Annotated in this window: 32 protein-coding genes, 2 tRNA genes and 3 pseudogenes (1 of these 37 running past the window's edge); 17 read left to right on the top strand and 20 right to left on the bottom strand. The window is 66.1% G+C overall.

Annotated elements, in window-relative coordinates; translation table 11 throughout:
* Window positions 1–638 carry the 3' portion of a sensor domain-containing protein gene (locus A9X00_RS05575; RefSeq protein WP_082974702.1) on the top strand. Its footprint begins 109 nt before the window's first position, so only the last 638 of its 747 coding nucleotides appear in the window; its start codon lies off the left edge, out of view; its stop codon occupies window positions 636–638.
* A gap of 237 nt (window positions 639–875) precedes the next feature.
* Window positions 876–16,858 (top strand): annotated as a pseudogene (locus A9X00_RS31160) (BTAD domain-containing putative transcriptional regulator).
* Here A9X00_RS31160 and A9X00_RS05565 read toward each other — a convergent pair.
* Together A9X00_RS05565 and A9X00_RS05560 are read right to left on the bottom strand one after the other, a co-directional pair.
* On the bottom strand, window positions 16,842–19,778 hold the full coding sequence (locus A9X00_RS05565) for a DUF4349 domain-containing protein (RefSeq protein WP_067150212.1): 2,937 nt from the start codon (window positions 19,776–19,778) through the stop codon (window positions 16,842–16,844). The pseudogene A9X00_RS31160 and the gene A9X00_RS05565 overlap by 17 nt on opposite strands.
* On the bottom strand, window positions 19,775–20,404 hold the full coding sequence (locus A9X00_RS05560) for a MerR family transcriptional regulator (protein WP_067150209.1): 630 nt from the start codon (window positions 20,402–20,404) through the stop codon (window positions 19,775–19,777). Before A9X00_RS05560 ends, A9X00_RS05565 begins: the two co-directional genes overlap by 4 nt.
* Before the next feature lie 150 nt (window positions 20,405–20,554).
* Here A9X00_RS05560 and A9X00_RS05555 point away from each other — a divergent pair, with 150 nt between their 5' ends.
* Window positions 20,555–23,737 (top strand): adenylate/guanylate cyclase domain-containing protein, encoded by a 3,183-nt coding sequence (locus A9X00_RS05555; protein ID WP_067150206.1) that lies wholly within the window; start codon window positions 20,555–20,557, stop codon window positions 23,735–23,737.
* Window positions 23,738–23,839: 102 nt separating this feature from the next.
* Here A9X00_RS05555 and A9X00_RS05550 read toward each other — a convergent pair whose 3' ends face one another.
* The gene (locus tag A9X00_RS05550) at window positions 23,840–26,461 is read right to left on the bottom strand and encodes a LuxR C-terminal-related transcriptional regulator (RefSeq protein ID WP_067150204.1); all 2,622 of its coding nucleotides are present in this window, start codon (window positions 26,459–26,461) and stop codon (window positions 23,840–23,842) included.
* A gap of 157 nt (window positions 26,462–26,618) precedes the next feature.
* On the opposite strand from A9X00_RS05550, the gene A9X00_RS32710 reads away from it, so the two are divergent.
* Window positions 26,619–27,608, top strand: a complete 990-nt coding sequence (locus A9X00_RS32710) for a PE family protein (protein ID WP_082974709.1) — start codon at window positions 26,619–26,621, stop codon at window positions 27,606–27,608.
* 35 nt (window positions 27,609–27,643) lie between these two features.
* On the opposite strand, the gene A9X00_RS05540 is transcribed toward A9X00_RS32710, so the two are convergent.
* The gene (locus tag A9X00_RS05540; RefSeq protein WP_067150199.1) at window positions 27,644–29,089 is read right to left on the bottom strand and encodes a NarK/NasA family nitrate transporter; all 1,446 of its coding nucleotides are present in this window, start codon (window positions 29,087–29,089) and stop codon (window positions 27,644–27,646) included.
* A 204-nt stretch (window positions 29,090–29,293) separates the two neighbouring features.
* Window positions 29,294–29,689: a hypothetical protein gene (locus A9X00_RS30560; protein WP_197515067.1), complete on the bottom strand. Its 396-nt coding sequence runs from the start codon at window positions 29,687–29,689 to the stop codon at window positions 29,294–29,296.
* A gap of 64 nt (window positions 29,690–29,753) precedes the next feature.
* Between A9X00_RS30560 and A9X00_RS05530 the strand changes: the two genes are divergently transcribed.
* Window positions 29,754–30,383 (top strand): TetR/AcrR family transcriptional regulator, encoded by a 630-nt coding sequence (locus A9X00_RS05530; protein WP_369830719.1) that lies wholly within the window; start codon window positions 29,754–29,756, stop codon window positions 30,381–30,383.
* 1 nt (window position 30,384) lies between these two features.
* On the opposite strand, the gene A9X00_RS05525 is transcribed toward A9X00_RS05530, so the two are convergent.
* From A9X00_RS05525 to A9X00_RS05505, 5 genes are all read right to left on the bottom strand, one after another.
* On the bottom strand, window positions 30,385–31,341 hold the full coding sequence (locus tag A9X00_RS05525; RefSeq protein ID WP_067150189.1) for a carbon-nitrogen hydrolase family protein: 957 nt from the start codon (window positions 31,339–31,341) through the stop codon (window positions 30,385–30,387).
* A gap of 91 nt (window positions 31,342–31,432) precedes the next feature.
* Window positions 31,433–32,338 (bottom strand): YgcG family protein, encoded by a 906-nt coding sequence (locus tag A9X00_RS05520; RefSeq protein WP_067150188.1) that lies wholly within the window; start codon window positions 32,336–32,338, stop codon window positions 31,433–31,435.
* A gap of 108 nt (window positions 32,339–32,446) precedes the next feature.
* Window positions 32,447–33,052: a hypothetical protein gene (locus tag A9X00_RS05515; protein ID WP_067150186.1), complete on the bottom strand. Its 606-nt coding sequence runs from the start codon at window positions 33,050–33,052 to the stop codon at window positions 32,447–32,449.
* A complete protein-coding gene (locus tag A9X00_RS05510; RefSeq protein WP_067150183.1) occupies window positions 33,045–34,673 on the bottom strand; it encodes a pyruvate, phosphate dikinase in 1,629 nt (542 codons plus the stop codon). Before A9X00_RS05510 ends, A9X00_RS05515 begins: the two co-directional genes overlap by 8 nt.
* Window positions 34,674–35,016: 343 nt before the next feature.
* Window positions 35,017–35,087: transfer RNA gene (locus A9X00_RS05505), tRNA-Cys, on the bottom strand.
* A 157-nt stretch (window positions 35,088–35,244) separates the two neighbouring features.
* On the opposite strand from A9X00_RS05505, the gene A9X00_RS05500 reads away from it, so the two are divergent.
* The 4 genes and pseudogenes from A9X00_RS05500 (at window position 35,245) to A9X00_RS32695 (ending at window position 41,133) form a co-directional block, all read left to right on the top strand.
* A complete protein-coding gene (locus A9X00_RS05500; RefSeq protein WP_067150181.1) occupies window positions 35,245–36,231 on the top strand; it encodes a glycoside hydrolase family 6 protein in 987 nt (328 codons plus the stop codon).
* A gap of 147 nt (window positions 36,232–36,378) precedes the next feature.
* Complete coding sequence (locus A9X00_RS32705; RefSeq protein WP_067150179.1) at window positions 36,379–40,317, top strand: PE domain-containing protein; 3,939 nt, start codon at window positions 36,379–36,381, stop codon at window positions 40,315–40,317.
* Window positions 40,318–40,397: 80 nt separating this feature from the next.
* Window positions 40,398–40,793, top strand: a pseudogene (locus A9X00_RS32700) (adenylate/guanylate cyclase domain-containing protein); the annotation flags it as partial.
* 79 nt (window positions 40,794–40,872) lie between these two features.
* A complete protein-coding gene (locus tag A9X00_RS32695; RefSeq protein WP_369830718.1) occupies window positions 40,873–41,133 on the top strand; it encodes an adenylate/guanylate cyclase domain-containing protein in 261 nt (86 codons plus the stop codon).
* A gap of 143 nt (window positions 41,134–41,276) precedes the next feature.
* Here A9X00_RS32695 and A9X00_RS05485 read toward each other — a convergent pair whose 3' ends face one another.
* Window positions 41,277–42,293, bottom strand: coding sequence for an ABC transporter substrate-binding protein (locus tag A9X00_RS05485; protein WP_197515063.1), 1,017 nt, complete (start codon window positions 42,291–42,293; stop codon window positions 41,277–41,279).
* A 106-nt stretch (window positions 42,294–42,399) separates the two neighbouring features.
* Between A9X00_RS05485 and A9X00_RS05480 the strand changes: the two genes are divergently transcribed.
* Entirely contained in the window at window positions 42,400–43,035 is a 636-nt protein-coding gene (locus A9X00_RS05480) for a TIGR03085 family metal-binding protein (RefSeq protein ID WP_067150173.1), read from the top strand.
* A 42-nt stretch (window positions 43,036–43,077) separates the two neighbouring features.
* On the opposite strand, the gene A9X00_RS30555 is transcribed toward A9X00_RS05480, so the two are convergent.
* Entirely contained in the window at window positions 43,078–43,245 is a 168-nt protein-coding gene (locus A9X00_RS30555) for a hypothetical protein (protein WP_156771936.1), read from the bottom strand.
* A 56-nt stretch (window positions 43,246–43,301) separates the two neighbouring features.
* Here A9X00_RS30555 and A9X00_RS05475 point away from each other — a divergent pair, with 56 nt between their 5' ends.
* Window positions 43,302–44,186 (top strand): cutinase family protein, encoded by an 885-nt coding sequence (locus A9X00_RS05475; protein WP_082974699.1) that lies wholly within the window; start codon window positions 43,302–43,304, stop codon window positions 44,184–44,186.
* A gap of 5 nt (window positions 44,187–44,191) precedes the next feature.
* On the opposite strand, the gene A9X00_RS05470 is transcribed toward A9X00_RS05475, so the two are convergent.
* The 6 genes from A9X00_RS05470 to A9X00_RS05445 form a co-directional block, all read right to left on the bottom strand.
* On the bottom strand, window positions 44,192–45,337 hold the full coding sequence (locus A9X00_RS05470) for a zinc-binding dehydrogenase (RefSeq protein ID WP_067150167.1): 1,146 nt from the start codon (window positions 45,335–45,337) through the stop codon (window positions 44,192–44,194).
* A gap of 58 nt (window positions 45,338–45,395) precedes the next feature.
* Entirely contained in the window at window positions 45,396–45,794 is a 399-nt protein-coding gene (locus A9X00_RS05465) for a YchJ family protein (RefSeq protein WP_067150164.1), read from the bottom strand.
* Window positions 45,795–45,893: 99 nt separating this feature from the next.
* Window positions 45,894–47,066 (bottom strand): CaiB/BaiF CoA-transferase family protein, encoded by a 1,173-nt coding sequence (locus A9X00_RS05460; protein ID WP_067150161.1) that lies wholly within the window; start codon window positions 47,064–47,066, stop codon window positions 45,894–45,896.
* 17 nt (window positions 47,067–47,083) lie between these two features.
* Window positions 47,084–48,607: an aldehyde dehydrogenase family protein gene (locus A9X00_RS05455; RefSeq protein WP_067150157.1), complete on the bottom strand. Its 1,524-nt coding sequence runs from the start codon at window positions 48,605–48,607 to the stop codon at window positions 47,084–47,086.
* A gap of 23 nt (window positions 48,608–48,630) precedes the next feature.
* A complete protein-coding gene (locus A9X00_RS05450) occupies window positions 48,631–49,902 on the bottom strand; it encodes an amidohydrolase family protein (protein ID WP_232006682.1) in 1,272 nt (423 codons plus the stop codon).
* Entirely contained in the window at window positions 49,899–51,125 is a 1,227-nt protein-coding gene (locus A9X00_RS05445) for a cytochrome P450 (RefSeq protein ID WP_197515062.1), read from the bottom strand. The genes A9X00_RS05450 and A9X00_RS05445 overlap by 4 nt, the downstream gene beginning before the upstream one ends.
* Before the next feature lie 280 nt (window positions 51,126–51,405).
* On the opposite strand from A9X00_RS05445, the gene A9X00_RS05440 reads away from it, so the two are divergent.
* From A9X00_RS05440 to A9X00_RS05415, 6 genes are all read left to right on the top strand, one after another.
* Window positions 51,406–52,095 (top strand): TetR/AcrR family transcriptional regulator, encoded by a 690-nt coding sequence (locus tag A9X00_RS05440; RefSeq protein WP_067150154.1) that lies wholly within the window; start codon window positions 51,406–51,408, stop codon window positions 52,093–52,095.
* Between the two features lie 214 nt (window positions 52,096–52,309).
* Window positions 52,310–54,658 carry a CaiB/BaiF CoA-transferase family protein gene (locus tag A9X00_RS05435; RefSeq protein WP_067150152.1) on the top strand — a complete coding sequence of 783 codons (2,349 nt, stop codon included), beginning with the start codon at window positions 52,310–52,312 and terminating at the stop codon, window positions 54,656–54,658.
* A gap of 3 nt (window positions 54,659–54,661) precedes the next feature.
* Entirely contained in the window at window positions 54,662–54,862 is a 201-nt protein-coding gene (locus A9X00_RS05430; RefSeq protein WP_067150149.1) for a ferredoxin, read from the top strand.
* Window positions 54,859–55,974 carry an NDMA-dependent alcohol dehydrogenase gene (locus A9X00_RS05425; RefSeq protein WP_067150146.1) on the top strand — a complete coding sequence of 372 codons (1,116 nt, stop codon included), beginning with the start codon at window positions 54,859–54,861 and terminating at the stop codon, window positions 55,972–55,974. Before A9X00_RS05430 ends, A9X00_RS05425 begins: the two co-directional genes overlap by 4 nt.
* A 75-nt stretch (window positions 55,975–56,049) precedes the next feature.
* A complete protein-coding gene (locus A9X00_RS05420) occupies window positions 56,050–56,463 on the top strand; it encodes a limonene-1,2-epoxide hydrolase family protein (protein ID WP_067150143.1) in 414 nt (137 codons plus the stop codon).
* 42 nt (window positions 56,464–56,505) lie between these two features.
* Entirely contained in the window at window positions 56,506–56,901 is a 396-nt protein-coding gene (locus tag A9X00_RS05415) for a nitroreductase family deazaflavin-dependent oxidoreductase (protein WP_067150140.1), read from the top strand.
* Between the two features lie 153 nt (window positions 56,902–57,054).
* Here the strand turns inward: A9X00_RS05415 and A9X00_RS05410 are convergent.
* Window positions 57,055–57,128, bottom strand: a tRNA-Ile gene (locus A9X00_RS05410).
* Window positions 57,129–57,177: 49 nt separating this feature from the next.
* A pseudogene (locus tag A9X00_RS05405) lies at window positions 57,178–57,671 on the bottom strand (carboxymuconolactone decarboxylase family protein); the annotation flags it as partial.

Below are 57,671 nucleotides of genomic sequence, written 5' to 3'. Positions count from 1 at the left end.
CCGCCACCGGGCGACCCGTGGCGGCGCCGAACCTGGGCCATTGGCAACCGGCGCCAATCCTCAACGCGCGCTTGGCGAACCTGTTGTTGAGCGCCAGGGACGTCAACGCCGTCGGGCAGACGACCAGCATGGCGCTGCGCAGGCCCATCTCGGAGATGTCGCACAGCGACGACGTGGTTTCCGATCGGAATTGCCTCGACGCCTACTCGCCGGTCGAAGCCAGCGTCTACCGAGACAACGGCTGGGTCGCGCTGGAAGGACAGTTTCTCGACAACGCTCGCGCGAAAGCCGACCACAACAAGCACGCACTGCTGCAGGCGGTGGTGAGGTTCCGCGACGCCGACGTGGCCCAGCAGTTCTTCAGCCAGGCCAAACCGCGGTGGGCCGCGTGCGCCAACCGGCCGCTGACCATCACCCAACCCGGCGACAACCCCGTCGCCTGGAAGTTCGGCGGGCTGACAGCGACCGACAGCACGTTGAGCCTCGTGCAGACCCTCGACACCGGCCGCGGCTTCTCGTGCCAACGCGCGTTGGGAGTGCGGAACAACGTCATCATCGACACGCTTTGGTGCGGATTCGACACCACCGACCAAGCGGGCGAGGTGGTCAACAAGATCGCCGCCGCCGTCGAGGTGTGACCGACCGTTGATTGCTGTTCGACCCTGATCGGCGTGGGCCACCGGATTCGCGGCCGCAGAAGATCCAGGTGAGCCAGCCTTTACCCGATCTTGACCGCTTGTTGAATCGTCTTACCGACGATTGCGGACGTGACTACTCTTCTAGAGGTGGAACTGGGGGTTTTGGGACCTCTCCAGGTCCGGCGTGCTGGCACGCCGGTCACGATTCCGGGCGCCAAACCCCGCGCGATCCTCACCATGCTCGGCCTGCACGTCGGTTCGGTCGTGTCGGCCGACACGCTCGTCGAGCTGCTCTGGGGCGAGGATCCCCCGCGCACGGCCGCCAAGGCCCTGCAGACCCATATCTCCTCGCTGCGCCGCACCCTGGGCGACGGCTTCGTGTTGACCGAAGGCGCGGGGTGGACCCTGGCCGACAGCGAGGTCGACGCCTCGCGCTACAAGTCGGCGGCGCGACGGGGACGCGACGCCGCCGGCGCCGTCGACACCGGCCAAGCGGTAGCCCGCTTCGAGGAGGCGCTCGAGCTCTGGCGCGGCATCCCCGAACTGCCCGACGGCCGCCGGGGAACGTCGGAAAAGACGCGGTGGATCGAGGGCCACGCCGCGCTGGTGGAGGATCGGGCCGATGCGCTGCTCGCGACGGGCCGCGCCGCCGAGATCATCGGCGAGCTCGAGGCGGCGGTCGCCTACGCGCCGCTGCGCGAAAGGCGCTGGGCCCAGCTGATGCTCGCCCTCTACCGCGCCGGCAGGCAGGGCGAGGCCCTGGGCGCCTACCAGCGGGCGCGGACCCTGCTGGCAGATGAACTGGGCGTCGACCCCGGACCGGAGCTGCGTCGGCTGGAGGCCGCGATCGTCGCGCAGGACACCGCACTGGAAATGCCTGGTGCACAGGATGTTTCGGGAGTAACCCGCGCGGTGACCTTCCTGCTGACCGACATCGAGGGGTCAACCGCCGCCTGGGAGGCGGACGCCACGGCCATGGGGGTGGCGCTGGCGCGACACGACGAGCTGGTCGAACAGGTCGTCACGTCGCGCGGAGGACGGCTGATCAAGACCCGCGGCGAGGGCGATGCCACGTTCTCGGTCTTCGAGCGGCCGCCGCCGCTCTGGAGCTGCAAGACGCGATCATGCACGAGCCGTGGGCGTTACGGGAACCCATGCGCGTCCGCGTGGCATTGCACACCGGGGAGGCCGAGCTGCGCGACGGCGATTACTTCGGAAGGGCGGTGAACCGCGCCGCGCGGCTGCGGTCGTTGGCGGCGGGCGGCCAGATCCTGTGCTCGGGGGCGACCGCCGAGCTCGTGATCGACTCCCTGCCCGACGATGTCGTGCTCGCCGACCTCGGCACGCGACAGCTGCGCAACCTCGCACGCCCCGAGCACGTCTTCGAGCTGCGGCTGGAAACCGCGGAAGACCGTCGTGAGGAAGCCTCCGGTGAGGTGCCTCTAGAACGGCCGGGACTACCCGCGGTGCTTGCCGGCCCGGGGCCGTTCGTCGGTCGCGGGCAGGAACTCGAGCGGCTATTTTCCGCGTGGCAGACGGCGCTCGCCGGCGGCACGAACGCCGTGCTGATCGCCGGCGAACCGGGTGTCGGCAAGACGCGCCTGGCCGGCGAGTGGTCCCGACAGGCCTACGACCAAGGCGCCCTTGTCATTTACGGCCGCTGCGACGAGGACCTCGGTGCGCCGTACCAGCCGTTCGCGGAAGCCCTTCGTTCGCTGGTGCCGTGCCTTGGTAGCGGTCGGCTTCGCGAACTCCGGGGCGTGGAAGCGCTACTCCCCCTGGTTCCCGCGCTGACCGATGTCCTGCCCGATCTGGCCGCGCCGACGCGCGCCGACCCCGACACCGAACGCTATGCACTCTTCGACGCCGTCGTTGCGCTGCTTGGAGTTGCGTCAGCGAGCGCGCCCGTCGTCCTGATCCTCGACGATCTGCATTGGGCGGCCAAACCCACGCTGCTCCTGTTGCGGCATCTGCTGCGTTTCGGCGAGCGGGCCCGCGTGCAGATCATTGGCACCTATCGCAGCACCGACCTCGACCGCTCGCACCCCCTTTCGGCCATGCTCGCCGACCTTCACCGTGACGGCACCGCGAACCGCCTGCAGCTCGGCGGCCTCGACGAGGAGGACGTGAGCGCCTACGTCGCCGAGGCCGGCTACAACGACGAGGAACTGGCCCGGGCATTGGCCTCCGTCACCGGCGGCAACCCGTTCTTCCTCATCGAGGCCCTGCGCCACGTCGAGGAGAGCGGCGGCCGGTGGGACCAGAGCACCCTGCCGCAGGGGGTCCGGGAGGCGGTGAGCCGGCGCCTTTCTCGCCTGACACCGGAGACCAACAAGGCCCTTGCCGCGGCGGCGGTCGTCGGTAGTCGGTTCGCCTTGGAGCTGGTCGAGCGCGTGGTCGGAGACGACCTGGTCGACCCGTTCGACGAGGCCTGCAAGGCCGGCATTGTCATCGAAGAGCCCGGCGGTCACTACCGGTTCAACCACGCCCTCGTCCGGCAGTCGCTGCTCGCCGAGCTGCCCTCGGTACGACGAATGCGGCTGCACCAGCGCATCGCCACGACGCTGGAGAACGAGCCCGGCGCCGACGACGAGCTGCTCGCCGAGCTGGCTCACCACTACTTCGAATGTGCTTGGGCGGGAAACGCGGTCAAGGCCGTCGAGTACTGCCGGCGTGCGGCGGACCAGGCGATGGCCCGCCTCGCCTACGAGGGCGCGGCCGACCTTTACGATCGGGCGCTGCACGCGCTCGAGGAAATCGACGACGAGCTGCCCGACCGCGACGATCAGACCGCCGAGCTGCTGATCGCGCGCTGCGAGGCGCTGCTGGCCGCAGGTGACGTAGCTTCCGCGGCGGTAGCTGTCTCTCAATTACAAAGCGCCACCGTCGATTCGGCTCGCCTATCGGCCTGGGCGACGTGCTTCGACGGCCAGCTGTCGATGCTGACCGATCCCGAGCGATTGGACGAGATCGAGACCGCGGTCGGTACGGCCGCCGCCACGCTGGCCGAGTTAGGCGACGCCGCCGGAGAAGCCACGGCGCACACCGTTCGTGCTGGCTGCCTGGCACGGCTGGGGAGGATCGGCGACTGCGAAGTCGCGCTGGACGACGCCCTGACCGCGGCGCGGCGCGCGCGCGAACACCGCCGGGTGAATGCGGTTTTGGCGAACGCCCCACTCGCGGCGCTGTGGGGTCCCAACCCGGTCCCGCGCGCGGGCGGGCGGTGCCTGGACGTGGTTCGGCTGCTGCGGATCACGACCGACTCGCCCGCGGTCGAGGCGACGTCGACACGGTGCCAGGCCGTGTTGGAGGCCTTCCGCGGCCGCGCCGCGGCGGCGCGGCGGATGATCGACTCCGCCCGGCGCACCGTCACCGAGCTCGGGCTGCGGCACGCTCGTCTCGAGGTCGAACAGTTCGCCGGCATCGTCGAGCTAGTCGTCGACGATCCTGGCGCGGCCGAGCCGCATCTGCGCAAGGCCTACAACGGCTTTCGCCGCATGGGTCTCGACGCCGATACGGCAGAGACCGCTGCGCTGCTGGGTCGCGTGTGTCTGACGCTTGGCCAAGACGCCGAGGCCGACGAATTGTGTACGGAGAGCGAGCGTCTCGCCGGTCACGCCCTGAAGCCGTCGATCGCCTGGCGGACGCTTCGGGCACAGCTGCTGTCGCGCGGCGGTGATCACGAGGAGGCCCGGCGGGTCGCCGGCGAGGCTGTCAGCGTGGCCGAACGCACCGACGCGTTGGTCGATCACGGGGACGCATGTCTGGCGCTGGCAACCGTGTTGGCCGCCGCCGGCGACGTCGCCGGGGCGCGAGCCGCCGCCGAGCGAGCGGTCGGCCTGTGGGAGCGGAAAGGCGCTGCGGCACTTGCGGAGAAGGCGCGACAAGTCCTCGGTGCGGAGCCACCCCCCGCCCCGGCTCTGCCTGAGGCGCCCCCTGTCGAGCTCGATAACGCATGCGTCCGGGTGGTCGACCGCCTGCTAGCCGCTATTCATAGCGGGGCCAGGGACGTGGCCCAGGAACTGTATGCGCGCGAAGGCGTCATCGAGAGTCGCCGGAAAATCATCGGCTTCACGCCGATCCCGTCGGCTGACTGGGCGCATCGGATCCGGCGCGTTGCCGAGGTGGACACATTACGGTTCAGCCAAATCTATATCGCGGTGCGAGGCGAGCGCCTGGCACTGGCTCGAACAGCGGTCGGCACGGCCGACGACGTAAGTCCTGGGGCGCCGCGGGACGAATTTCTCTCGGTCATGGGCATCGACGCGACTGGTCGAATCGCGCTGCAAGTGTGGTTCGACGTCGATGATCTCGACGATGCGATCGCCGAACTCGACGCCGCGCATGCGCGATTCGAGGAGGAGCAGCCGACGGCGCGGCGGTTGGAAAATGCGGCGACCAGAATTTACGGGCGCATCCTGCCGGTGACCGAGGCTCCACCCGAACCCCCGAGCGTCGAACCAGACAACGCGGCCGTGCGAGTGGGCGAACGCGTGATGGCCGCAGTTCACCGCGGGGCCTGGGAAGAGTTCGAGCAGCTTTTCGCACCGGGGATCTTGATCGAAAATCGCCGGAAGGTCGTCGGTCTTACGCTGCCATCCGAGGTGTGGCGACGTGGGATCAGGCGCGAACTCGAGATGGGCGCCCGAACCAGCCACGTCATGGTCGCCGCGCGAGGCGAGCGCCTGGCTCTCGCGCGAATGGTAATCCGCACCGAAGACGTGTACCCCGGGGCTCCGTACGACGAATTGCTTCACCTGTATGCCATTGACGATGACGGTCGAGTCGCGCTGCAGATGTTCTTCGACGTCGAAGACATGGACGCCGCGCTCGCCGAACTCGACGCAACGCATGCGCGTTTCGAGGCGAAGGCAAACCGCGCGGCGCGACGGCTGGAAAACACGGCGGCACGCGTGTTCGAGCGGGTCTGGTCCCACTTCGCGGACCGCGATTGGGACGCCGTCGCCGAAACAGTCGCCGACGATTACTCCGGTATCGATCGTCGACGTGTCGTGAATGCCGGGACCCAGCATGGGCGAGATTCCGTGATCAACGATCTCCAGGCGGCCGCCGGCGTCGGATTTTCGATATCGATGGTGAGCGCCATCGCGATTCGCGGCGAGCGCCTCGTCCTCGCGCGTGTTCGCGCCGCCGGCCGCGACCCCGAGGCGATTTCAAATGATGCCCTGAACGTCGTCGAGATCGACGCGGCCCAGCGGATCGCGACGACCGTCACGTTCGACGTAGAAGATCTGGATGCCGCCATCGCGGAGCTCGATGCGCGTTACCTTGCCGGGGAAGCGGCCGCACACGCGCACACGTGGTCTGTAGTCGCGGGGACCTACGCCTCGATCAGCCGGCATGAATTCCCCGCGATGACACCCGACTGCGTGACTATTGACCATCGCCCGGCGCCAGCGTTCGCGCCCGGCGCGCTGCCCGCATACATCCGTGCGGGGTGGGATCTCGACCAAAGCATCCGAACCTACGTCGAGGTCGTGCACCGGCTGACTGACCTCGGAGCGGTCTGCAGCTATGCAGCGCATGGCGTTTCGCACGAGGGCTTCGACGCTGAGTGGCGGGAGATCGCCGTTACGACGGTCGAAGGCGAGATGATTAGCCGTTGCGAGCTATTCGACGAGGCCGACCTCGACGCTGCGTTCGCACGGTTCGAACAGCTCGGCCGTCCCGCGCCGCATTTGGAAAATGCGGCAAGCCGCGCGGTCGATCGCTACGTGACGCTCTTCGCAGCCCGCGACTGGGATGCGCTCGCGGAAGTATTGACCGACGACATGCTGACCGACGACCGCCGGCGGGTCGCAAATGCAGGGACACGGCACGGTCGGGAGGACGAAATCGCAAACTTGCGGGCGGTTGCTGACGTCGTAACCACGGACCTCAACTCCGTCGTCGTCGCCGTCCGTGGGGAGCGCCTCGTCCTTACGCGGATGTGGGGGTGCGACCGTCGGTCCGGGGAGTTCCTAATCGAGTTGCTGGCAGTCGCCGAAATCAACTCTCACGATCAGATCGCGGCGATCGTCCTGTTCGATCTCGGCGATTTCGCGGGTGCCATCGCCGAGCTCGATGCCCGATACCTCGTCGGCGAAGCGGCAGCCCACCGAAACGTCTTGCAGCCCATAACGGACGCGATAGAAGAGCTCAATCGTCACGAGCCGGGGCCGATGCTCGGGCGACTCGCGATTGCCGATTATCGACGCGTCCCGTTCGGGTCGGGGGAACCCTACGGGAGAGCGATCGAGGAGCTGTGGACGCTGGTGCCTGACGCCCGCTATTGGACGAAGGCGGTACATGCGCTCGACGCCCACGGGCTCGTCTCCACGCTCGTCATCGAAGGCACCGACGCGCACGAGAACGAATTGCAGTGGGATCGCACTTTTTTGTTCCTTTCCGACGCATTGAGGGTGGAGGTTTACGAAGAGGACGACGTCGACGCAGCGCTCACTCGCTTCGAGGAACTACGCCCGAGGGAGCGGCGACTGGAAAACGCGGCAAGCCAAGCGTTCGAGCGCTACTTGGTGTGCTTCGCAGCCCGCGACTGGGAGGCGCTCGCGAAGGTACTGGCCAACGACATCGTTACGGACGATCGCCGGCGGGTCGTAAACGCAGGGGTCCGACGCGGTCTCGACGCCGAGATCGCGAACCTGCGGGCGGCCGCCGGCGCCGGATTCACGAACATGACGTCCGTCGTCATCGCGGCGCGAGGGGAGCGCCTCATCCTCGCGCGTGGCTCGGGCCGCGATCGCGGGTCCGCGGAGTTCCTGAACGATGTGCTAGGCGTCGTCGAAATCAACTCCGACGACCAGATCGCCGCGATCGTCGTCTTCGACGTCGATGACTTCGACTCCGCCATCGCCGAGCTCGATGCGCGGTACCTCGCTGGCGAAGCCGCCCCTCACGCGCACACGTGGTCGGTGATCGCGGAGGGGTATGCCGCATTCAATCGACGCGAGCTCGCCCCGACGACGCCGGATTGGGTGTGCGTTGACCACCGCCGCGGAGCGGCCTTCGCCGCCGGCGACTTCATCGCGTACATCCAAGCCGCATGGGATGACTCGCCTGACACCAAGATCCACATCGCTGCGGTGCATCGACTCAGCAACATCGGAGCGGTCGTCACCCATGTGGCGCATGGGATCTCACAAGGCGGGTTCGACGCCGAGTGGCGGGACGTTTTCCTTCTCACGGTCGAAGGCGACTTGATCAACCGCGAGGAGCTGTTCAGCGAGGCAGACGTCGATGACGCGCTCACGAGGTTCGACCAGCTCAACAGGTCAGCCCCGCGCCTGGAAAACGCGGCAAGCCAAGCGGTCGACCGCTACTGGACCCACTTCGCAGCCCGCGCCTGGGATGCGCTCGCCGAGGTATTGGCCGACAACATTTTTGTCGACGATCGTCGGGGGGTCGTAAATGCGGGTGTCCGGCACGGTCGGGATGCCGAGATCGCAAATCTACGCGCGGTCGCCGACGCCGGTTTTGCGCACATGACGTCGGTCATGATGGCGGCCCGTGGTGAGCGCCTCATCCTCGTGCGCACCTCAGGCCACGAAGGCGGGTCCGAGGAGTTTCTCTCGGAGGGGCTGGGCGTCGTCGAAATCAACTCTCACAACCAGATCGCGGCGATCGTCGTGTTCGACCTCGATGACACCGACGCAGCCTTCGCCGAACTCGACGCCCGCTACCTCACCGGCGAAGCGGCCGCCCACGCTCGCAGCTGGTCGGTGATCGCGGGTGTTTTCGTGGCGCACAACCGTCGCGAACTCCCTACGACGACGCCGGATGCGGTGAGTATTGACCACCGCCGCGGGGCAGCGTTTGCGCCTGGCGAAGGTTTCGAATACATACGTGCGGGATGGGATCTCGACCAAAACCTCAACATCTACATCGAGACAGCACATCGGTTAAACGACCTGGGCGCGGTTTTCACGTGGACGAGACATGGAACTTCGCGCGAGGGCTTCGATGCCGAGTGGCGGGGCGTTACGCTGATGACGGTCGACGGCGAAATGGTCTCCCGCATGGAGGTATTCGACGAGACGGACCTGGATTCCGCCCTCGCGAGATTCGATCAGCTCGGCCGGCCGGCACCGCAGCTGGAAAACGCGGCAAGCCAAGCGTACGAACGCTTCCGGACGTACTTCGCGGCACGCGACTGGGCCGCCATGGCGGAGCTACTGACCGCGGATACGTCCGTCGAGGACCATCGACGGGTCGTCAACGCCGAAGTCCGGCGCGGTCGGGATGTCGAAATCGCGAACATGCGGGCCTTCGCCGACATCGGGGTGAAGACAAGTACGGCGACGATCATCGCCACTCGAGGTGAACGGCTTGTCCTGTCCCGGACGTGTATCTCGAGCGAAGCCCACCAAAGCGGAGGATTCCGCATCGAGATGCTCATTATCGTCGAAACGTCCACCGACAACCGGATCCTGGCACGCGTCGCATACGACCCAGAAGACATCGAAGCCGCCTTCGCGGAGCTCGATGCTCGGTATCTCGCTGGGGAGGCGGCGGCCCATGCACGCACGTGGTCTGTCCTCATGGAGGCCTACGCCGCACTCAATAGGCATGAAATGCCTTCGACCACACCAGATTGGGTGAACGTTGACCACCGCCGAGGAGCATCGTTTGCGTCCGGTGACATGCCTGCGTTGCTCGATGCCGCGTGGAACGTCGCGACTGACCTCAGCAACTCCGTCGAGGCCGTGCATCGCCTGAACGATCTCGGAGCTGTCGTCACCAACGCGTCGCGTGAGACGTCGCACGAGGGCTTCGACGCCGAGTGGCGGGTGATCACCGTTGTGACGGTGGAAGACGACATGCTCAACCGCTGCGAGGTATTCGACGAGACAGACCTTGAGGCCGCGATTGCGCGGTTCGACGAACTCACCCGGCCGACACCACGGCTGGAGAACACCGCAACGCGGGTGTGGGAACGCCTCTACTCGTACATTGCGGCCTGCGACTGGGACGCCGTGGCTCAAATATCGGCCGAGAATGTCTTCGTCGACGATCGTCGGCGAGTGGTGAACGCCGGCATCCTGCGTGGCCGAGATGCCAACATCAAAGATGCGCAGGCGACCGTTGATGTCGGCTTCACAATGACGATGCTGGACGTCCTGGCAATCCGCGGCGGGCGCCTCGCCTTGACGCGCGTTCGCGTTTCGGGCCGCGAACCCGAGGCGATTCAAAACGATGCCCTCAGCATCGTCGAGATCGACGCCGACGAGCGAATCATGGGGGTTGTCGTGTTCGATCTCGACGACTTCGACGATGCCATCGCAGACCTCGATGCCCGCTACGTCGCCGGCGAGGCGGCCGCCCACGCGCGCACATGGTCGGTCATCACGCGGGCCTATTCCGGGTCCAACCGGAACGAATTCGTCGGCATGACAACGGATTCGGTTTTCGTCGACCGTCGGCCCGTCGTAACGGCCGGGGCGGAGGGTCTTGCCAAATACCTTCGTGCGGCATGGGACCTCATACCAGGTCTGAGGATTCACATCGAGGCGGTGCAACGACTGAGCGAATCCGGAGGCGTCATCACCCACGCTGCACGTGGAACCTCGCAAGAGGGCTTTGACGCCGAGTGGCGGACGATCAACGTTTTCACAGTCGAAGGTGACCTGCTACACCGCGTCGAGGCATTCGACGAGGCAGACCTTGAGGCCGCGCTCGCGAGATTCGAACAGCTCAGCCGACCCGCACCGCGGCTGGAAAACGTTGCGACGCAGGTGTACGAGCGTGTGAATGCATATCTCGCGGCCCGCGATTGGCCCGCGATGGCCGCGACGATGGCCCAGGACGTCATCGACGATGATCGCCGCCGCATGGCGAACTCGGGCGTCCGAAGCGGTCGTGACGCTGTGATCGCAGGTGCGCAGACAGCGGCCGCCCTAGGGGCATACCACACGGCGTTGACCACTCTCGCGACCCGCGGGGACCGCCTCGCTTTGTGCCGCCTCCATTACTCAGGTCGGGATCAAAGCCCCGAAGCGTTCTACAGCGAGGCGCTCGGCGTCATCGAGATCGATGCCGGTGCCCGCGTGGTAGCCCACGTCATGTTCGACTTCGAGGACCTTGACGCCGCCTTCGAGGAACTCGAGGCGCGCTATCTCGCCGGCGAAGGCGCCGCTCATGCGCACACGTGGTCGGTGATCGCAGAGGTGTACGCCGCGCTCAATCGAAATGAAATGCCCGCGGTTGCACCCGACTTGGTAGACATTGACCATCGTCCGCTTGCAACGATCGGGCCTGGTGACTTCATGGCATACCTTCGTGCTTCGTTGGAAGATACGGAAGATACGCCTCGAAACCACATTTACATTGAGGCCGTTCATCGGCTGACCGACCTCGGCGCGGTCACCACCCATGTCGCGAAGTCGACGTCACGAGAAGGGTTCGCGGCCGAGTGGCGGATAACCAGCTTCTTCATCGTCGACGGGGGCATGATCAACCGCTACGAAATTTACGACGAGGCCGACATTGATGCCGCGATCGCGAGTTTCGAACAGCTGAGCCGACAGGCACGACGGCTCGAAAACGCGGCAACCCGAGTGAACGAGCGCATTTGGGCATGCTTCGACGCGCGCGACTGGGACACGATGAGCGCGCTCTTCGCCGACGACATGAGCCATGACGATCGCCGTCGGATGGTGGGCGCTGGGGTCCTGCATGGGCGGGATGCGCAGATGGAAGACATGCGGTCGGTCGCCGATATCGGAGTCAGCCCGACGGTTGACGTCATCGCAACCCGCGGCAAACACCTCGCCCTGACTCGTGCCCGCTTCTCCGGCCTCGACCAGGAGCCGCATGCGTTCCTCGTCGAGGCGCTCATCATCGTCGAGATCGACGGCGACGGAAGGATGGCCGGGGTCGTCGCGTTTGACCCCGACGACATCGACTCCGCCATCACCGAACTCGACGCGCGCTACATTGCCGGCGAAGCCGCCGCCCACGCGCACACGTGGTCAGTCATCACAGAAGCGTGCGCCGCGCTCAACCAACGGCAGCTACTCCCAACGACACCGGATTGGGTCAACATCGACCACAGGCAGGGCATCGCATTTGCGCCCGGTGACCTGACGCCGTACATCCGATCCGCATGGAACATGTTGTCCGATGGCGGCGTCTACATCGAAACCGCCCATCGGCTAGATGATCTCGGAGCGGTGGTCACTTGGACCGGACACGCGATCTCGCACGAGGGCTCCCCTGTCGAGTTCCGTGGAATCAACGTGCTGACCGTCAGCGACAACCTGATCAGCCGCTGTGAAATTTTCGATGAGACTGATCTCGACACTGCGCTCGCCCGCTTTGAAGAACTCAGTCGACCGGCACCGCGGCTGGACAACGCGGCTAGCAAACTGTCCGCACGCTTAGGGATATCTTTCGCGTCCCGCGACTGGGTCGCAATTACGACATTGCTCGCCGACGACATTTGTACCGACGATCGCCGTCCCGTTGTGGGCGTTGGAATCCGGCGCGGCCGGGATGCAGAGATCGCAAGCCTGAAGGCCACAGCCGAGGTCGGGACGAAGAACGTAGCCTGGACCCCGCTAGCGACCCGAGGAGAAAACCTCGTCCTCGGTCGTGTCTGCTTCTCGGGTCGTGATCAAGCGTCTGCGACGTTCATCGTAGAAGTGCTCGGCATCATCGAAGCCAATGACAACACGATCGCGGCTGTCGTCATCTTTGACCTAGACGACGTCGACGCCGCCTTCGCCGAACTGGATGCCCGGTACCTCGCCGGCGAAGCGGCCGACCACGCGCAAACGTGGTCGCCTATCACCGGGGCCTGTGCCGCGTTCAACCGGCACGAACTTCCCGCGACGACGCCAGATTCCATTTATATCGATCACCGACCGGTCGTAACGGTCGCGGCGGTTGATCTGGACGAATTTACCCGTGCGACGTGGGATCTCGCTCCGAGCGTGCGTATCTATATCGAGGCCGTGCACAGCCTGAGCGACCTGGGAGCCGTCGTCACCCTAACCGCGCGCGGAAGTTCGGAGAACGGCTTCGACGCCGAGTGGCGGATGGTTGACATCTTCACCGTCGACGGTGACCTGATCAGTCGGAACGAGCTATTCGACGAGGCAGACCTAGAAGCCGCGCTCGCGACATTCGACCAACTCGAAGGACCGGTATCGCGACTCGAGAACGATGCGACCCGAGCCCGCATGCGCACAGCCGACGCAATCAATCTCCGTGACGTGGAAGCGGTTCTGGCCCGAAACGCCGCCGACGCGCGGTACGACGATCGACGAAAGGGCCTACGCGACGAACGCGCGGTGGGCCCTGAAGTTGTTCGCGCGATTTTCGAGGCCCCCGAAGCATGGCGGTTAGAGGTAGCACCCATTGCCATCAGGGGATCCCGCCTCGCCCTGACCCATGACAAGTATCGCGACACCGACGATGTCAATCGGCCCATCACTGCCGAGCACTTGATGCTCACGGAAGTCAACGCCGGTGGCCTCCTACTCAATTCAGTGCTTTTCGACCCCGACGACATCGAAGCCGCCTTCCAGGAGCTCGACGCGCGGTACCTCGCCGGCGAGGCAGCCGCCCACGCGCGCACGTGGTCGGTGATTGCAGGGGGCCATGCCGGGTTCAATCGGCAAGAACCTGCCGCGACGACGCCTAATGTGGTTTACATCGACCATCGACCAGTCGTATCGCTCGAAGGGGTTGAACTACGCGCCGCCCAGCGCGCCGTGTGGGATCTCACGCCGGACGCCACGGGCTACGTCGAGGCGGTGCATCGGCTGAGCGAACTGGGAACCGTCATCACACAGGCGGTGACGGGTACCTCGCAAGAGGGCTTTGCCGCCGAGTGGCGGATGATTGCCGTCTGCATGGTCGAAGGTGACCTGCTTTGCCGCTACGAAGTCTTCGACGAGGCTGACCTCGACGCTGCGCTCGCCCGCTTCGAGGAACTTCATCCGCCGACGCGGCGACCGGAAAACGCCGCCAGCCGTGTCAGTGAACGCTTTTGGACGCATTTTGCGGCTCGGGATTGGGACGCCATGGCCGAGCTGACAGCCGACGACATTTGCAGTGACGATCGCCGTCGTGTTGTGAACGGCGGCGTACGGAACGGTCGGGAAGCCCACATCGCAGACATGCGCGTCATAGCCGAAATTGTCGATCCGAAGAACCTGACTCCTACCGTCGTTGCGACGCGCGGAGCCCGGCTCGCGCTTTCTCATATTCGTTCCTCGAACCGCGCCGCGAGCCCAGATGAGATCAGCGCCGAGGTACTGTCGGTCGTCGAAATCGACGCCGACGGCCGGATCGTGGCGAACATCGGCTTTGACATCGAAGACATCGACGCCGCCTTGGCAGAGCTCGACGCTCGTTACCTGGCCGGCGAAGCGGCCGCCCACGCGCACACGTGGTCTGTCATCGTAAGTGGTTACGCCGCGTTCAATCGGCATGACCTGCCACCGACGACGTCGGACTTGGCCAGCATTGACCACCGGCGCACGATAGCCTTCCCGCCGGGCGGAATAATCCCGTACATCCAAGCCACGTGGGACGTCGCGCAGGATGTCAAGAGTTTCACCGACGCGATCCATCGGCTGAATGATCGCGGAGCGGTCTTCGCTCATGCGGTACACGGGACGTCGCAAGAGGGGTTCGGCGCGGAGTGGCGGGAGATCGTCCTCGTGATCATCGAGCGCGATCAGATCAGCCGCATCGAAGTTTTCGACGAGGAAGACCTCGACGCCGCGCTCGCACGGTTTGACGAATTGCACCCGACCACATGGCGATTGGAAAACGCAGCAAGCCGAATGGCAGAGCAATTCTTATTGCATTTTGCGGACCGTGACTGGGACGCAATGACTCAACTGCTCGACGAGGACATGTCCTCAGACGATCGCCGCCGGGTCGTAAACGCCGGCATACGACGGGGTCGCGATGCGGAGATAGCGAACTGGCAAGCCGTCGCCGATATCTGGATGACTAACGCGAGGTCGACCTTGGTTGCGATCCGCGGGGAGCGCCTCGCGCTCTTTCGCATCACGTTCGCAAGCCAAGACCAGCCGCTTGAGGCGTTCCAAGCCGGGGCACTTGCTCTCGTCGAGATCAACGACGACAACCGCGGCGCGGCGAACGTCGTGTTCGACCTCGAAGACATCGACGCCGCCTTGGAAGAACTCGACGCCCGCTACCTCGCCGGCGAAGCGGCCACCCACGCGGAAGTGTGGTCGGTAATTGCGGGAAGCTATTCCGCGTCCAATCGGCACGAACTTCCCGGCATGAAACCGGATTCGGTGTACGTCGACAATCGAGCGGTGCTAACGACCGAGTCAGAGGATCTGGCCGGATACCTTCGTAGCGTTCGGGACCTCACGCCGGACATCAGCGTCTACATCGAGACGGTGCATCGGCTGAGTGACCAAGGGGCGGTCATCACACAGGTTGCGCATGGAACCTCGCACGAGGGATTTGACGCCGAATGGCGGGCAATCGTCATTGGCATAGTCGACGGCGACCTTTACAGCCGTGTCGAGGTCTTCGACGAGGCGGACGTCGACGCCGCGCTCGCCCGTTTTGAGGAATTGCAACCGCAGGCGCAACGACTGGCAAACGCCGCAAGCAGAGTCCACCGGCGCCTCAAGACCTGCGTTGCGGCCCATGATTGGAACGCCGTAGGCGAGATCCTGGCCGAAGACATTGCAATCGACGATCGCCGTCGGGTCGTGAACTCCGGGATTCAACACGGACGAGACGCCGCCATCACGGACATGCGGAGCGCCGTTGACCTGGGGCTCACGGACATTTCATTGACTGTCATAGCGACCCGGGGTGCTCGCCTCGAGCTCTGTCGGACGTGTATCCGCTACCAAGATCAACCTGAGGCATTCCGCATGGAGTTTCTTAGCGTCGTCGAGATCAACGCTGAAGAGCGGATCGTGGCGCGCGTTGCGTTCGACCTCGACGAAATCGATGCCGCCTTCGAGGAACTCGATGCCCGCTATCTCGCCGGCGAAGCGGCCGCCCACTCTCACGTGTGGTCGGTTGTTGCACGGGAATGCGCCACGTTCAACCGGCACGAACTTCCAGCAGCGGACTGGGTCACCGTCGACCACAGGCGGCTCGCCGTGATCGACGCGACCCAAGGGCAAGCTGCGATGCGCGCCATCTGGGAAGTTACGCCGGATCTCAGGATGCGCATCGAGGCGGTGCATCGGCTCAGCAGTTTCGGCGTGGTCGCCCTCTATGCTGCGTCTGGCACTTCACCAGATGGTGTGCATGCCGAGTGGCCAATGATCCTTGTATTAACTGTCGAAGGCGACCGGATCTGCCGATGCGAAGTTTTCGACGAGGCAGACCTCGACGCTGCGCTCACTAGGTTCGAGGAACTTCAACCGCAACCGCAACAACTGAAAAATGCGGCAGGTCGAGTAGTCGAGCGATTCCAGGCATGCTTCTCGACCCGCGACTGGGCGGCCATGGCGCAACTACTGGCCGACAACATCGTCGCGGACGATCGCCGTCGTGTCGTCAACGCAGGGGTTCGATGTGGCCGAGATGTTTACGTCGCGGATGTGCGAGCTGCCGTCGACGTCGGTGCAGAGACCATTTCTTCGCGCATCATTGCGACCCGCAGTGAGCGCCTTGCCCTAGCTCATGTCCGCGCATTCAACCGCGGCTTTCCGGAGGACGAGGTCGGCGCCGAGTGGCTCGTCGTCGTCGAGATCGACGCCGGCCAGCTGATCGTGGCGATGGTCATATTCGACATGGACGATATCGACGCGGCCTTCGAGGAGCTCGATGCGAGATACCGTGCGGGCGAGGCGGCCGCCCACGCGCACACGTGGTCACTCGTCACACGCGCGTACGCAGCGCTCAACAGACGCCAGCTCCCCGAGGCGGCCGCCGACTGGGTGAATATCGATCACCGCCGACTCGCACCAATCCCGGCCGGTGGTCTGAGCGCATATCTTCTTGCAACATGGGATCTCTCGCCCCGTTCCGGCATCCGGATTGAGGCTGTGCATCGGTTGAGCAAGGTAGGAGCCGTCGTGACCCAGGTTGTGAAAGGGACCTCACACCAAGGCTTTGAGGCCGAGTGGCGCACCATCGACCTTTCCACCTACGACGGCGACAAAATCAAACGGACGGAGCTGTTCGACGAGGATGACCTCGACGCCGCGCTCGCGAGGTTCGACGAACTCAATCGGCCTGGCTAGCTACGCCAGACGATCTCCGGAAAGACTTGCGGCGCACCACCAACACGAGAACCACCGCCGCCACGACCAGCACCGGTATCCATGGGATGAGGAATCCGACCGCCATCACAACGCCGTGGACGGCGGAGAGCAGCGACTGCCACCCGTGTTGAAGCGCGTTCAGGAAACCAGGCTGAGGAACCGCCGCCGGTTTGGTCGAGAGGCTGACGTTGATCGTCGCGTAGGAAATCTGGTCGCCAAGCGTGGCGCGCTGCGCGCGCAGCGAGTCCAACTCGGCCTGCCTTTGGGTCAGCGACGACTCCGCCGCGAGCAGGTCGGCGACGTTGCCGGCCCGACCCATCAGCTGCAGCAGTCGGTTGACCGAGGTCTGCAACGCCTCGATGCGGGCATCGAGGTCGACGCGCTGCGACGTCACGTCGTTGTGCCCGATCGACATCGACTCGACGGTACCCAGTTTCTTGGCATCCGCCAGGACCCCGTCGAGTTTGTCGGCGGGAATGCGCAGCACGAGATCAACCGTCGGCGAGGATGATCCGGTTCGTTCCGAACGCGAATCGACGCGTCCGCCGGCATCGTTGACCGCGGTGACGAGCCGATCGGCCACTTGGGCGGGCTCGGTGACGACCATCTGCATCGATCCCGTAGTGATGACGTCACGTTTGGAGGTGGCGTCAGCGGGGGCCTGTGGTGGTGGCGGCGCTTCCGGCAGCGAGACGGTGTTCTCGGGAACGCCGGCCCTCGTCCCGGAAATCTGGCCCGCGGCGCCCCTATCCTCTGATGCTGGAATCTTGCCGCTCACAATGCCGTCAGCCGTCGGGCTGGGGTGACCGTCCCGACTCGCCGACCAGGTCCAGCCACCGCCGATGAGCAGCGCGCCGACGACCGTCGCCGCAATCACGTTGCGCAGCTTGACCGTTCGTGGCTGTGGTTTCCCCGACTGCGCCTTTGGGGACGGTGTGGGTTGGCTCAGCGTCACGGCTGCCCCGGCCAACTGCGGCGGGGGCGCGGCCGCCGCAAACACGGCATGGTCTGGCGCCCGGACCTGCTCCCAGCCGGCCGGCGCCTCGACGGGCTGCATCACGCGGTGCGGCACTAGACCGTCGGCAACGACGCGGCTGTCCACCGCAACGAACGCGGTAAACCTGCACAACACACCAAACCGTAATGACGTAGCGACAATTCGCTTCTCCAGCTCCGGCGTGGCGGCCGCGGCGTAGCGGTCCTCGAGGTCGCGCAAGTGCGCCCGGGCCCACTGCGCGGTCACGGCCGGGGCGTCGAGGCGCCGTCCGGCAACGGTGGCCGACCAGTCGCCGCCCTCGGCCGTCGTGCCGCGGAGGGTCAGAGAACCGGACGCGCTCCCCCGATACCGCCCGCTCACAACCAGCGGCACCCCGGGGAACAGGTCGGGCAACCGGGCCGGGCTCGTGGTGTCCTCGACGATCGCCAGCCCCGCGGGGCACAGCGACAATGAGTGGGCGAGCGGCGCAGAAACGCGGCGGTGGATGGTATCAATCGCCTCGTCAAGGCGATCCTCACTTTCCACCAGCTCGCATCGCCCGCCACCGACACTGGCCAGGCGCCAAAGGAATCCGGCGTTGACGGCCTGGTCGACGCCGACCGCGTGCACGCGCACCCGCTGCAAGTCGCCGGACAACTCGTGCAAGAGTTGGTCCTCGTTGCCGACCTGACCGTCGGTGACGAGGACGACGACGGCGTCGCGGGCCTCGCCGTTGCGCGATCCGCCCAGCAACGCGAGGGCCTGCCGCAACGGCGCGACCATCTCGGTGCCACCGCGCGCGTCGACGCGGGCGAGGTGCTCGACGGCACGGTAGCGGTTCCGGTCGCTGGCCTCGACCAGCCCATCGGGCAGCCCCGCGGGGCGGTCGATCCGATCGTCAAATGTCAATACCGCGAACCGATCCCCACCGGTGAGCGTGTCGACGATGCGCGCCGCGGCGCGGCGCGCGGCCACCATCTTCCAACCGGCCATGCTGCCGGAGCGGTCCAACACCAGCACCAGGTCCCGCGGACGCGGCGGCGCGCTGGACACCGGCGGCAGCACAGTGAGCTGATAGGTCCCCTCGTCGCCCTCCGAATCCGGCACCAGCACAAGCGAATCGGTGATGTCTTTGGCGCCGTAGCGCAGCCGCAGCACGAAATCCCGGTTGGCGCGCTCGCCGGGGCGTACCCGTATCCGGCCGTCATCGGTGGACACCGCGTGCAGGCTCGACCGCACCTCCGACAGCAACAGACCGGCGGGGTCGATGCCGACCTCGATCGACAGCGGAACCGGATGAGGAAAACGGGGCAGCAGCACCGGCGGGCTTATCCGCGACGCGTCGGGCACCGCGTCGGTGTCGTCGGCGTGCCCGTCGCCAACCGCGATGTCCGCGAGCGCGCGGCCCGGGATGTACCGCGGCGCAACTACAAGCGGAAAGCGGAACGTCGCCTCGCCGTCCGCATAGGCCAAGGGGATGACGAGCGTCAGGGCGACGCTGACCCGTTCGCCGGGCAGGATGTTGCCGACCCGCACGGTGAAAACGTCCGGCCGGTCCTCCTCAGCGATGGACGCGCGCCGGCCCGACGCGATGGCGTCGTCGTAGGCCCGGCGGGCGGCCTCCCGCTCCCTCAACTCGGCGTCCACGACCCGCCCGTCGGCCGTCATCCGCATCCGCGTGACCGCACCCCGATCCGGCAGCGGGAACACGTAGCTGGCTTCCAGGGGCACGTCGAAGGAATTGACGAAGTCCTGCGTCAGCTCCACCCGGCTGGTGAGCCCGGTGATCTCGGCGCGCACGTCGATGCGTTCCAGCGGTAGGTTGCCGCGCTCGGTGCTCAGAGCACCCAGCCCGGCCTCGTCGTCCGGGACGGCCACCCGATCGATCTCGGCGTCGGTCATCGACGTGATGCGGACGGTCATGAGGTGCTCCGTTCATCAGGGGTCAGCAGGCCACGCTCGGCCAGCAGTTCGAGAAGCGGCCGGGCGGCCGCACGGATCGCGTCGATGTCATCGGCGTCGGGTCGGCCGTCGCCTCCAGATCCGACGGGCAGCAACAACAGCGCCCCGCCGGGCAGGCTCACGGCCGCCAACTTTGTGACACTGTCAGCGCCGTCCCCATTGGCCACCGGTTCGGCGGCGGCGGGTGGATCGGCCCAAAAGCGTTGGCGGCGCGTCGGACTAGGCGCCGGCTCCTCAGATTCTGTGGGCTCCGCCGCGATCAGTTCGTCGGGCACGGAGGCAACCTTGCGCAGCGTCTCGTCCGTCGCTCCAGCCAGCTCGGCCTGGATGTCGGCGAGCGAGCGGCCCTCAGCCTGGCGCCGTTTGACCGCGACGATCTGCAGCAGGTGCCGCGGGCTGTAGAGCGCCGTGCGCCCCTGCATGGTCGGCCGGTCGACAAGCCCGGTCGTCGTGTACCACCGGACGGCGCGCCGATCGGGCAGGCCCCGGACGCGTCCGTTGGGCGCACCCGGATACGCCGGATCGGCCAGCCCGACGGCCACCCGTCGCACCAGCTCGTCCAGCGTCCAGGACGCCACGTCGGCCATGCGTCGATACTGACACTGTCATGATGACACTGTCAAGGTTTGGGGCGCGCCGCGCGCAACAACCCTGCTCAGAAGCCACCAAGATCTTTGGTGAACGTCCTATTCTTGGGCAATTGGGGTAGTCGGGGCCCCTGGATCGGTGGTGCTCGGATGACGGCGGGCGTGGCATGCGGGTCGTGCGGCACTGGCCTGCAGGAGAGCGCCAAGTTCTGCCACGAGTGTGGTGCCCCGACTTCGGTGTCGCCTGACACAGCGAAGTACAAGCAGGTGACGGTGCTGTTCGCCGACGTGGTGCGGTCGATGGACCTCGCGGGGGCCGTGGACATCGAGCGGTTCCGCGAAATCATGACCCAGCTGGTGGAGTGCTCGGCGGCGGTGGCGCGGCGCTATGGCAGCGGACTGGTCGAGTACACCGGCGACGGGGTGATGGCGCTGTTCGGCGCCCCAGTTGCGTTGGAGGATCACGCCTTTCGGGGGTGCCTTGCCGCATTGGCCATTCAGGAAGAGGCCAGCCGGTTGGCGGACGAGGTGGCCCGACGCGATGGCATGGCGTTCCGGTTGCGGGTGGGACTCAACTCGGGTCGGGTGATCGCCGGTGAGGTTGGGTCGCGGTGGTTGAGATACGCCGCGACGGGCGAGACGGTCGGGTTCGCACACCGAATGGAGTCGGTGGCGCCCCCCGGCGGCGTGATGGTCTCGGAATCGACCGCGCGGCTGGTCGAACACGCCGTGACGCTGGCCGAACCGGAATGGCTGCGCATCAAGGAGGCCGACGAACCGGTGCGCGCGCGCCGACTGCTGGCCATCCGCCCCCGCGATGGCCTGGTCCGCAGGGCCGAGGCCAGCCTCGTCGGTCGGCGCTGGGAGATGGCCACCCTCGACGCCACGGTAAACCGCGCGATCGGGGGTAACGGCGGTGTCGTGGGAGTGACGGGACCGCCGGGCATCGGCAAGAGCCGAGTAGCCCGCGAGGTTGCCGCGCTGGCCGCCGGTCGCGGCGTCGAGGTCTATTGGGCGTTCTGCGAGTCGCACGCCCGCGACATTTCCTTCGGTGTGGTGGCGCGACTGCTGAGGTCCGGGATGGGCGTGGCCGAGCTCGACGGCGACACCGCCCGGACAAAAGTGCGACGGCAGATTCCGGATGCCGACCCGCAGGATGTGCTGCTGCTTGAGGATCTGCTCGGCATCGCCGACCCGAAAGTGCCCCTCCCCCAGATCAACCCCGATGCGCGGCGGCGCCGATTGACCACACTGATCAACATGACGACGCTGGCACGCACCCGACCGGCGCTGTTCCTCATCGAGGACGCGCACTGGATCGACGCGGTCAGCGAGTCCATGCTGGCCGATTTCCTCACCGTCATTGCCGACACCCCGTCGATGGTGTTGATCACCTACCGCCCGGAATATGAGGGAGCGCTCACGCGGGTGCATCGCGCCCAGACGATAGCGCTTGCCCCACTGGGTGATTCGGACGCCGCGACGCTGATCGGTGAGCTGCTCGGTGATGATCCCTCGGTCGCCGAACTGGCCACAAACATCGCCGAACGGGCCGCCGGCAACCCGTTTTTCGCCGAGGAAATGGTGCGCGAATTGGTGCAGCGCGAGGTGCTGGCGGGCAAGCGCGGCGCCTACGTATGTCGGTCGAATGCCGCCGACGTCAGCGTGCCGGCCACGGTGCAGGCGGCCATCGAGGCGCGCATCGACCGGCTGGATACCGCGTCCAGGCGGACGTTGACCGCGGCCTCGGTGATCGGAGCTCGCTTCGGGACGGAGCTGCTGGCAGCGCTCAAGGTCGATGCGGTGTTCGACGAGCTGCTGGGCGCGGAGCTGATCGAACAGGTGCGATTCATACCGAGCGCCGAGTACGCCTTCTGTCATCCGCTCATCCGCGCGGTGGCCTACGAATCGCAACTGAAATCCGACCGCGCCCAGTGGCATCGGCGCCTGGCCACCGCCATCCAAGAACGTGCGCCCGGCTCAGTGGAGGAAAACGCGGCGCTGATCGCCGAACATTTGCAGGGCGCGGGCGAGCTGCGCGAGGCATACGGCTGGCACATGCGCGCCGCCGCGTGGTCCACCAACCGCGATCTGAACGCCGCCCGAGTCAGCTGGCAACGGGCAAGCCAGCTCGCCGACGCGCTGCCCGCCGACGACGCCGACCAGCCGTCGATGCGCATCGCCCCCCGCACCATGCTGTGTGCCACCGACTGGCAAGGACGAGCATTCTCCGAAATCCGCGGCCGCTTCGCCGAACTGCGCGAGTTGTGCACCGCTGCCGGGGACAAGGTCTCGCTGGCCATCGGCATGACCGGGCTGGCCACCGAGCTCCTCTACGTTGGGCGCCCGGGTGAGCGATCGCGGCTGGTATCCGAACAGATGGCGCTGCTGGAATCGATCGGAGATCCCGACTTGACGTCGGGATTGGCCTTCGTAGCGTTCGCCAACTGGTTCAATGACGGTGAATTCGGCGAGATCCTGCGGTGGTCACAGACCGTCGTCGACCTGGCCGACGGCGACCCCGCCAAGGGCGCCGGCTTCGGTCTGGGATCGCCGCTCGCAGTGGCGATGGCATTACGCGGCCTTGCTCGGTGGTGGCTGGGCCGCCCCGGATGGCGCCAGGACTTCGATGACGCCGTCGCGATGGCCCGCAACAGCGACGGGGCGAGCCTTGGCGTCGTCCTCGCGTGGACCTACGGCGCGGGGGTTCGCTATGGGGTGGTTCGGGCCGATGACTCCGTAGTGCGCACGATCGAGGAGGCGGTGCAGACCGCCCAAAGGGCGAGCAGCGATATCGCATTGATCTTCGCCGAGTACGCATTGGGTTCGGTGCTGCTGCACCGGGACAGTGCGGCCGACCGTCGCCGCGGGCTGGAGATCGTGTTGCGGGCCCGCGAGTGGCAGCGCGAGCGTATGCCCACCCTTGTCGCGAACAGCGAGTTGATGGCCGCCCAAGAGATGGCAAAGCGCGCCGACCGCGATGCTGCCCTTACTGCGATACGTAAAGCCGTGGAAGAGCTGTGCCGGGAGGAACGGATCGGGTATTGCGTTTGGGGCATCGGCGTTCTGGTGGAGACGCTGCTGGAACGTGGCGCCGAGGGCGACCTGGCCGAGGCCCAAGAGGCGATGGACCGATTGGCGAACCTGCGGCCAGACGACGTTTGGGCGATTCGCGAAATCACGCTGCTGCGACTGCGCGCGCTACTGGCCGGGGCCCGCGGCGACGCGAATGCTTACCGGGACTTGGTGGGGCGCTATCGCGCGATGGCGGAATCCCTTGGCTTCGAGGGACACATCGCCTGGGCCGAGGCGATGATCCCCGGCACGGAATAGGCGCCGGTGCCGTCGGCAGAGTTCGTTGCCCATCTGAGCAGCGTGCAGACGATCGCGCGGCGGCGAATCAGTATGGCGATGCCGAAATCAATACCGGCGATGTCACTCTTTTCCTGCCCCACGGGCGGGTATCAGGGCGGCGAGTTCGTCGCGGGTGGTGGTGCCGGTCTTCGACATGGCCCGGTAGATGTGGCTTTCGACGGTGCGTACGGAAACGGTCAGCCTCTCGGCGACTTCGCGGTTGGACAACCCCGCACCGATCAGCATCACGATCTCTCGTTCGCGATCGGTGAACGGAACGGGTTCGCTTGCCTGGCGAAGCGCCGGAGTCCACACGCCGCCGCACTGTTCGGCCAGCGCCTCCGCCCGCGCCGCACATCCCAAGGCCGATCCCCGTCGGCCCCGGCTGCGATGTGCGAGGGCGGCTTGGGCGGCGGCATCGACGGCGGCGACGAGGTCGCCCATCCGCTCGAATTCTTCCGATACCGCGGCCAATTCGGCGGCATCGCCGGCATTCAGGGCCGCCGAGAACCGCGCGGCGACACCGACACGCGGTCCCTCGACGATCGCTTCGAGGTCGCGCAATCTGCGTAGGCCCGAACGGTCACCGAACTGGGTGGCGGTCTGCAGGCAGACCACTTCCACCGCGAATCTCCCCTTGGCTGAGGCCCTTTCGGCCGCCGACAGCAACACGGTGATGGCCTCGCTGACGGCACCCTGGGCGGCGGCCAGCCACGCTCGGGCCAGGCTCCGTTCAAAGTCGAGCGACCGGAAAGGACGCCGCTGTTTGTTGAGCGCGCCAAGTACAGAAGCTGCCTCCGCGGTCGAACCGCGCATCGCGAGCGCCGTCGCGCGCGGGACGCTGTAGCGATATCCCCAGCCCAACGCGTGCGTGGCAAACAGCCCCACTGCCGCCTGCTCAAGCAATGCAGCCGCGGAATCAAGGCGTCCGGCACCGAGGGCGGCGCCACCCGCCACGGCCGCGCCGAGCAATTGAGCCGCCCCGGGAAGGTCGGCCGCCTGCCGGCGCACCCGGTCGGCCACCCGGAGACCGTCCGCAATCCGGCCGGCCAGCAGCAGGGCGCCGACGTGTGCGTCGGCGATGTTGAACCTCATGTGCGGAGCGTCGAAAGAGCGAGTGGCAACGGTGTATCCGGCCTCTGCGATGGCCTCGGCCTCGGCGGTGCGCCCCGAATCCGCGGCTATGGCAGCGAGCGTCCAGGCTATCTCGGGGCCAACGATGGCCGGCAGGTCGTCCAGTACCAGATTTTTCGAGGCTTGGACCGCCGTTTCCGGTTCGTCGGTCGCAAACCAGTACACCGTGAGAAACGCGTCCACATACCTGCGGGCCTGCGGCGATGCGGTGCGCGACGCCTCGTCGATGATTTCTTTGGCGCGCGCGGGATTCCCAAGCGCCCAGAGCATGTTGCTGGCCCGCAGAAACGCGAGCCTGGCGTGGTCAACTTCGGTCAACTCGCTGGCGTCTATCTCAGCGAACACGGCGTCAGCCTCATCTCCGTGACCCAGCCACGAAAGGGCATGCGCCCGAACAAATTTCGGTTCTGGCCCCGCTCCCGCGCGGATTGCCGCCACCGCAAGTCGATCGGCGAGGGCCAGATCCGCCAGCCAGACGGCGCCGTGGGCCGCCCTTACGAGGAGGCCGGCGTCCGGTGTGAGGTCGGAGCCAAGACTCAACGTGGCCCGGCGTACCAAGACCTGGATGTCGTTCCGGTTATCGGCTGCGGCGAGCTCGGCGGCGACCAGCCCGCGCAACCGTCGCAGCCGGGTGGGTGCCCCCCGCCTGCGGCGCACCTCGCTGTAGAGGGGGTGCGCCACCCGCACTTCCACGCCGCCGACGACGGGCTCAAGCGTGATCAGGCCACGGATATCGGCCTCCTCGATGGCGGCCGGATCGGTGATCCGCTGCAGGACCGCGAGTTCGATCGGCTCCCCTACGGCCAGCGTGTCGACCACATCGCCAACCGGCGCGGACAAGGCCCCAATGCGCGATTCGATCAGTTCGACCAGGCCCGGCGGCATCACCGGATCGCCGACCCATCGCCAATAGCCGTGCTCATGCACGATTCGGCCGTCACCCACCTCCTGCTCGACGATGTTGCGCAAATACAGAGCATTGCCACGAGTAAGGTTCCACAGGCGCTGAGCGGCGTCCGGGTCCACCGAACCGTCTAATGTCGCCGACAGCAGCTTGGTGGTGTCGTCGAGCGCGAGTGGCTGCAGGTCGAGCCGATCGAACTGGCTGACCTTCCACACTTCCTGCAGCGCGGCAGGAACCGGTTCACCGTCGAGAACGGTGAGTATCACTTTCGCCGCGCCGCGCTGCACGATCTGGTGCACAACGAATGTCGACAGCTCATCGAGCAGATGCGCGTCATCGACACACACCACGACGGCAGCGCCTGGGGACGCGGAGGTCAGCGACTCGATCACGCCCCGCAGCAGCTGAACGGTGTCGGTGGCACCCGACCCCGCCCACGCCGCGAAAGCGCCCAGTGGAATTGCCCGCGCCGCGGAAGTGCCGACCGCAATCCGCGCGTCCCATCCCCGTGACCCGGCCGCCGCCAAGGCCTCACGGGCAATCCGGCTCTTGCCTACGCCCGCCGCACCGCAAACAACGATGCCGGAAACATCCGGGGCCATGATGGCGGCCTCGATCGTTCGCATCTCCAGTGAGCGGCCGGTCAACGGCCACGACAAGCGCACGCGTAGAGCCTAAGAGTGCTGCGGGCGCCAGGAAGAGTAAACGGGTTACTTTTGGCGCCGTCGAACTGCCGATGCGTTAAAAAGTGCACATGCCGCGATAACACATGAATACTCTTCAAGCCGAGACGGATCGATGATCGATGCGGAGGAAACGGCAGTGTCGCTTCTGGTGGTGGCCCCCGAGGTATTGACGTCGGCCGCCGCGGATTTGGAAAGCATCGGCTCGTCGGTGAGCGCGGCGCACCTGGCGGCGGCCGTCCCGACGACGGGGATGGCGGCGGCCGCCGCCGACGAAGTCTCGCAGGCGGTGGCGTCGTTGTTCGCCGCCTACGGGCAGCAATATCAGGCGCTCAGCGCCCGGGCCGGCGCATTTCAACAGCAGTTTCTGCAGGCGCTCAACTCGGCGGCCGGCTCGTATATGGCCACCGAGGAGGCGGGGGCGTCGCTGCTCGGTGCGGTCAACGCGTCCGCCGAGGCGTTGGTGGGGCGCCCGTTGATCGGTACCGGCAGTGCCGCAGGCACGGGCGTGGCCGACGCGGCGATCAACGACCTGAACCTGCTCGCCCAGCGCGAGTTGGGCATCTACAACTTTCGTGACTGGCGCGGATGGGCCGCGTTTTTGTTGGACTACACGTGGGGCTTCGAGGGCACGGCGCTGGGCTATGGCGTGCAAGCCCTCAACGCGTTGACGCCCAACGGCGGCGGCTACGACGCCGCCTTCAGCGCGCTGGTGGGTTCCCATGTCTATCGCGGCGGCATCGGGCTGCCCGGCTTTGCCACGACGATGGGCAACGTCACCACCCATCTCGGAACCGGTCCTGGCGCCGACGACGTCATGGTCAACCACGAAGAGGTCCACGTCTGGCAGAGCAGGCTCTTCGGCCCGCTGTTCCAGACCAGTTACGGGGCTTGGGCGGTCGGCGGCTACTTCGTGGGGACCGGCTACTGGTTACTGCACCCGAACCTGGACTGGTTCAGCCTGGTCGAGACGGCGTCGTACTACGACAACCCGTGGGAGGTATGGGCCTACGCCAACGACAACAACTGGCCGCCGCCGGGCGCGAACCCGGCGCTGCTGTGGCCGGCCTGGACCGACCCGGTGCTGCTCTCGCCGATCTGGATGGAGCCGATCAAGCCGTTCTTGTAGCCGACTCGCTCAACCCTGTTGGCTTCCAACCAATTTCACGCGGCCGGTGCGAACGCTTCGCCGGCCAGGGCGGCTTTCGCTTCGCGTTTCGTGCCGGGGGTGCGCACGTACGCGAACCATGTGATCACCGCGCACAACACGTAGAAGCCCAGGAAGACCCAGAACGCCGTCGTCGCCGATTTCGCGGGCGAGAGGTACGACGCCCGCAGCACCACGTTGATGCCGACGCCGCCGAGCGCGCCGATGGCGCCGGCGATTCCGATGAGCGCGCCCGACATCCGGCGCGACCAGTCGGCCTTCTCGGCCGGGTCAAGCCCGTCGTTGCTCTGCGCCTTGGCGTCGAAGATCGACGGGATCATCTTGTAGACCGAGCCATTTCCGATTCCGGACAGGATGAACAGTGCGACGAACCCGGCCACGTAGGCAATCAGAACGCCGCCGGACGGGGCGCGATGCTTGGCGTCGGCCATCGCACCGAAGCCCACCAGCCAGCCGGCCGCGGCGATCATCGTGGCGAACGTGTACAGCGTGACCTTGCTGCCCCCGATCCGGTCGGACAGCCAACCGCCCACCGGCCGCACGATCGAACCCAGCAGAGGCCCGATGAACGCGATCTGCGCCGCGTGCAGCGCCGCCTGTGCCGTCATCGCCGGAGTCACCTTGCCGCCGTGACTGAGGTTGGCCAGGAAGCTGATTTGAAGCACCTGTCCGAATGCGAACGAAAAGCCGATGAACGATCCGAACGTGCCGATGTAGAGCACCGCGATCAGCCACGAATCGCGGTATGCCATCACGTCGATCATCGAGCGGCCGTTGGTGCGCTGGTTGGTCAGGTTGTCCATGAACAGCGCGGCTCCGACGGCGGCGACCGACAGGAGAACCAGATACACCGCGCACACGAAGTGCGGGGAACGGTTGCCCGCGGTCGCGATTACCAGCAGCCCGACGACCTGGATCATCGCGACGCCGATGTTTCCGCCACCGGCGTTAAGACCCAGCGCCCACCCTTTGAGCCGCTGCGGATAGAAGGCATTGATGTTCGTCATCGACGAGGCAAAGTTGCCCCCACCCAACCCGGCCACCGACGCCACGACCATGAACGTCGTGTAGGACGTGTGCGGGTGGGCCATGTAGTAGAGCGTCAACGCCGTCGGGATGACGAGCACTATCGCGGAGAACACGGTCCAGTTGCGCCCGCCGAACGTTGCGGTCGCGAACGTGTAGGGCAGGCGCAGGATCGCTCCGATCAGCGTCGGCATCGCGACCAGAAAGAACTTTCCGGCGGCATCGATGTGGTAGACGTTCTGCGGCATGAAAAGGACCATCACCGACCAGATCGACCAGACCGAAAACCCGACGTGCTCGGCGAAGATGGACCAGATCAGGTTGCGGCGGGCGATCTTGGCTCCGCCGTTGTTCCAGGCGTCGACGTCTTCGGCGTCCCAGTCGTCGATCGTGTGTTGGCGCGTCTTTAGCGGCATGCGAGCACCGTAAGAAAGTGTTGTTGCGGCAAGGCTTGCTCACGATGACCTACTTGCTACAAGCCACTCACAAAACTGCACTTGGGCGCTGTGAGGTGGGCGCTGGCAGCGGGCGCGGCTCAGTCTCTCGCGAAGCGGTTGCCGGTGACCTTTTGCGCGTCCCGGCTGCAAGAGGCACACCGAAAATCGTTGTGGTCCTTGCGGTCAGCGAGTCGACGGCTGCCGGTCGGCACTGTGGCGGCGTCCCAGCAGCACGCACAACACCGCGAGTCCCGCCAGCAGCGGGTGAACGACGCGATCGCGCGTGTCGACCGGCACCACGCCCACCAGGTCGGTGCCGTGAAATGCCTCAAGCCCGGTGGCCAGGGCATAGACGAGTCCGACCGTCAGGACGGCCGCGGACGCGGCTCGGGGGTAGGCGATACCGACCGCGAGCACGACGACCATCGCCAGCTGCCAGACCGATCGCCAGCCGTCTCCGGGCAAGTCGAAGCAGGCCCCCGCCACCAACGTTGAGGTGGCGCGCACCCCGAGAAATAGCGCGATGACCACGCAATACCAGCGTGGGGCGCTCGCCGTGCCCGTCCAGCCAGAGCTCATCGGAAGCTCCTCTCAGTCCCGTTACTGCCAGCGCGGCAGTAACGGCTCCGACTATACTGCCACTGTGGCAATAACGGGAGTGGCTCGTGACCAAGGCTCCAGTCCCCCGCGACGGCGCCGCCGCGCCCCCGCGGAGGCTCGCGGGGAAATCCTCGAGGCGGCGGCGGGATTGCTGGCCGAACAGCCCGCTCACGCGGTCAGCGTGTCGGCGATCATGGATCGAACCACCCTGTCGCGCAAATCCTTTTACGTATATTTCCGCGACCGAGCCGAACTGATCGGCGCACTGGTGCGGCCCCTGCGTGTTGAGGCGGACGCGGCCCTGGCCCAATGGCGCCAGGCTGAGGATCCCGTCGCGGCCGGGCGCGAGGCGCTGCTGAGCGCGGCGCACACCTACCGCCGGCACGGGGCGATTCTGCGTGCGGTGTTCTGGTCGTCGGGCGACGATCCCGAGGTGGCCGCGGCCCGCTCGGCTCTGATCGACCCGGTGATCGACGTTGCCGAAGCGATCATCGACGGCGCGAACAGCAACTTTGGCGATCCCCGCGGGACCGCAACAGCGCTGGTGACCATGAACGTTCACCGACTGCTGACGTTGACCCCCGACGCCTCTGACGCGGAGGTGGATGCGCTCGTGGACACACTGGCCACGATCTGGGAACGTGCGCTTTATTCAAACCGGGGTCAGGCGTGAATTATGCTGCCGGCAGATCGGCCCGGATCGATTTGTGGGCCACGTGACGGCGGTAATAACGCCTGCCGTGCAGCCGCTGGTAGTTCCACGCGGCGGCCGGCAGGGCCCCGCGGCGGTGCAGCCAAAAGCCATCCGGCGGTAGCGCTTTCGGTGCGTAACGGCCGGCATCGATATCGGCGACGACGATGCCCGTACCCTGGTCCTTGTCACGGCTGGCGAGCACCACACCGTCGCCGCCGACAATCATGGTTCCACCCTCGAAGCGGCCGCTGTAATCGATTGGCAGCCATGGCATCCGGCATCGCAGGGCCCCGGCGTGCGCGGCGTGAAGGACGGGCGCACCGATGTAGCCGGCGAAGGATTGGGCCGCGCGCCGGGCGGTTGCGGCGTTGCGGGTTTCCATCCGGCGGAACAGGGCCGTGGGGTGCCAGCGCGGAACCGACCACCAGCCCGACCCCGTCATCGCCAGGTCGATGCGGCCGCGGAGCCGGTGCACCGTCTGCGTTCGCATGAGCTCCCAGCACACGGCGGCCCCCACCGTGAGGTCGCCGGCCGCGATCACGCCGTCGTCGTGGCCGCCGATGTAGAACGCGTTCTCCCACATGGTGGGCAGGTCCTTGTCGTGGCGGCCCACCATTCCATCCGCCGTCACCAACAAGTAGGCGTTGCGCACGTGCCCGTCGGTGTCCCTGGCCAAGAGTGACCCGCCGATCATGGCGCCGTGGCGCCGCGCCAGGCTCAGCAGCAGCTCGGTGGCCTGACCGTCTGGCGGTAACGCGGCATCGGCGAGTTCCGGCAAAAAGCCGATGCCGGTGGTGAAGAACTCCGGCAGGGCAATCACTGTCGCGCCGGCGGCTGCGGCTTCATTGACCAGGTGCTCGACGGCAGCAAGGTTGGCGTCGACGTCGGCGAGGACGGCTTCCAACTGGACGGCGGCAGCGCGCAGGGTTATGCCCATACGTCGATGGTCTACCGGCGGCGATATGTCAGCAAGGACGGCGTCACGACGATTCGCGCCATCCGGCGGGAGCCGATGGTGACCCAACCGGTCACCGCGTCGAGGCGGTACCTCGACGCCGTGGCGTGCGGTGTGCCGCCTGCACGTCGGCGTTGGCCAGCGATTGTGCCTGCGCGGCCAGCGTCGACGCCCGGTTGGCGTAGGCAATCGCTTCGGGTTCGTTTGTCGTTTCCTTGCCGCGCGCCGCTTCCAGATGCCGTTGCGCCTCTTCGAACCGGCGCTGGGCCTCGGAGCCGATGCTCTGGCGATGCCTGGCGACGTAGTCGCTGATCTGGCGCAATCTGGCGTCCGCGGTGGACAGCGCTTGCGCCAACGAGCGCGCTTCGACGTTGACCTGGCCGTCGCGAGTGTCGACCCGCTGCGCGGCGCGCCGGCGGTGACGGCGATAGAGCACGAGAGCCACCACCACGACGATCACGGCGACGATGACGCCGATCGCGATCAGCAGCCAGATGCGCTTCGACGAGCTTGGCGCTTTGTTCAAGCCGTCAGCCGCAGCGACCGCGGCACCGCTCCAGTCATTGGCGTTCACCGCCGGTTCGATTTTGTTGCTGCGCAGAGTGTTTAGCTCGGCCGCCGTGAGGCCCTCCATGTTCGGCGGCGCGGTGAACACGTACCGCTTGGTGTTCGTCGCCACGGCCAGCAGCGCGTCGTAGTCGCCCATCGCGCTCTCGCTGCGGGTTCGGTCGGCCCAGTTCTCGGGTTTGAACTTGGAGAAGTTGTCGACGTAGACCACCCAGAGTTGAATGTGCCGATCGCGATAGAGCCGGTCGATCGCAGAGCTGACCGCCGCCCGGCCGGAATTAGTCAGCGCCCCGGTGTTGTCAGTGATGTGATCGGTGAGCTTGGACGGCGGTTGCGCGCCGCCGGGTGTCGCCAGCAGCAAGCCCGCAGTGAAGATTGTCAGGACCACTCCGAACAGGCGAAGAACGCGCATAGGGGTTAATCTATGCCGTCGATCCATGCTCGGGCGGCCGGGCCTCTGGTAGGTTCGACGCCTCGGCCGAAAACCCGAGGTGCGAACTCAGAATATCTGCGGCACAGCTTAAGTCGCGTGCCCGGCTCTGGCTTCCGCCTCGCGGGTGAGGCCCGAGGCAACAATCAGCTCTTCGTGCAGTTCGAACCAGACCGTGTGGTAGGAATCGATGATCGGTCGTGCGAGCCAAGCCGTGTCGCCGGCCTTGATCTTTTCCAGGGCCGAGTTCAGTTTTGCCGCGTAGATGCCGAGCCGGGGAAGCAGGGCGGCGACGCTGGCGATGACGGGCAACACCCGCTGATGCACGCTGTCGAGACGGTCGAGGATCACGGCGTCGTATTCGGCATCGTCGTGTGAATTGGGTTGACCGTCCCTGATCTGCCAGTCCGATACCAGCGCTTTGAATTCGTTGTTGATGGCACGGAAATCGCCGTACGACGCGGCCAAGGCGTTGCGGTCAATACCCGAACGCTCCTCTGCCAGCATGGCGTTGAGCCGCTCGCGTCCCTCCGGGCTGATCCGAATAGCCTTCCCCGCGACGAGCAGCCCGTCCGAGGTCAACTGCGCTACCGTCGCCGCGACCTCGGCGGGTGCTTCGTCGAGAGTGGCGACGAGATCCGCTTCGCTGGTACGGCCTTTGAGTCGGACGGCCTGCAACACAGTCAACTCAGACATTCGTGAGTCCCTTCATGTCCTCCTTCAGTCGCAGCGCGATCAGCATCGTGGTCAGCGGACGTGGTGACGTGACGTCGGCATGACCGGCCGCCAGCGCGTCGGCCACCGCGGTCGGGGACGCATCGGCAAGCGCGTGATAGTTGCCGCTGGCATGGGCGCGAATCGGACTGATGCGGCGGGCGATCTCGGCGAGCTCGGCCAGGTCCGGCGAGTCGGTCTCTGACCACGCGGTGCGTTCCAGGACGCCCGCGCGCACTTCGCCTTCGCCGCCGTCGACGGTGATCAGCCTGCCCGCCTTGGCCGCCGCGACCCCGGCGCCGCATCCCACCACAGCCGGCCGGCCTATCTCTCGGCTGACCACCGCGGCATGCGATGTGGCACCACCTATTTCGGTGACGATGCCCTGGGCCGCCAGCATTCCCTGCACGTCGTCGGGGCTCGTCGAGGTTCGGACCAAGATGACGTCTTCGCCTGCATCGGCGGCATCGATCGCTTCGTCGATATCGGTGTAGGCCTTCCCCGACGCCACGCCCGGAGATGCTGGCAGGCCGTTCGCCAATAGCGTTGCTGCTAAACGTGTTTCGGGGTGCAGGGAGGGCGCCAGCAGCGTCTCGATGTGGTCGGGAGTCACCCGACGCAACGCCTCCGCGTCATCGATCAGGCCTTCGTGGCGCAACTGCAGGGCCAGGCGCACGGCGGCCGGAGCGGACCGCTCGGCGGCCCGGGTTTGCAGCAGCCACAGTTTGCCCTCCTCGACGGTGAACTCGATGTCCTGGACGTCGGCACCGAATCGTTCCAGTGTGCGGGCCGACGCGATGAGCTGTTCGTAGGCGATCGGTTGTTCTTCGCGCAGCGCGTCGATGGGTTCGACGTCCATGTTGCCCGAGACGACGTCCTCCCCCTGGCCATTGGCCAGCCACTCACCGAACGGCTCGTTGGCTCCCGTAATCGGATTGCGCGAGAACAAGACCCCGGCGCCCGAGTCGCGCCCCAGGTTGCCGAACACCATGGCCTGCACGACGACCGCGGTGCCGGCGTCGTCGGCCAGGCCGTGATGCGCACGGTAGCTGATGGCCCGCGGGCTGTTCCATGACCCGAAAACGGCTTCGATCGCTCCCCGCAGCTGTGCCCACGGATCGGCGGGCACCTCGCCGTGCTCGTCGCCGCTCAACACGATGCGCCGATACATTTTGACGAATCGGTCACGGGTGTCGCGCGCGAATTCCGAGGATGCGGCGCGCGCGAGTGCGTCTTCGACCGCGTCGTCGATGCCCAGGTCGAGCACCGTGTCCATCATCCCGGGCATCGACTGCGCAGCACCGCTACGAACGCTCACCAGCATCGGCCGCGGGCCGCGCCCAAACGTCCGCGACGTCTCGCGCTCAAGCCAGCGCATCTTCTCGTGCACGTCGTCCCAGATGTCGTCGAGGCAACGCTCGGGGTCGGCAAAGAATTTTGAACACACCTCAGTGCCGATGCAAAACGCCGGCGGCACCGGCAAACCTTGCCGCCGCATCGCATCGATGCCGTATCCCTTGTTGCCGAGGATCTCGCGCGGAATCCCGGCGTGACCGTCCAGGGTCACGACCAGGGGATGAGTTCCATGGGACGTTTTCGACATACGGTTAGGTTTTAGGCCGACGCGTTCCCGGCTCGTTGTCGCACAATGTCGGCCCTCACGAATGAGATTGTCCCATCCGGGCCATTCGCCGACCATTGGGTTCGTTGGAGGTACCCGCGCTGGAGTCGCGCTTCGCAAATCGCGGCGACCGCCTGTAGCGCAGAACCCCCGCGCCTCGGCCTAAAATTCCTCCGAGTCGTTGTCGTCCAACGGCTTTCCTCGCACCGGGCGTCACGCGCGAGGCCATTTTCAGCCGCATATCACCAGGGCCAGCGAATAGACGTTTCGGCCAAACGCTGGCCCTTAACCGCGGTTAAGACGCTCCCCACGGCGGCCTCTACGGAGCGAGTGACGGGATTCGAACCCGTGTATACGGCTTTGCAGGCCGCTGCCTAACCACTCAGCCACACCCGCACGAATCGCCACGATGCCAGCGCGGGCCCCGAAACCCTACGGTTTGCCTCGGCCCGATCATTTCGGTCTGGGCGCGCGGCCTCTCCGGCGACCAGGCGCACGGATCGCGCCATCACCTACGTCCGCGATCGGCGTCGCATGCTGCTAATTTCCTGGGGTGACGTTCTCAGCAACTGGCGCAGTGGCGCGATGGGTCGCCCCTTTTCTGACCGTTGCGGCGTTTCTGGCCAACCCGGTGCACGTCGGTCCCGCCTCCGCGGTGCGCTTGGCCGATGACGCCAATCCGTTGGCCGGCATGCCGTTCTACGTCAATCCCAACTCGGCGGCCATGCGCGCGGCACAGCATGCCGACCCGCCGAGTCCAGAGTTGACCGCCATCGCCAACACGCCGCAGGCGTACTGGATCGTCCCGGGCTCGTCGGCATCGACGGTCGCGAAATACACGGGCGATGCCGCGGCTTCCGGCGCCATCCCGGTCCTGGCGGTCTATGGGATCCCGCACCGCGACTGCGGCAGCTTCGCCGCGGGCGGCATGGCGACGGCCGACGACTACCGCGGCTGGATCGACGCGATCGCATCCCAGGTGGGTGGGACGCGGACGGCGATCATCCTCGAGCCCGATGCGCTCGCCATGGCCGACTGCCTGTCGGGCGACCAGCGGCAGGAACGCTACGACTTGATTCGCTACGCCGTCGACACGCTGACCCGCAATCCGGCCACGGCCGTGTACGTCGACGGTGGTCACTTGCGCTGGCACAGCGCCGAGGACATGGCCGCCCGGCTCAACAAGGTCGACGTCGCCCGCGCGCGGGGTTTCAGCCTCAACACCGCCAACTTCTACACCACCGGCGACGAAATCGGTTACGGCGAAGCCATTTCGGGGCTCACGAACGGCTCGCACTACGTGATCGACACGTCGCGCAACGGCGCCGGGCCGGCGCCCGACTCCGGGCTCAACTGGTGCAACCCCAGCGGCCGAGGACTGGGCACTCCCCCGACCACCGCCACCGCGGGCGGGCACGCCGACGCGTACCTGTGGATCAAACGTCCCGGAGAATCCGACGGAACATGCGACAAAGGTGATCCGCCCGCCGGAACCTTCGTGAGCCAGTACGCCATCGATCTGGCGCACGCGGCGGGCTAGTAGGGCCGCGTCGAGCGGTCATCGCAGCGACCTGAAGTTCGAGTCGGAGCGCCTCCATATACCGAAATGTCTGGGCTATACAGCCTGGGTCTTGTTAAATACAGTTGCCGGTTCGAGTCGCCCCGATGAACTTGAGGGGAGCCGCAGATGTCGAGTTTCGTGATCGCAGCACCGGAGGCATTAGCCGCGGCGTCGGCGGATTTGAGCGGAATCGGGGAGGCGATCAAAGAGGCCACCGCGTCGTGGGCGCCGTCGACCACGGGGATTGCCCCGGCGGCCGCCGACGAGGTATCGGCCGCGATTGCGCGGCTGTTCGGCACCTACGCGCAGACGTATCAGACGCTGGGCGCCCAGGCGGTCGCGTTTCAGCAGCAGTTCATGCAGGCCCTGAACGGCGGCGCCGGCACCTACGCGACCGCCGAGGCCACCAGTGCGGCGATTCTGCAGCTCCCCGGCCTGCAGGCGGTGGAGCGCAACCTGCTGGACACGTTCAATGCCTACTCACTGACATTTAGCGGCCGGCCGCTGATCGGCAACGGCGCCAACGCCGCCCCCGGGACCAGCGGCACCGGCGGGGCCGGCGGGTGGTTGCTCGGCTCTGGCGGCGCCGGCGGGTCCGGCGCGGCCGGTAGCCCCGGCGGGGCCGGCGGGCCCGCGGGGCTGATCGGCACGGGTGGCGCCGGCGGGGCCGGCGGTGCCGGCGCGGCCGGCGGTCCGGGCGGGCATGGCGGGTTGATATTGGGGACCGGCGGGGCCGGCGGGACCGGCGGCTTCGCCACCTTCGGGGTCGCCGGCACCGGTGGGACCGGCGGGGCCGGCGGATTGTTCGGCGCCGGCGGCCCCGGCGGGGTCGGCGGGTTCTCGTCGGCCGGGACCGGCGGAGTCGGTGGGACCGGCGGCGCCGGCGGGCTGCTCGGCGGGCTGTTCGGAGCAGGCGGCGGCGCCGGCGGGGTCGGCGGAGCCGGGGACATCGGCGGTACGGGCGGTGCCGGCGGAGCCGGCGGCATGCTGGTCGGCGCCGGTGGTGGCGGCGGCACCGGCGGGGTGGGCAGCACCGGGGCCGGCGGGGCCGGTGGACACGGCGGCGCCGGTGCCCTGCTGGTAGGTAACGGCGGTCCCGGCGGTGTCGGCGGCACCAGCTTCGGCGGCGACGGCGGGGCCGGCGGTACGGGCGGCCACTCCGGGTGGCTTCTGGGATCCGGCGGCTCGGGCGGCTCCGGCGGCAACAACTTCGGCATCGGCACCGGCGGCCACGGCGGGGCCGGCGGCGACACCGGCCTGATCGGTTTCGGCGGGACCGGCGGGGCTGGCGGGTTCGCGTCCGCCGGAGCCGGCGGGGCCGGCGGGGTCGGCGGCGCCGGCGCCCTGCTGGCCGGCGACGGCGGTGCCGGCGGGGCCGGCGCACAGGGCTTCACCGGTTTTGCCGGCGGGGTCGGCGGGGCCGGCGGTAGGGCGGTGCTGCTCGGCATTGGCGGGTCCGGCGGGACCGGCGGGCTTGGTGCACCGGCCGGCGGCACCGGCGCCGCCGGCGCGAACGGGGTTTTGATGCCGGCGGCGGTGCTCAACGTGATCAACGCTCCCAGCGTGGCCCTGACCGGACGCGCACTGATGGGCAACGGCGCCGCCGGCGCCGCGGGCAGCGGGGCCAGCGGGGCGCCCGGCGGATGGTTGCTCGGCGACGGCGGGGCCGGCGGCTCCGGCGCAAACGGACTGCCGGGCGGGGCCGGCGGGTTGTTGGGCTCCGGCGGGGTCGGTGGCCCCGGCGGGTTAACCGGTCAGTTGAGCAGCAGTCTGCGACCCGGCGCGGGCGGGGCCGGCGGGAACGGCGGGCCGCTGGGCGGGCTGTTCGGCGCCGGCGGCGGCGACGGCGGGGTCGGCGGAGCGTCCATCAACTCGGCCGGCGGGGTCGGCGGACCCGGCGGCCGCGGCGGCCCGCTATTCGGTCCCGGCGGAGCGGGCGGCGACGGCGGTTCCAGCTCGTTCAACGCCGGCGGGGCCGGCGGGTCCGGCGGGGCGGGTGGCGCGCTGTCGGGCACCGGCGGGTCCGGTGGAACCGGCGGATCCAGCATTAACGGCGTCGGTGGCCCCGGCGGAGTCGGCGCCACCGCGGGCTGGGTGGGCTCCGGCGGTGCCGGTGGCGCCGGCGGGACTTCGGGGGCGGCCGTCGGTCCAAATCCCGGCGGACAGGGCGGGGCCGGCGGCGGCGCCGGATTCGTGGGCTCCGGAGGGGCCGGCGGGCAGGGCGGATTCGCCGCGGCGGGCCCCGGCGGGGACGGCGGCCACGGCGGGAGCGGCGGGTCGCTGGTGGGCAACGGCGGTCCCGGCGCGGCCGGCGCGGACGTCGCCCCGACTTCGGGTTTCAGCGGCGGAAGCGGCGGTGGCGGCGGCAGTTCCTTCCTGGTCGGCGTCGGCGGCAACGGCGGCAATGGCGGCAACGCAGGCGCGGGGCTGTTGGGCGGCCCCGGCACGGTGGGGGCCGGCGGAACGTTGCTTGGCCGCAACGGGATTCCCGGGTTACCGATGAGCCCCAACCTGTTGGTCAACCCCGGCTTCGAAACGGCCGACCCGTCCGGATCGGGCTACAGCGGCGTGACCATTCCGGGCTGGACGGTGACCGGCACGCCGACGATCATCGCCTACGGCACCCCGCGCGGCTACCCGGGACCGTTCTCCATTCCGGACCTGCCGGGTTTCCTGGGCTTCCCCGGCAGCGCGCCCCCGGGCGGCGGCAGCAATTTCGGCGGCGGCGGGCCCGTGGCCACGTCGACCATGAGCCAGGTCGTCGACCTGAGCGCGGCGGCCGGCAAGATCAACACCGGCACAACGCCGTACACGCTGAGTGGAATGCTCGGCGGCTACCTGGGGGACCCGTCGTCGGCCTCACTGAAGGTCACCTTCCTCAACAACAGCGGGGCGGTTCTGGGCACCGGGACGACCACGTCGGTCACCTCGCTGGATCGGCTGGGAATCACCGGGTTCCAGGCACGGGATGTCTCCGGGACGATTCCGGTGGGCACCACCAAAGCCGTCGTGACCGCGACCTTCGCCGACCACAACCCCGTCCTCGGCAACTACAACAACGCCTTCGCCGACAACCTGTCGTTCACCGTCGGCGATCCGAACCTCACCGCGCCGACGCTCACCACACCGACGTCCCACGTCGGCCAGCTGGACCACGTGTTCCTGATCTACATGGAGAACCACGGCGCCGGCGACATTCTCGGCAGCCCCAACGCTCCGTACATCAACGCCCTGATCAACAGCTACGGGTACGCGAACAACTACTACGCGCTCAGCCATCCCAGCGACCCCAACTACTTCCGGATCCTGGGTGGAACGGACTACGGCATCGACGTCAACCCACCGCCGAACGTCATCTTCGGGGACAACAACCTCATGGCAAAAATGGATACTGCGGGCGTCAAGTGGGCCGGTTACGCGCAGAGCATGCCCGCCCCCGGCACCATCGTCGACTCGGGTGACTACGCCGTCGACGAATTACCGTTCGCGATGTTCAACTACGTCTACGCCAACCCCGACCCCGTCTACCTAACGACTCACCTGCTTCCGCTGGGGAATTTGAGTCATGATCTTCAAACCCCGAGCAGTGCACCGAAATTCGCGTGGATAGCCGCCAACGAGAACAACAACATGGAAGGCCCCGTCGATTTTCCGACGGGCGCTCTGAACTTCGTGGGCAGCCAGCTCACGACACACCAGTACAACATCGCGGCCGGTGACCAGTTCGTCCAGCAACAGGTGTCCACCATTCAGAGCTCGCAGACGTGGATCGACCCGGGGCAAAAGGACGTCATCATCATCACGTTCGACGAGGACTACAACAACCTGTCGCTGGGCATCGGAAACCAAGGCAACAACGTCCCGATGATCGTCATCCCGAACGCGGCCGCCGTGAACGCCGCGACCGGAGCGATGCAGTCCGGCCACTTCGTCACAAACACCCACTACGACCAGTACAGCCTGATGGCCACCATCGAAGACGCGTTAAGTCCTTCGCCGGGAGCTTTGGGACCGCTTACCGTCAACGACATGTACGCCCAACCCATGAACGACTTCTGGAAGTGATGGCCGAAACCCCGTAACGGCACACGGGCAACTCGTCGCTGATCACGCCCGATATCGGTCAGGCGGTGCGAAACTGAGGGATGCCGAACGAGCGCACGCCGCCGCGCCCCGAAGGCGCGCAGGCCGACGCGGACGAATGGGCGCGCTTTTTCGAATACTTCGGGCACGCCAGGGTGCGACGCGGCATACGAATGCTCTCCCGGCTTCCGTCTTCCCCGCGATGTGAGGCCTGCGGCAGCCCGTATACGGGAGTCGGCGGCTGGCTGATGCGACGCGTGGGCAAAAACCCTTCGCGGAAGAACCCGCGCTGGTGTGAAGCCTGTTTCGAGAAGTCACCCACGGGCGGTGTGACGCTACAGATCGGGGTTCTCTTCGCGGACGTCCGCAACTCGACTGCGCTGGCGGAGACCTTGCCACCCGGCGAAATGGTCGCGATCCTCAATCGCTTCTACTCGAAACTGACGCAGGTGATCGTCCAGCACGGCATCGTCGACAAACTCATCGGCGATGCCGTGATGGGCCTCTACTTCGCGCCGCTGACGTCCGACGGGCGCTATGTCGATTCGATGGTGGGCGACGCTCGCGCGATATTGCGAGCCCAGGGCTACGGCACTCGCGCGGGGCCGCAGCTGGAGGTGGGCATCGGTCTCGATGTCGAGCGCAGCGTATGTCGGGATCGTCGGCGAGGGCGAGATCCGCGACTTCACCGCGATCGGCGACGTCGTGAACACCGCGTCGCGGCTGCAAAGCGTTGCAGCGGGCGGCGAGATCGTCATGTCCGACGCCGTCGCGCATCGCGTCCGTCGACGGGGGTGAGGTCGTCACGCTCGACCTCAAGGGCAAGGCTGAACCCGTGACAGCCCGCCGGATCACGTTCGCGACCTGAAAGGCCACCAACCTCTGGTGACCGCCGGCCGCGCAAGGGCTGTGCGCCAGGGGATTTCGAAGGCCCGACGGATCTAACGCGAGGGTGGTGGTCGATCGACCAACACACGCTGTCCGTCTTGCCACTGAACGACGCGAATCTGATGCCCGGCTTGCGCGCCGGTGACCGGGTCGACACGGAACCGGCCGAACAAGGTGGTGGTATCGAGTCGTTGCGACGCGGTCAGCACCGGCAAGGACTCAACAGTTCCGGCTTCCTTCACGCAGCGCCGCCAAACGACCCCCGCGGCGAAGGCCGCAGCAGCCGGATAGGGCGGCTCAACGCCGTTCGCGTGCCGGTAGCGCTGGCGGAACCACTCGCTGGAGGGTCCGTCCGCGGGATCATCTGTCCCGTCGTCGAACCATTGGCACGGTCCGTAAAGTCCCTCAACGCGATTACCGATAACGTGCCGCAGCTCATCGACTCCGGCCGCAACCAATCCAACTGCGCGCCAGCGGCGTTCGCTGTTCCACTGCGCGATGACGACATCGTCGTCGAAGGAACCGGCCGATAACAGCACATCGCCCGCAGGGATCTGCGCCAGCACGTCTCTCGCCCGGCCCGTCCGAAAACTGACCGACCGCCGCACGAGACCCAATCGCCGGGCAGCCATCGCCGCCCCTTCGGCGACCTCGCGGCCGAACCCCGTGTCGACGTGCATTACCACCACCTGCGACCCCTCCCCAAGGCCGTCGGCGACAAGGGTTTCGAGCACTGCGGCAAGGTAGCGGAACGCGGGAGTCGTCACGTTGACGACACGCGGATACGCCGGACGCACCAGCCGGGCGGTGGCGCCACCGTGGTTCCAGATGACCCCGTTGCTCGCGGCGGCGGCCGCGAGCGCGGTTCCCGAACCGTAGGGCCCGAACACTACGTCGGGCCGGCTAGCCTCGGCCGCCCGTATCGCGGACGCCGCGGAGGGGTGGGCATCGACGACCTCCAGGCTTACTCCGGAAAGCTCGGCCCACAGAGCAAGGGCGCTCGCCCCTGCTTTCCCGAATCTGGCCAGCGGGCCCGACAGCGGGGTAACCAGGACGGCGCGAGCTGCCACTCCCACAACATAAGCGCAACCCTCGGCAAGGACCCGCATGAGGTGGGATCAATGGTCGACGTCGTCACTCGCCGCAACGCCTGACCCACACACCTATCGTGTGGGTATGTCAGTAGTCCAACGCGAACGCGGCGCCCTCGTTGAAACCCTGCGCGCAGTGGGACCGGACGCCCCCACCCTGTGCGAGGGCTGGACGACCCGCGACCTGGTCGCGCACCTCGTGGTGCGCGAGCGCAGGCCCGACGCGTTGCCTGGCCTCGTGTTCGGGCCACTGGCTTCCTACACCGCACGCATGCAGACCCGACTGGCCACCTCGACGACGTGGGAGGACCTGGTCGAACTGTTCGCATCGGGCCCTCCAGTGCTTTCCCTGTTCAAGGTTCTCGACCCGGTAGCAAGCATCCACGAGATGTTCGTCCACCATGAGGACGTCCGCCGTGCGCAGACTGGCTGGGAACCAAGGGAATTCGATGCGGGTACGCGCGCGGCGGTGAAGCGGCGCGTCGCGATAATCAGCCGGGCCGGGATGTCGAAGTCGATCACCGCGGTGCGCGCGCGGGTGACGCTGCGCACCCCCGACGGCCAGACGGTCGCGGCGGTCGGCAGCGGTTCGCCGGTCACGGTAACGGGCGAACCGCTGGAGCTGCTGCTGTTCGCGTTCGGCCGCAATGCCGTCCGCGTCGACTTCGGCGGGGATGACGATATCGTCGCCGCGGTGCGGGCCGCCAAGCGCGGCTTTTGAGGTTGGGTGTCTGGGCCGCGGCCTCTGCCGAAGTAGCGCCCGCTAGACGCCGGCCCCGGGCCGGGCGAATCGATCGCTCACGTCGCGCGGATCGCCGGCCGAGTAGTGTGGGAAATACCGGTCACGGCGTAGGTCCGTCGTGGTGATTCCCGTGAACGCGCTGGTCAACGACCAGCTCAACGATCTAGAGAAGTTCCTCGTAAGACCCATCGCAAGGCCACCTTTGAGCGCTGGTTCATATTTCCGAACAAGTGAAAGGTGCATCGATGCCACACATAGTGATGACCGTATCGGGTACCGGTGTGGACATGTGGAACACCACGCCACCGCAACCCGCCGGCGTAGCTTCCGCACTAGCGGCCGCGCGTCCCGATCTGTTCTACTGGCAGCCGGTCGGCAACTATCCGGCCAGCGTGTTCCCCATGGGCCCGAGCGTGGACGCGGGCGTCGCCGAGCTGAATAGGCTTTGCACGCAGATCAATCCACCGGAGGGCGTGCCGTCGTATCCGGAGAATTCCATCATCCTGCTTGGGTATTCACAGGGCGCGATCGTCGTCTGCCAATTCCTGCACACGATAGCGTGGCTGAATCCGCAGATCGCGAACCGCATTGTCGCGGTGGGTGTTTGGGGAAATCCCCTCCGGCTGCCGGGATTCGCGTCAGGCAACCAGTTCGCCGGATGGCCGATGCCGGCCGAGGTGGACGGGGTTGTCACCGGCGGCGTTTCCGGTCCGGCGTGCATGATGCCGGCCGACGTCGCGCCACACCTGCTCACGCCGGTCAGGCACTTCTGGGGCGATTTCGTGAACACGATAGGAATCGGCAACGATATCTACGCGGATGCGCCTGTCGGTCCCGACCCGTGGACGGACGAGGCAGGCCCCGGCGTAATCGAGACGCAGATCTACAACATCGTCCAAAATGCAAACAGCCCAAATATTTTCGCGATCCTGCGCGACGCGCTGAAGCTGGTGAACCCGACCACGTCGGTCGAGGAGATCATCTCGATCACAGAAGCGATCTACAACGGCGGAATGTTCTTGGCGGCAGGGCCCAACGCATCGCACTACACCTACGACACGACGCCGATATACAACTTCATAGCCTTGGCAGGCCAAGAGACGCTGCCGTTTGTCACCAGCCAGGTCTGACGCGACTAGGCCAGCGCGTGCGGAGTCACGAGGAACTTCTCTCCGGTCGCTCGCCTGACGTACTCGTTGAACGCGTCGGGGTCGAGCATGCCGGCGAGTGACACCTCACGGGTGTAGCTACTCGCGAACGTCGTGGTGAGCTCCGCGGCCACCCGGGCGCGCAGCCGGCCGAAGGTCTCGGCATCAATGCTCTGCAGGAATGGGGTCAACAGCCACCCTCCGACGCCCCAGGCCATCCCGAAGTTCCTCGTGAGCACAGTGGGACTGGTGTCCAGCGCGCCGTAGATGTACACCTGCTTGTGGACGCTCGAACCGTAACGCGAGTACTCGGCCGCGGTCGCGTTGGCCGCCTCTTCCATGCCGTTGAGGATCTGGCTTGCCAGCGATCCGCCGCCCGTGGCGTCGAACGCAAGCGTCGCGGATGTGGCTTTAAGGGCCTCGACGAGGTCTGCGGAGAACGACGGCGACGCCGAGTTGAGGACATACGTTGCGCCGAGCGAGCGCAGCAGCTTCTCTTGCTCCGGCTTGCGGACGATGTTGACCAGAGGTATCCCGTCTTTCTGGCAGAGCTTGACCAGCATCTGGCCGAGGTTCGACGCCGCGGCGGTGTGCACGAGGGCGGAATGCCCTTCGCGGCGCATGGTTTCCGTCATTCCGAGGGCCGTCATCGGGTTGACGAACGACGATGCGCCGTCTCTGGCCGTGGCGCCTTCGGGCAGGACCAGACATGCGGAAGCGTCGATCGCCCGGTATTGCGAGTACATCGCGCCGCCCGCGATCGCCACCTTCCGTCCGATGAGGGCCTGGGCTGGGTCCGACGACCCCGCCGCCACCACGGTGCCTGCGCCCTCGTTACCTACCGGAAGCGACTTGTCGAGTCGCGCCGACATCCCTTTTAGGGCGGCCTCTCCGACCGGGGCGGTGACCACGGGACGCTCCGGGGTGCCCCCGACCGTCGCCTTGGTCATGTCCGCGCTCGCAACAAGTAGTCCCAAGTCGGACGGGTTGATCGGCGAGGCTTCCACTCGCACCAGCACCTCGTTGTCGCCGGGGGCGGGAACCGGCACCTCGTGCAGCGAGAGTTCGAGCGCGCCATCAGACGTCACCAGCGAACGCAGCTCTAGGGCAGTTGCAGGCAAATCTGCGGCCATGGTGGGCTCCTCGTTCCTGTTAGGGGTGTGCCTTCAAGCGTCTGAACGCGAAACGCGGCTACGGATCTTCCCTGACTGCGTCGAGGTAGAACCATCGGCCGGCCCGGCGTTCGAAGCGACTGCGCTCATGCAGGCTGCCGGCGCGGGCCACGGACTCGAACCGGGCCGTGAATTCCACTTCGCCAGAATCGTCGTCCGGGCCACCCGCGGCGGTGTCGACCACCTCCAGACCGGTCCAGGTGATGTTCGGGTCAACGCTCACCTCGTCCGGCCTCGTGCGCGGGTGCCACGTGCGGAACAGATAGTCGACGTCACCGTAGGCGAATGCCGAATACCTCGACCTCATCAGTTCCTCGGCCGTTCGCGCCTCCAACTCCCCACAGTGAAACAGCCCGCAACAAGCGCGATAACCATCGCCGCTGCCGCAGGGGCACGGCGGTCCGAGAAACTCGTCCATGTCAACAGTCTGCGGGACGTCGACGTCGTGCCGGCAGATTGCTCCGGCCATACAGGCGGGTTGTGGGCGTGCGGGGCTCGAACCCGCATCCGCCGGTGTTCAGATCGCGCCCGACGACCGAAGCCGCTCCATTCCGGCCGCGTCGTAGCCCGCCAGGGTGCCGAGTAACTCTTCCGTATGCTGCCCGACGTGCGGCGCTGCTGGCGGTGCAAATCGTTCGTCGGGTTTTGTCTTGATGCACGTCCCAATCAATCGCTGCGACGTCCCGTCCGGCTGAGCCTGCTCGTAGACGAGTCGGCGAGCCTTCGCGTGGTCGTCGTCGAACAGGTCTGCTCCCAAAAATGCTGGCGCCCCTGCGATATCGGTCGCGATGAAGAAGTCGGTCCATTCCTTGCGGGTGCGGCTCGCAAAGATTGCTGTTAACTCCTCGCGCAGCCGGGCCTCTGCCCCGACATCCTCTCCCGGCTTCTGGCGCCCCGGTTCGTAGAGGTCCATCCGGTCGAGTGACTCGCAGAATCTCAGCCAGAACTTGTCCTCCAGGGCGTTGAACACCACGTAGTTGCCGTCGCTCGTGGCGTAGTACTGGTAGCGAAGCGAAGCGCGGATTCCCTCGCCGTAGGCCGGTCGACCGTTCGCCAACGCCGTGAGGTGCTGAAAGTTCCAATTGATCGCCGCATCGACCTGCGCTACTTCGACGTACTGCGGCGTGCCATCGCGCCCGGCGGCGTGCAGCGCGGCGAGAACGCCCATCGCTGCGTACAGAGGTCCGGCGAGAACACCCGTCGTCCCTGTCGCGGCGCCCGAAAGCCGTGGCGTTCCATCCGCATCGATGATCGGCGGGCTTAAGCCGGCGAAACAGTCGAAGGACAGCCCGTGTGTGGGTAAGCGGGTGTAGGGCCCGTAGCTGCCCATGCCGTTGAGGACGCAGTAGACAATCGTCGGATTGACGGCGACGATGTCGTCGTAGCCGAAGCCGAGCCGGTGCGCGGTTCCGTAGCGCAGCCCGTCGATCACCACCGCCGACGTCGCGGCCAGGCGGCGAAACGCGGCTTGCCCCTCAGTCGTTTTCAGATTTATCGCGACACTCTTCTTGCCGCGGTTCCACTGCGTGTCCTGCAGCTCGCCGCCGGCAACCACCGAACCGCGGAAACCCCCGCCGCCAGGCGGCTCCACCTTGATCACCTCTGCGCCGAGGTCGGCCAGATGGCCGCCCAGTGCATCCGCGGAGAACAATGACACTTCGAGGACTCGGACGTCCCTGAGAAGCTCCATCACGCCACCTTTCCCCGCTACATCATGGTGATCGATTTCAGCTCGGTGTATTCCTCGAAGCCCCAGCGCCCCTGCTCTCGGCCGAGTCCACTTTGTTTGAAGCCGCCGAACGGCCCTCCGCCGTTGAACATCCCACGCGCCGGTAGAGACCAGCCGGGGCCCTGCCCGTCACCCGGGTTAGCTCCAAGGTCGGCGCCGGGTGCGACGGTCTGCACCATGATGGTGCCTGTTCTGACCTGCCTCGCGACGTTGAAACCCTTTGCGGCGTTGCGGGTCATCACCAGACCTGCCAGACCATAGATGGAGTCGTTCGCGATGTGGATGGCTTCGTCTTCCGAGCGATAGGTCATCACCGCCAGCACAGGACCGAAAACCTCCTCCTGGCACACGCGCATGTCGCTACGGCAGTCGACAAATGCCGTCGGTTCGTAGTAGAAGCCGCGTTCGAGATGTTCGGGCCGCTTGCCGCCCACCACCAACCGCGCGCCTTCCTGCAGTCCCGACTCGACGAAGGCCTCGACTCGCTGGCGCTGTTGATCCCTGATAAGCGGACCGACGACAGTGGCGGGATCACGCGGATCCCCGACGGTGATCATCGGCGCCATCGCTTTCAAGCCATCGACGTACGCGTCGAGCAACCACTCGGGCAACAGAAGTCGCGATGTGACCGTGCACGCCTGTCCGGCATGCATCAGGACCTGTCCGAACCCTATTCCCGCGACATCACTTTCGGTGACATCGTCAAGAACGATGTGCGCGCTTTTCCCGCCGAGTTCCAGCTGTGCGCGTTTCATCGTGGCCGCCGATAGTTCACGGATGCGTCGACCCGTCGCAGTCGAACCGGTGAATCCAATCATGTCTACGCCTGGGTGGGTACACAGCTCCTCCCCCACATCGGCACCGCCCACAACGATGTTGAACACTCCGGGCGGGAGGCCGGCTTCCTCACCAACCTTGGCCAGCTCCAGGGCGTTCATCGGAGTCCACGGGTGGGGCTTGAGCACCACGGTGCAGCCGACGGCCAGCGCGGCCAGGCACTTCTGAATGTTGATCGAGAACGGAAAATTGAACGGGGTAATGACTCCGACCACCCCCACCGGTTCGCGGACCACCGTCACGCCGCCCAGGCCGGTCGCCGAAACCCTTGGCCCGCCCGGTGTTTCCACCCACGTCACATCGTGTTCGACGAACTCGCCGTAGTAGTGGGCCGCCTCGATGGCGCCGCCAACCTGAACCAGGTCGGTGATGAAGCCGGTCGAGCCGATCTCGGCGATTACTAGCTCTCGAAGTTCCGCTTGGCGCTCGTCGAGTATTTCGGCGAACCGCTTGATGATATTCGCCCGCTCCCGGACGGACATCCACGGCCACGGCCCGTCGTCGAAGGCCCGCCGGGCGGCCTCGATCGCCATGGCCGCCTGCTTTGGTCCACCGTCGACGACTCGTCCGATCAACTCCTCGGTGGCCGGATCGATGACGTCGATGACGCCGACCGCGTTGTCGCTCGACCACCTACCGTCGATAAAGCTTTGGTACTCCCGCATCGAACGAATCCGTTGGGTGCCGACTACGTCGCCGCCGGGTACGGGGCGGGCTCAAAGTCGAAGACCCGGCGGGCATTACCCTGCAGCACTTTGTACTTGTCGAGGTCGGATCGGCCGTCGAGTGCTTTGTGGGCGGCCTGAAGCGAGTTGGGCCAGAGGCTGTCGGTGTGCGGATAATCCGTTTCAATCATCACGTTGTCGACGCCGATGGAGTCGAGGTTAGCCGCCCCAAAGTCATCCTCAATGAAGCAGCCGTACATGTGGTCGCGGAAGAGCTGGCGCGGGGACTCCGGAAAAATCTCGGGGTCGGTGGGCACCGGGGTCAAGCGCATCGTGGCCGGGTCAACCGCCCAGTTGTTGGCGCGCAGGTACTGGTAATCGGCGGCGACATGTTCGGCACGCTCGATGAGGTAGGGGATCCAGCCGATGCCGCCCTCGGCCAGCACGATCTTCAGGTCGGGGTACTTCTGCAGCTTGCCCGAGAACAGCCAATCCGTGGTTGAGTTCGCGAGATTGAGGTTGATGTTGACCGCCTGAACCCCGAAAGGTGCGTCAGGCGACGTAGTGGGACTAACCGACGACGAGCCGATGTGCGTGCACAGCGGCATCTTCGTCTCGTTCACCACCGCGAAGAAGTCGTCCCATGCCCCCGAGTGGATGGACGGAAATCCCAACGGGTGCAGGTTCTCCGAGAAGGCAATGGCTTTGGCGCCCTTGCCCGCGCACCGTAGCGTCTCCTCGACGGCCAGTCGGGTGTCCCACAACGGAATGATGACCATGGGGATGTAGCGACCGGGTGCCGCCGCGCACCACTCATCGATGACGAAGTCGTTGTACGCGCGCACGCACTTGAGACCCAGGTCGCGGTCACCGAGGTGGGCGAACATCTGGCCACAGAACCGGGGGAAGAACGGAAAGTTCAATCCCGCGATCACATGATCCTCGTCCATGTCGGCGATGCGGGCCACTGGGTCGAAGTATGCGCGGGGCATATCGTCGTAATTCACTGGCAGCGGCGAATACTCGGCCGGCCTTTGGTGAGCCGCGACCAGGATGCCAAGGACCGACGCGCGCGCTTGCTCGTAGACCCACGTATCGACGCCGTCGATGCGCTCGACATGTGGCACCCGATCGCGGTCGGCGGCCGATGCGCGGTCGACCCACAGGTTCGGCGGCTCGATGATGTGGTCATCGACGGAGATCATCCATTGCAGATCTTGCTTGTCCACGGGTTCCTCCCTGATTTCGCTAGGACGCTGTCTACGAGCCGATGTGGGCTGCGCCGCACCCCTCACTGGGCGACGCGGGCGCCCGGCGTGAAGACGACGGGCAGGGCACGATAGCCGCGGGTGACCGAGTTCCCGTGGAAATCGACTTTTGCCCCCGGCGGGATGGCGTAGTCGGGTATCCGATTCAGGGTCTGTTCGACGCCCACCCGAAACTCGAGTCGGGCGAGATTGGAGCCCAGACAGCGATGGACGCCGGCTCCGAACCCGAGGTGGCGGTTTGTCTGCCGGTCGAGAATGCACTTGTTCGGCTCGTCGAACTCGCGCGCGTCGCGGTTGGCGGCCGCGTAGTTCACGACGACCGTCTCGCCGGGGCAGAACTTGTGGCCGCTTAGTTCGACCCCTTCGGCGACGGAACGATGAAGTCCGTGAACCGAACCCGCGAACCGGATGAATTCCTCTATTGCCGTGGGCATCAGCCCCGCTTCGCGCACGAGCCGGTCACGCTCTGCGGCGTGGGTGCCCAGGTAGAAGAAGGCGAACGACATTGCACTAGAGGTTGTTTCGAGCCCCGCTTGCACCAGCAGCATCACATTCGCAACCACGTCGTCGAAGCTCAATTTCTCGCCGTCAATCTCGGCGGCAAGCAGGACATCGATGAGGTCGTCACGCGGCGGTTCACTACGACGTTTGTCGATCTCGTCGCGTACGCGGAGGTAGAGGTTCGTCATCGATCCGTTTCGGACCTCTGCGCTCTCGCCATTGATCGCGATGTCGGCCGTCTCGATGTAAAGCGGCACGTCCTCAACGGGCATACCGAGCAGATACCGGAAGAACACGATGCCAGGTTGCTGCCAGGCGACGTCGGCGAGATCCCCGCGGCCCAATTCGATGAAGTTGTCGATCAGCCCGTCCGTGACCGCGCGCACCTGGGGCTCCAAATCCTTCATCCGGCCAGGAGAGAAATACGGGTTGAGAACTTTGCGAAGCTGCTGCTGCCGTGGCGGATCCAAGGTAATCACGATGTCGCCGAACGACATCGGGTTGCCCTCCAGCCCAAGGGGCTTGCTGGAAAAGCTGCGCCAATCCCGCAAAATCTCGTAGCACTCGTCATAGCGGGTGGCGACCCACGCGCCCCCGGGCGTCGGACCCAGGAATGGGACATCCTGGTGGCTGAACGGTCCACTCTCCCGCATCACCCTGTAGACCTCGTAGAGGAATTCTTGGTCGTTGAAATCCTCATGACGAAGGTCGAGGTTCCGGGCGTGTTCCTCCGGCGATTTGCTCACCATGTGCAGTTCTTTCCGACGCCGGAACGAGGCATGCGGGGCGTCAACATGCTGGCGACACCGTTGTCGCGCCACCGTCCATGTGCCATCTGCACCGGCCCTCGGATTTCTCGCACACGCCAAACTTGCTTTCGCAGCACAGTAAGTCGTCGACTACGCGGAGTCAAGTCGCACTCGATAACGGCGCGCGCCGGAAGGGTGGATCCCCCAAAACGGGCGATGCGGCATGCGACGCACGAGCAAGCTTCTTCCCGGTTGAGGGCTGCTCGCTAAGGTATGTGTGATGACCACAGGCGCACGGCGGCGAGTTCGCGACAAGGACGGCAAACAACGAGCCCTCCTTGAAGCGGCTGCCGAGGTCTTTGCCGAAGCGGGATACGCGGCCGCGGCGACAAAGGAAATCGCCCGTCGGGCCGACTGCTCGGAGGCGATGCTTTTCCACTACTTCGGGGACAAGCGGGGCATTTTCGAGCAAGTTGTTTCTCGACAGATCGCCGACCTCGTCAGTGAGGCAGAAGAGCAAGTCGTGGCGAACCTGCCGGCGCGCTTCGAGGACTATATCGAGCAGCTTTTCTTTGCCAGACTACGAATCGATGACCGGGACAGCGGTGTTCCCGGCTGGGACATTTCCGGTCGGGCGTTATCGGACCCGGACTTCTCGCTGCGCGTGCTGCAACCCAACCACGCACGCCGTACAGCCGTTATCGCCGAAGGCGTTCGCCACTATCAAGCCGCGGGGCAGATCAGGGCCGACGTCGACGCCGACCTGTTCGCCGAGCTCCTGGCTAACTTCATTATTTTCACGACGAGCCTCGGACCACGCTGGTTCGGTACCGGTGAGCCGGACATCCGCGCACAGATAGAACTGGGTTCGCGCATTCTCGCGAAAGGCGTAAGCACATCGGAGGGCAAGGCGCCCACCAAGCGAGGCGGACGGGCCCAACGGCCCGCGAAGGTGCGCGCGGCCGACTAAACGCTCGGACAAATTCAACTCCGGCCACGGTTATCGAGTCACACTTGACAGCCGAGCTTTGCCGTCGCTAGCGTCGTTGCCAGCCAGGCCGCAGCCAAGCGGATGCAGAGCACCCTGCTCGATCGGCACGAGCGTGAGGACAGAGGGTGGCGTGTGCACTCATCGGTGCGAGTAACTCGCTCCCGAGAACATTGACGCGGAGAGCGCCCCGGCGATGAACGCTCTGCGTGGGGTTCGTGTTGTCGAGTGGGCGACGGAAATCACCGGCCCGTACTGCACCAAGTTGTTCGCCGACCTCGAAGCGGAGGTCATAAAGATAGAAGCGCCGGACGGGGATCCTTTCCGCCGCAGAACGTTTGGCGATCAAAGCGACGCCGACGCGCTGTTCAAATTCTTGAACGCCGGCAAGCGCTCAGTCGTTGGCACTTCGCTGCCCGACCTCGAGGCTTTGATCGTTTCCGCGGATGTGTTCGTCGATTCTCTCGGCCCGGATGCTCTCGACCGCGAGGCCCTCCTACGACACGCACCACACCTGGTGATCGTGGCGTTGACTCCATACGGGTTGACCGGACCCTACCGGGACCGGCCCTCAACGGAATTCACGATCCAGGCCGAGAGCGGCACCCTGGCGTTACGAGGCCGTCCGGACCAGCCGCCCATTCAGGCGGGTGGTCGAGTATTCGAATGGGTGATGGCCAGTTATGCCGCCGTCGGGGCGCTAGGCGCACTCCGTCGGGCTCAACTCGGCGGACCAGGCGAAATCATCGACTGCTCGCTGCTGGAGGCTTGTCACCTCAGCGCCAGCGGATTCGCCGACATCTACCACGAGCTGGCCGGTCGTCCCCCTTTGACCGTTCCCGCCCGACAGGTCGAAATCCCTTCCATCGAACCGACCGCGGACGGATGGGTGGGCTTCAACACCAACACGCGCCAGCAATTCGAGTCGTTCCTCGCGATGATCGGCCGATTGGACCTGCTCGACGACGACCCGGCATGGGCACTCGCAACGACGCGCTGGGAACGCCGGGAGGAGTGGAATCGATTTGTGCGGGAATGGACGACGCAAAATTCTACGGACGAAATCGTCGCGTTGGCCTCCGATCTGCGGATCCCAGTCTCGCCGGTCAACAATGGCCAGACCGTGTTGGACCACCCGCAGTTCGCGGCGCGCGGCGTGTGGGGCACCTACGCCGACGGCAGCTTCACGCACCCCTTGCCGCCCTATCGGATAAATGGTCAGCGACCCGCCCCCACCTCCGGCGCTCCTGCGCTTGACGAATCATCAGAAGTGCCCGAGCACAACAGGATTGCGGTCACTACCGACCACGCAACGGCACTTCCTCTGGATGGCGTGAGAATCCTCGACGCTACCGCGTGGTGGGCCGGCCCCTCCTCCACCCACATTCTCGCCGCACTGGGCGCCGAGGTCATTCACCTGGAGTCGACCGCCCACCCTGACGGCGCACGCATGGCGGCCGCGGCGTTCGCCGATCAGGCTCAGTGGTGGGAGCGGTCGGGGATGTACCTGGCGACCAACGCCAACAAGCGCGGACTCACCCTCGACCTTGCCTCTGACGAAGGGCGGGAGATCTTCTTCCGACTCGTCAAGTGCTCCGACATCCTGGTTGAAAATTTCTCGCCACGCGTCTTCGAAAATTTCGGCATCACATGGGAGACCATCAGCGAGCTCAACCCCCGAATACTTATGGTTCGAATGCCCGCATTCGGGCTCGACGGACCATGGCGCAACAACGTGGGCTTCGCGCAGACGATGGAACAGATGACCGGGATGGCGTGGGTGACCGGCCACGAGTACGACCAGCCGCGAATCCCCCGCGGCCCATGCGACCCGCTGGCGGGAATGCACTCCGCATTCGCCATGCTCGCCGGCCTCCGCCATCGGGATCAAACCGGACGCGGGTCGTTCATCGAAGTTTCGATGGTTGAGGCCGCGCTCAACGCAGCCGCTGAGCAGGTCGTCGAATTCACCGCATACGGCAACCTGATATCGCGTCGAGGGAATCGCAGCCCTGACGCCGCCCCACAAGGGCTTTACGAGTGCGCGGGAACGGAGCGATGGCTGGCCATTTCGGTCGCGACCGACGAGCAGTGGCGCCTACTGAAGTCGGCGCTGGGTAATCCGGACTGGGCAGACGACCCCGCGTTGGACACCCACCAGGGGCGTGCAGAGGCACACGATGTGATCGACAAGCACCTCGAGCAATGGGCTGGCCGGCAAGATTCCTCGGCCGCCGCCGAGTTGCTTATCGAATACGGCGTCCCCGCCGCGGAGTTGGCAGACGCCAGGGTCGGTTCGATGCACCCACAACTTGCTGCCCGCGGCTTCTTCGAAAGTCTCGATCACCCCGTCGTGGGACGACATCACGTGCCGGCACTTCCCTTCAAGTACCGCAGCGTTCAAGGGTGGTATCGGTCGCCAGCACCGACCTTGGGTCAGCACAACGCGACCATCCTCAGTGAGCTCCTCGGCCTCGACGCCGCTTCGATAGCGTCTCTGACAGAGCAGGGCGTCATCGGGACCCGACCGGGCGGATTGGACTGAACGATGAAGCTTCGTGTCGACGCGGAAATGTGTCAGGGCCACAGCCGTTGTTACGCAACATATCCGGAGATGTTCGATATCGACGACGACGGGATCGCCTTCGTCACCGTCACGGACATACCACCGGAATGGGAAGACCGGGCGCACCATGCGATCGCGAATTGTCCGGAGCGTGCCATACATATCGTTGAGGAGTCGCCATGAAGGCCAACGGAGCAGTCCTGTGGGGGCTGAACGAGAAGTGGTCGGTGGAAGAGATCGAACTCGATCCGCCGCAATCCGGCGAACTACTGGTCGAATTCGAAGCCACCGGATTGTGCCACTCCGATCACCACATCCGCACCGGTGACATGTTTGGAGTGAGCTTTCCCTTGATCGGTGGGCACGAAGGGGCCGGCGTCGTTCGAGAGGTCGGTCCGGAAGTGCGCGATGTGGCGGTGGGAGACCACGTCGTCACTTCATTTTTGCCGGCCTGCGGTCGCTGCCGATGGTGCGCTACGGGGCGTCAAAACCTTTGTGACTTCGGGGCGACCATTCTTGCGGGGGTCCAAGCCGACGGCACCTTCCGGCGGCGAGCCCGCGGCCAGGGCATCGGAGCACTTTCCGGCGTCGGCAGTTTCGCGCAGTGGGGCGTGTTGTCCGAGGCCTCCGTGGTCAAGATCGACAACGATGTGCCGTTGTCGCGCGTGTGTCTGCTCGGCTGCGGCGTCACCACCGGTTGGGGTTCGGCCGTCAATACCGCGAACGTCAGTCCCGGCGACGTGGTCGTTGTTGTCGGCTGTGGCGGGATCGGCAGCGGCGCCATTCAGGGCGCGCGCCTGGCGGGGGCGGAGCAAATCGTGGTGGTCGATATCGAGCCGAGCAAGCGCGACAAAGCGTTTCAGTTCGGGGCCACTCACTTTGCCACCTCGATGGAGGAAGCAACCCAGTTAGTTGGCGAGATCACGCGGGGAGTCATGGCCGACTCGGCCATCCTCACGCCAGGCGTGCTCGAGGGCGCGATGATCAACGACGCACTCAACGTGGTGCGCAAGGGCGGCGCCGTGGTGGCCACCGCCCTGGCGTCGATGTCCGACGTGACGCCGACCCTGCCGCTGACGTTGTTCACGCTGTTCCAAAAGCGGCTCCTGGGCAGCCTCTACGGCGAAGCCAACCCACGGGCCGATATCCCTCGACTTATCAGCCTCTATCGAAGTGGCAAGCTGTTGCTCGACGAAACCGTCACCACCGAGTACAAGCTCAACGACATCAATGAGGCCTACGACGACATGCTCGCCGGCCGCAACATTCGCGGGGTGATAATCCACGAGCACTGATGTGTCGAGAGGCAGATCCGCATCATCTTCCAGTCCGCGCAGTCGATTCACTCACTCGCCGAAGGGATTCCACTCATGTCATCGCCGGCCGAAGTCGTCCGCCAGTTCTGCGCCTTGATGGAGCAGCGCGACGCCGAAGCGTTGCGTCCCCTGCTTGCCGAAGGCGCCGTTTATCAGAACGTGGGAATGCCTGCCTTCACCGGACCGGACGCCATCGTGGAGAACATGGCAGCCCAGTTCGCTATGTTCCCGGACGCCTACGCCTTCGAAATCGTGAACCTCGCCAGCGAAGGTTCCGTGGTGCTCACCGAACGCCTGGACTACATCCAGACTCCCGATGGACGCAAGCCGGCCATCCCCGTAATGGGGACCTTCGTCGTCGACGGCGACGCGAGGATCACACGCTGGACCGACTACTTCGACCTGAATCTGACGATCAAGCTGCTTCAAGGCGAGGACATCAGCGCCCTGGTGCCCGCGACCGCATGAGTTGGCACCTCGATGATCGAACTTCGCTGAGGATGAGGAGCCATGCGGGTACCCAGAGTCGTCGCCAAATTCAATCGTCGAGTCACCAATCCAGCGGCTCGGTCGATCACGCCGTGGCTTCCGTACCAAGGGACGCTCGAACATGTCGGACGCAAATCGGGCAGGCGTTATCGAACGCCGCTGTTGGTCTTTCCCACCCCCGACGGCTTCCTCGTCCTCATCGGGTACGGGCTGCATTCGGACTGGGTGAAGAATGTTTTGGCCGGCGGGCAGGCGGTATTGCACAGGCGCGGCAAGAGTATCGCGCTGGTCAATCCTCGTCTTGTGAGTAAGGCCGAGGGCGCAGCGCTCGTTTCGGGACCATCGGGGATGCTCTACCGCCTGTTTCCGTACAACGAAGCGGCGATGGTGTTGACCAAGGTCGATTCCACGCAGTGACTTCGGGATCACAACTACCCAGTCCGCGGTGCCCCGATGCCGACGCCGCAGCTCCAAGAGGCTCGGAGGGAGCGTGAAGGATCAGCCGAAGTAACTGTCAAGCATCAGCCGAAGACGAACGCACGCATCAGCCGAGGTCATACACCTCTGAAGTGGGGCGGGCGGGGCTCGAACCCGCGACCAACGGATTATGAGTCCGCGGCTCTAACCAACTGAGCTACCGCCCCTGATGCGCACCAATGGTGCCATGACACGGCTCCCGACCCCGCGCCGACGTCAGCTGAAGACCGTCTGACCGTCAACGTCGAGCAGGTAACGCTCGGTGCCCTGCTCGACCCGCGGGGCGTCGGCGCCCAGCGACACGGCGACCTTGTTGCTGGCGTTGCGCATGACGTCGAAGGTGAGCTCGACGGCCTCTGCCTCGGAAAACCCGGAGCGCACCTCGGCGGCAACGTCGGCGACGAGGTGCGCAGGGGTCCAAATTAACCCATCGGTGTAGCGCAGCGCTGCTTTAGCGCGGCGGGTTAACCGACTTGAGTCCTCATAACGCTCGATGTCCCCGTACAGCTCCTCCGTGCCGCCGGCGTCGAGTGCGGTGCTCTCCCGCAACGATTTGCACAGCCGGCAGTTGTGCTGCGCGGCGCCGCGCAGCCGGACCAGCTCGGCGGTCACGGGGTCCACCGCGCGCATCCGGGCCACCGCGGGCAGAAACTCGTTGAACACCACATCCGACGGCTCGGTGGTGTGGTCCCAGGCGACCGTGCCGCGCC

The sequence above is a fragment of the Mycobacterium sp. 1245805.9 genome (genome assembly GCF_001672915.1).
Taxonomy (GTDB): domain Bacteria; phylum Actinomycetota; class Actinomycetes; order Mycobacteriales; family Mycobacteriaceae; genus Mycobacterium.
The sequence above is the reverse complement of the archived record's forward strand: the minus strand, read 5'-3'. Positions and strand labels throughout refer to the sequence as shown.

Excerpts from the sequence above, each read along its gene's own strand:
- A9X00_RS05565 (WP_067150212.1), bottom strand. The coding sequence starts at position 19,778 with ATGACCGTCCGCATCACGTCGATGACCGACGCCGAGATCGATCGGGTG.
- A9X00_RS05560 (WP_067150209.1), bottom strand. The coding sequence starts at position 20,404 with ATGGCCGACGTGGCGTCCTGGACGCTGGACGAGCTGGTGCGACGGGTG.
- A9X00_RS05555 (WP_067150206.1), top strand. The coding sequence starts at position 20,555 with ATGACGGCGGGCGTGGCATGCGGGTCGTGCGGCACTGGCCTGCAGGAG.
- A9X00_RS05540 (WP_067150199.1), bottom strand. The coding sequence starts at position 29,089 with ATGCCGCTAAAGACGCGCCAACACACGATCGACGACTGGGACGCCGAA.
- A9X00_RS30560 (WP_197515067.1), bottom strand. The coding sequence starts at position 29,689 with ATGAGCTCTGGCTGGACGGGCACGGCGAGCGCCCCACGCTGGTATTGC.
- A9X00_RS05525 (WP_067150189.1), bottom strand. The coding sequence starts at position 31,341 with ATGGGCATAACCCTGCGCGCTGCCGCCGTCCAGTTGGAAGCCGTCCTC.
- A9X00_RS05520 (WP_067150188.1), bottom strand. The coding sequence starts at position 32,338 with ATGCGCGTTCTTCGCCTGTTCGGAGTGGTCCTGACAATCTTCACTGCG.
- A9X00_RS05515 (WP_067150186.1), bottom strand. The coding sequence starts at position 33,052 with ATGTCTGAGTTGACTGTGTTGCAGGCCGTCCGACTCAAAGGCCGTACC.
- A9X00_RS05510 (WP_067150183.1), bottom strand. The coding sequence starts at position 34,673 with ATGTCGAAAACGTCCCATGGAACTCATCCCCTGGTCGTGACCCTGGAC.
- A9X00_RS32705 (WP_067150179.1), top strand. The coding sequence starts at position 36,379 with ATGTCGAGTTTCGTGATCGCAGCACCGGAGGCATTAGCCGCGGCGTCG.
- A9X00_RS32695 (WP_369830718.1), top strand. The coding sequence starts at position 40,873 with ATGTCGATTCGATGGTGGGCGACGCTCGCGCGATATTGCGAGCCCAGG.
- A9X00_RS05480 (WP_067150173.1), top strand. The coding sequence starts at position 42,400 with ATGTCAGTAGTCCAACGCGAACGCGGCGCCCTCGTTGAAACCCTGCGC.
- A9X00_RS30555 (WP_156771936.1), bottom strand. The coding sequence starts at position 43,245 with ATGGGTCTTACGAGGAACTTCTCTAGATCGTTGAGCTGGTCGTTGACC.
- A9X00_RS05475 (WP_082974699.1), top strand. The coding sequence starts at position 43,302 with ATGCCACACATAGTGATGACCGTATCGGGTACCGGTGTGGACATGTGG.
- A9X00_RS05470 (WP_067150167.1), bottom strand. The coding sequence starts at position 45,337 with ATGGCCGCAGATTTGCCTGCAACTGCCCTAGAGCTGCGTTCGCTGGTG.
- A9X00_RS05465 (WP_067150164.1), bottom strand. The coding sequence starts at position 45,794 with ATGGACGAGTTTCTCGGACCGCCGTGCCCCTGCGGCAGCGGCGATGGT.
- A9X00_RS05460 (WP_067150161.1), bottom strand. The coding sequence starts at position 47,066 with ATGGAGCTTCTCAGGGACGTCCGAGTCCTCGAAGTGTCATTGTTCTCC.
- A9X00_RS05455 (WP_067150157.1), bottom strand. The coding sequence starts at position 48,607 with ATGCGGGAGTACCAAAGCTTTATCGACGGTAGGTGGTCGAGCGACAAC.
- A9X00_RS05445 (WP_197515062.1), bottom strand. The coding sequence starts at position 51,125 with ATGGTGAGCAAATCGCCGGAGGAACACGCCCGGAACCTCGACCTTCGT.
- A9X00_RS05440 (WP_067150154.1), top strand. The coding sequence starts at position 51,406 with ATGACCACAGGCGCACGGCGGCGAGTTCGCGACAAGGACGGCAAACAA.
- A9X00_RS05435 (WP_067150152.1), top strand. The coding sequence starts at position 52,310 with ATGAACGCTCTGCGTGGGGTTCGTGTTGTCGAGTGGGCGACGGAAATC.
- A9X00_RS05430 (WP_067150149.1), top strand. The coding sequence starts at position 54,662 with ATGAAGCTTCGTGTCGACGCGGAAATGTGTCAGGGCCACAGCCGTTGT.
- A9X00_RS05425 (WP_067150146.1), top strand. The coding sequence starts at position 54,859 with ATGAAGGCCAACGGAGCAGTCCTGTGGGGGCTGAACGAGAAGTGGTCG.
- A9X00_RS05420 (WP_067150143.1), top strand. The coding sequence starts at position 56,050 with ATGTCATCGCCGGCCGAAGTCGTCCGCCAGTTCTGCGCCTTGATGGAG.
- A9X00_RS05415 (WP_067150140.1), top strand. The coding sequence starts at position 56,506 with ATGCGGGTACCCAGAGTCGTCGCCAAATTCAATCGTCGAGTCACCAAT.